The sequence below is a fragment of the Collimonas sp. genome (genome assembly GCF_035566375.1).
Lineage (GTDB): Bacteria > Pseudomonadota > Gammaproteobacteria > Burkholderiales > Burkholderiaceae_D > Collimonas.
The window spans coordinates 1-57,173 of sequence record NZ_DATMRK010000043.1; the positions used below are offsets into that span (position 1 = coordinate 1).

51 protein-coding genes (1 of these 51 running past the window's edge) are annotated in these 57,173 nt (G+C 58.6%); 26 read left to right on the forward strand and 25 right to left on the reverse strand.

Going from position 1 to position 57,173, the window contains the following annotated elements; genetic code table 11:
* The coding region (locus tag VNZ60_RS13215; protein ID WP_325659848.1) for a methyl-accepting chemotaxis protein at positions 1-675 on the forward strand (675 nt) is incomplete at its 5' end.
* A gap of 155 nt (positions 676-830) precedes the next feature.
* Here VNZ60_RS13215 and VNZ60_RS13220 read toward each other — a convergent pair.
* The 4 genes from VNZ60_RS13220 to murJ form a co-directional block, all read right to left on the reverse strand.
* The gene (locus VNZ60_RS13220; RefSeq protein ID WP_325659850.1) at positions 831-1,400 is read right to left on the reverse strand and encodes a NifU family protein; all 570 of its coding nucleotides are present in this window, start codon (positions 1,398-1,400) and stop codon (positions 831-833) included.
* 239 nt (positions 1,401-1,639) lie between these two features.
* Positions 1,640-2,083 carry a universal stress protein gene (locus tag VNZ60_RS13225; RefSeq protein WP_325659852.1) on the reverse strand — a complete coding sequence of 148 codons (444 nt, stop codon included), beginning with the start codon at positions 2,081-2,083 and terminating at the stop codon, positions 1,640-1,642.
* A 218-nt stretch (positions 2,084-2,301) separates the two neighbouring features.
* A complete protein-coding gene (trpS, locus tag VNZ60_RS13230; protein ID WP_325659854.1) occupies positions 2,302-3,354 on the reverse strand; it encodes a tryptophan--tRNA ligase in 1,053 nt (350 codons plus the stop codon).
* 98 nt (positions 3,355-3,452) lie between these two features.
* The gene (gene murJ, locus VNZ60_RS13235; RefSeq protein WP_325659855.1) at positions 3,453-5,003 is read right to left on the reverse strand and encodes a murein biosynthesis integral membrane protein MurJ; all 1,551 of its coding nucleotides are present in this window, start codon (positions 5,001-5,003) and stop codon (positions 3,453-3,455) included.
* Positions 5,004-5,118: 115 nt separating this feature from the next.
* Here murJ and VNZ60_RS13240 point away from each other — a divergent pair, with 115 nt between their 5' ends.
* Positions 5,119-6,120: an adenosine kinase gene (locus VNZ60_RS13240; protein WP_325659857.1), complete on the forward strand. Its 1,002-nt coding sequence runs from the start codon at positions 5,119-5,121 to the stop codon at positions 6,118-6,120.
* Between the two features lie 133 nt (positions 6,121-6,253).
* Here VNZ60_RS13240 and VNZ60_RS13245 read toward each other — a convergent pair whose 3' ends face one another.
* Together VNZ60_RS13245 and VNZ60_RS13250 are read right to left on the reverse strand one after the other, a co-directional pair.
* Positions 6,254-7,975 carry an AMP-binding protein gene (locus tag VNZ60_RS13245; RefSeq protein ID WP_325659859.1) on the reverse strand — a complete coding sequence of 574 codons (1,722 nt, stop codon included), beginning with the start codon at positions 7,973-7,975 and terminating at the stop codon, positions 6,254-6,256.
* Between the two features lie 226 nt (positions 7,976-8,201).
* Positions 8,202-9,395: a serine hydrolase domain-containing protein gene (locus VNZ60_RS13250; protein WP_325659860.1), complete on the reverse strand. Its 1,194-nt coding sequence runs from the start codon at positions 9,393-9,395 to the stop codon at positions 8,202-8,204.
* Between the two features lie 333 nt (positions 9,396-9,728).
* On the opposite strand from VNZ60_RS13250, the gene VNZ60_RS13255 reads away from it, so the two are divergent.
* The 3 genes from VNZ60_RS13255 (at position 9,729) to VNZ60_RS13265 (ending at position 13,291) form a co-directional block, all read left to right on the forward strand.
* Positions 9,729-10,049 (forward strand): hypothetical protein, encoded by a 321-nt coding sequence (locus tag VNZ60_RS13255; RefSeq protein WP_325659861.1) that lies wholly within the window; start codon positions 9,729-9,731, stop codon positions 10,047-10,049.
* A 127-nt stretch (positions 10,050-10,176) separates the two neighbouring features.
* Positions 10,177-11,673, forward strand: a complete 1,497-nt coding sequence (locus tag VNZ60_RS13260) for an NAD-dependent succinate-semialdehyde dehydrogenase (RefSeq protein ID WP_325659863.1) — start codon at positions 10,177-10,179, stop codon at positions 11,671-11,673.
* A gap of 547 nt (positions 11,674-12,220) precedes the next feature.
* Positions 12,221-13,291 (forward strand): hypothetical protein, encoded by a 1,071-nt coding sequence (locus VNZ60_RS13265; RefSeq protein WP_325659865.1) that lies wholly within the window; start codon positions 12,221-12,223, stop codon positions 13,289-13,291.
* Positions 13,292-13,732: 441 nt separating this feature from the next.
* On the opposite strand, the gene VNZ60_RS13270 is transcribed toward VNZ60_RS13265, so the two are convergent.
* From VNZ60_RS13270 to VNZ60_RS13290, 5 genes are all read right to left on the reverse strand, one after another.
* The gene (locus VNZ60_RS13270; protein WP_325659866.1) at positions 13,733-14,656 is read right to left on the reverse strand and encodes an SDR family NAD(P)-dependent oxidoreductase; all 924 of its coding nucleotides are present in this window, start codon (positions 14,654-14,656) and stop codon (positions 13,733-13,735) included.
* Positions 14,657-14,715: 59 nt separating this feature from the next.
* Entirely contained in the window at positions 14,716-15,135 is a 420-nt protein-coding gene (locus VNZ60_RS13275) for an ester cyclase (protein ID WP_325659868.1), read from the reverse strand.
* Between the two features lie 67 nt (positions 15,136-15,202).
* Positions 15,203-17,443 carry a xanthine dehydrogenase family protein molybdopterin-binding subunit gene (locus tag VNZ60_RS13280; protein WP_325659870.1) on the reverse strand — a complete coding sequence of 747 codons (2,241 nt, stop codon included), beginning with the start codon at positions 17,441-17,443 and terminating at the stop codon, positions 15,203-15,205.
* A 10-nt stretch (positions 17,444-17,453) separates the two neighbouring features.
* The gene (locus VNZ60_RS13285) at positions 17,454-17,927 is read right to left on the reverse strand and encodes a (2Fe-2S)-binding protein (protein WP_325659872.1); all 474 of its coding nucleotides are present in this window, start codon (positions 17,925-17,927) and stop codon (positions 17,454-17,456) included.
* 154 nt (positions 17,928-18,081) lie between these two features.
* The gene (locus tag VNZ60_RS13290; protein ID WP_325659874.1) at positions 18,082-18,972 is read right to left on the reverse strand and encodes an AraC family transcriptional regulator; all 891 of its coding nucleotides are present in this window, start codon (positions 18,970-18,972) and stop codon (positions 18,082-18,084) included.
* Between the two features lie 219 nt (positions 18,973-19,191).
* Between VNZ60_RS13290 and VNZ60_RS13295 the strand changes: the two genes are divergently transcribed.
* From VNZ60_RS13295 to VNZ60_RS13335, 9 genes are all read left to right on the forward strand, one after another.
* On the forward strand, positions 19,192-19,782 hold the full coding sequence (locus tag VNZ60_RS13295; protein ID WP_325659875.1) for an NAD(P)H-dependent oxidoreductase: 591 nt from the start codon (positions 19,192-19,194) through the stop codon (positions 19,780-19,782).
* A 327-nt stretch (positions 19,783-20,109) separates the two neighbouring features.
* Positions 20,110-21,219 (forward strand): ABC transporter ATP-binding protein, encoded by a 1,110-nt coding sequence (locus VNZ60_RS13300; RefSeq protein WP_325659876.1) that lies wholly within the window; start codon positions 20,110-20,112, stop codon positions 21,217-21,219.
* A 23-nt stretch (positions 21,220-21,242) separates the two neighbouring features.
* A complete protein-coding gene (locus VNZ60_RS13305) occupies positions 21,243-21,950 on the forward strand; it encodes an HAD-IA family hydrolase (protein ID WP_325659878.1) in 708 nt (235 codons plus the stop codon).
* 62 nt (positions 21,951-22,012) lie between these two features.
* On the forward strand, positions 22,013-23,317 hold the full coding sequence (locus tag VNZ60_RS13310) for an NAD(P)/FAD-dependent oxidoreductase (RefSeq protein ID WP_325659880.1): 1,305 nt from the start codon (positions 22,013-22,015) through the stop codon (positions 23,315-23,317).
* 66 nt (positions 23,318-23,383) lie between these two features.
* On the forward strand, positions 23,384-24,430 hold the full coding sequence (locus VNZ60_RS13315; RefSeq protein WP_325659882.1) for an ABC transporter substrate-binding protein: 1,047 nt from the start codon (positions 23,384-23,386) through the stop codon (positions 24,428-24,430).
* A 126-nt stretch (positions 24,431-24,556) separates the two neighbouring features.
* Positions 24,557-25,426: an ABC transporter permease gene (locus VNZ60_RS13320; RefSeq protein WP_325659884.1), complete on the forward strand. Its 870-nt coding sequence runs from the start codon at positions 24,557-24,559 to the stop codon at positions 25,424-25,426.
* Complete coding sequence (locus VNZ60_RS13325; RefSeq protein ID WP_325659886.1) at positions 25,423-26,214, forward strand: ABC transporter permease; 792 nt, start codon at positions 25,423-25,425, stop codon at positions 26,212-26,214. The genes VNZ60_RS13320 and VNZ60_RS13325 overlap by 4 nt, the downstream gene beginning before the upstream one ends.
* Before the next feature lie 28 nt (positions 26,215-26,242).
* Positions 26,243-27,214: a LysR family transcriptional regulator gene (locus tag VNZ60_RS13330; protein ID WP_325659888.1), complete on the forward strand. Its 972-nt coding sequence runs from the start codon at positions 26,243-26,245 to the stop codon at positions 27,212-27,214.
* 270 nt (positions 27,215-27,484) lie between these two features.
* Positions 27,485-28,672 carry an alginate lyase family protein gene (locus VNZ60_RS13335; RefSeq protein WP_325659889.1) on the forward strand — a complete coding sequence of 396 codons (1,188 nt, stop codon included), beginning with the start codon at positions 27,485-27,487 and terminating at the stop codon, positions 28,670-28,672.
* A 111-nt stretch (positions 28,673-28,783) separates the two neighbouring features.
* Here VNZ60_RS13335 and VNZ60_RS13340 read toward each other — a convergent pair whose 3' ends face one another.
* On the reverse strand, positions 28,784-29,197 hold the full coding sequence (locus tag VNZ60_RS13340; RefSeq protein ID WP_325659890.1) for an SRPBCC family protein: 414 nt from the start codon (positions 29,195-29,197) through the stop codon (positions 28,784-28,786).
* 112 nt (positions 29,198-29,309) lie between these two features.
* On the reverse strand, positions 29,310-30,083 hold the full coding sequence (locus tag VNZ60_RS13345) for a glucose 1-dehydrogenase (protein WP_325659892.1): 774 nt from the start codon (positions 30,081-30,083) through the stop codon (positions 29,310-29,312).
* A 140-nt stretch (positions 30,084-30,223) separates the two neighbouring features.
* Between VNZ60_RS13345 and VNZ60_RS13350 the strand changes: the two genes are divergently transcribed.
* Positions 30,224-31,108 (forward strand): LysR family transcriptional regulator, encoded by an 885-nt coding sequence (locus VNZ60_RS13350; protein WP_325659894.1) that lies wholly within the window; start codon positions 30,224-30,226, stop codon positions 31,106-31,108.
* Here the strand turns inward: VNZ60_RS13350 and VNZ60_RS13355 are convergent.
* The 4 genes from VNZ60_RS13355 to fnr all read right to left on the reverse strand — a co-directional run bounded on the left by VNZ60_RS13355 (position 31,077) and on the right by fnr (position 34,467).
* Complete coding sequence (locus VNZ60_RS13355) at positions 31,077-31,736, reverse strand: glutathione S-transferase family protein (RefSeq protein WP_325659895.1); 660 nt, start codon at positions 31,734-31,736, stop codon at positions 31,077-31,079. The genes VNZ60_RS13350 and VNZ60_RS13355 overlap by 32 nt on opposite strands.
* Positions 31,733-32,368 (reverse strand): glutathione S-transferase family protein, encoded by a 636-nt coding sequence (locus tag VNZ60_RS13360; RefSeq protein ID WP_325659969.1) that lies wholly within the window; start codon positions 32,366-32,368, stop codon positions 31,733-31,735. Before VNZ60_RS13360 ends, VNZ60_RS13355 begins: the two co-directional genes overlap by 4 nt.
* A gap of 158 nt (positions 32,369-32,526) precedes the next feature.
* Positions 32,527-33,417 (reverse strand): sigma-70 family RNA polymerase sigma factor, encoded by an 891-nt coding sequence (locus VNZ60_RS13365; protein WP_325659897.1) that lies wholly within the window; start codon positions 33,415-33,417, stop codon positions 32,527-32,529.
* A 243-nt stretch (positions 33,418-33,660) separates the two neighbouring features.
* Positions 33,661-34,467, reverse strand: a complete 807-nt coding sequence (gene fnr / locus VNZ60_RS13370; protein ID WP_325659898.1) for a fumarate/nitrate reduction transcriptional regulator Fnr — start codon at positions 34,465-34,467, stop codon at positions 33,661-33,663.
* Between the two features lie 381 nt (positions 34,468-34,848).
* On the opposite strand from fnr, the gene VNZ60_RS13375 reads away from it, so the two are divergent.
* Complete coding sequence (locus VNZ60_RS13375) at positions 34,849-35,499, forward strand: BON domain-containing protein (protein ID WP_325659899.1); 651 nt, start codon at positions 34,849-34,851, stop codon at positions 35,497-35,499.
* 387 nt (positions 35,500-35,886) lie between these two features.
* Here the strand turns inward: VNZ60_RS13375 and VNZ60_RS13380 are convergent, their stop codons facing one another.
* The 4 genes from VNZ60_RS13380 to VNZ60_RS13395 form a co-directional block, all read right to left on the reverse strand.
* Entirely contained in the window at positions 35,887-36,735 is an 849-nt protein-coding gene (locus tag VNZ60_RS13380) for a universal stress protein (RefSeq protein WP_325659901.1), read from the reverse strand.
* 19 nt (positions 36,736-36,754) lie between these two features.
* Complete coding sequence (locus tag VNZ60_RS13385) at positions 36,755-37,138, reverse strand: translational machinery protein (RefSeq protein ID WP_325659902.1); 384 nt, start codon at positions 37,136-37,138, stop codon at positions 36,755-36,757.
* 160 nt (positions 37,139-37,298) lie between these two features.
* Positions 37,299-38,567 carry an acetate/propionate family kinase gene (locus tag VNZ60_RS13390; RefSeq protein ID WP_325659903.1) on the reverse strand — a complete coding sequence of 423 codons (1,269 nt, stop codon included), beginning with the start codon at positions 38,565-38,567 and terminating at the stop codon, positions 37,299-37,301.
* On the reverse strand, positions 38,564-39,991 hold the full coding sequence (locus tag VNZ60_RS13395; RefSeq protein WP_325659905.1) for a bifunctional enoyl-CoA hydratase/phosphate acetyltransferase: 1,428 nt from the start codon (positions 39,989-39,991) through the stop codon (positions 38,564-38,566). The genes VNZ60_RS13390 and VNZ60_RS13395 overlap by 4 nt, the downstream gene beginning before the upstream one ends.
* Before the next feature lie 269 nt (positions 39,992-40,260).
* On the opposite strand from VNZ60_RS13395, the gene adhP reads away from it, so the two are divergent.
* The 4 genes from adhP to VNZ60_RS13415 all read left to right on the forward strand — a co-directional run bounded on the left by adhP (position 40,261) and on the right by VNZ60_RS13415 (position 45,131).
* Positions 40,261-41,295 carry an alcohol dehydrogenase AdhP gene (gene adhP / locus VNZ60_RS13400; protein WP_325659907.1) on the forward strand — a complete coding sequence of 345 codons (1,035 nt, stop codon included), beginning with the start codon at positions 40,261-40,263 and terminating at the stop codon, positions 41,293-41,295.
* A gap of 23 nt (positions 41,296-41,318) precedes the next feature.
* Positions 41,319-42,947 carry an oleate hydratase gene (locus tag VNZ60_RS13405; RefSeq protein WP_325659909.1) on the forward strand — a complete coding sequence of 543 codons (1,629 nt, stop codon included), beginning with the start codon at positions 41,319-41,321 and terminating at the stop codon, positions 42,945-42,947.
* 123 nt (positions 42,948-43,070) lie between these two features.
* Positions 43,071-44,405: a cytochrome C gene (locus tag VNZ60_RS13410; RefSeq protein WP_325659911.1), complete on the forward strand. Its 1,335-nt coding sequence runs from the start codon at positions 43,071-43,073 to the stop codon at positions 44,403-44,405.
* Entirely contained in the window at positions 44,406-45,131 is a 726-nt protein-coding gene (locus tag VNZ60_RS13415) for a c-type cytochrome (protein ID WP_325659913.1), read from the forward strand.
* Between the two features lie 68 nt (positions 45,132-45,199).
* On the opposite strand, the gene VNZ60_RS13420 is transcribed toward VNZ60_RS13415, so the two are convergent.
* Both VNZ60_RS13420 and phaP read right to left on the reverse strand, forming a co-directional pair.
* Positions 45,200-46,237, reverse strand: coding sequence for a zinc-dependent alcohol dehydrogenase family protein (locus VNZ60_RS13420; protein ID WP_325659971.1), 1,038 nt, complete (start codon positions 46,235-46,237; stop codon positions 45,200-45,202).
* A gap of 79 nt (positions 46,238-46,316) precedes the next feature.
* The gene (gene phaP, locus VNZ60_RS13425) at positions 46,317-46,643 is read right to left on the reverse strand and encodes a TIGR01841 family phasin (RefSeq protein WP_325659915.1); all 327 of its coding nucleotides are present in this window, start codon (positions 46,641-46,643) and stop codon (positions 46,317-46,319) included.
* A 321-nt stretch (positions 46,644-46,964) separates the two neighbouring features.
* Between phaP and VNZ60_RS13430 the strand changes: the two genes are divergently transcribed.
* Positions 46,965-49,052, forward strand: a complete 2,088-nt coding sequence (locus VNZ60_RS13430) for a D-(-)-3-hydroxybutyrate oligomer hydrolase (protein WP_325659917.1) — start codon at positions 46,965-46,967, stop codon at positions 49,050-49,052.
* Positions 49,053-49,141: 89 nt separating this feature from the next.
* Here VNZ60_RS13430 and VNZ60_RS13435 read toward each other — a convergent pair whose 3' ends face one another.
* The gene (locus VNZ60_RS13435) at positions 49,142-50,548 is read right to left on the reverse strand and encodes an aminotransferase-like domain-containing protein (RefSeq protein ID WP_414648833.1); all 1,407 of its coding nucleotides are present in this window, start codon (positions 50,546-50,548) and stop codon (positions 49,142-49,144) included.
* 306 nt (positions 50,549-50,854) lie between these two features.
* Between VNZ60_RS13435 and VNZ60_RS13440 the strand changes: the two genes are divergently transcribed.
* Complete coding sequence (locus VNZ60_RS13440; RefSeq protein ID WP_325659919.1) at positions 50,855-52,087, forward strand: NAD(P)/FAD-dependent oxidoreductase; 1,233 nt, start codon at positions 50,855-50,857, stop codon at positions 52,085-52,087.
* A gap of 114 nt (positions 52,088-52,201) precedes the next feature.
* Positions 52,202-53,344 carry a branched-chain amino acid ABC transporter substrate-binding protein gene (locus VNZ60_RS13445; protein ID WP_325659920.1) on the forward strand — a complete coding sequence of 381 codons (1,143 nt, stop codon included), beginning with the start codon at positions 52,202-52,204 and terminating at the stop codon, positions 53,342-53,344.
* A 72-nt stretch (positions 53,345-53,416) separates the two neighbouring features.
* On the opposite strand, the gene VNZ60_RS13450 is transcribed toward VNZ60_RS13445, so the two are convergent.
* On the reverse strand, positions 53,417-55,006 hold the full coding sequence (locus VNZ60_RS13450; protein WP_325659922.1) for an MFS transporter: 1,590 nt from the start codon (positions 55,004-55,006) through the stop codon (positions 53,417-53,419).
* 375 nt (positions 55,007-55,381) lie between these two features.
* On the opposite strand from VNZ60_RS13450, the gene VNZ60_RS13455 reads away from it, so the two are divergent.
* The 3 genes from VNZ60_RS13455 to VNZ60_RS13465 form a co-directional block, all read left to right on the forward strand.
* On the forward strand, positions 55,382-56,014 hold the full coding sequence (locus VNZ60_RS13455; protein ID WP_414648834.1) for a TetR/AcrR family transcriptional regulator: 633 nt from the start codon (positions 55,382-55,384) through the stop codon (positions 56,012-56,014).
* An 89-nt stretch (positions 56,015-56,103) separates the two neighbouring features.
* Positions 56,104-56,958, forward strand: coding sequence for an oxidoreductase (locus VNZ60_RS13460; protein WP_325659974.1), 855 nt, complete (start codon positions 56,104-56,106; stop codon positions 56,956-56,958).
* A 24-nt stretch (positions 56,959-56,982) separates the two neighbouring features.
* Positions 56,983-57,173 carry the beginning of an NADP-dependent oxidoreductase gene (locus tag VNZ60_RS13465; protein WP_325659926.1) on the forward strand. 811 nt of this gene lie beyond the right edge of the window, so 191 of the gene's 1,002 nt are visible here — the first part of the coding sequence; its start codon is at positions 56,983-56,985; its stop codon lies beyond the right edge, outside the window.

The following is a 57,173-nucleotide window of genomic DNA, read 5'->3' on the forward strand; positions in this document are numbered from 1 at the left end:
AAGGCCGCGAAGGAGATCTGGATCCAGGCCTCCTATAATCCGATCCGGGACCTCAATGGGAAGCCCTACAAGGTGGTGAAATACGCGACCGAGACGACGGCGCAGGTGATCGCGCGGATGAAGAGCGAAAAGGTGCGCGGCATGATGGAGCAGGTCGCCTCCGGAGCCGAGCAGCTCTCGTCATCAGTCCGCGAAATTTCCGAAGCGATGACGAAATCCAGGCAGACCGCGGCCAGCGCGGTCGAGCGCGTGGAGATTGCCGACCAGCAGGCGCAGCGGCTGTCGACGGCGGCCGGATCGATGAGCAGCATCGTGGAGCTGATCGGCGACATCACCGGCCAGATCAACCTTCTCGCCTTGAACGCGACCATCGAGTCGGCGCGCGCGGGAGATGCCGGCCGCGGCTTTGCGGTGGTTGCCGCCGAGGTGAAGAATCTCGCCAACCAGGCCAAGCAGGCCACCGACAAGATCGGCAGCGAGATCGGCAATCTGACCGGGATTTCGTCCGACGTGGTCGGCGCGCTGAACGTGATCAAGACCGCGATCCAGGGCGTCAGCGATTATGTGTCCTCGACCGCGGTCGCGGTGGAGGAGCAGAGCACGGTCACCAACGACATGTCGTCGAGCATGCGCCGCGCCGCGGCGGAAGCCGCCGACATCGGGCGGACGGGGTAGGGTTTGCTGTCATTCCCGGGCGGTCCGGAGGACCGAACCCGGAATCTTTAGATCCTCAGGTGCGCAATTGCGCACCATAGTTCGATGCTTCGCATCGCCCCGGGATGACGGCGTCTCGTCGCTAGCGTCGCATCCGCGCCTTGCGATGCCCGCCGTCACATCGGGCGGACTTCGACCACGTCGGGCACGAAGTGGCGCAACAGGTTCTGGATGCCGTGTTGCAGCGTCGCGGTCGAGGACGGGCAGCCCGAGCAGGCGCCCTTCATGTTGAGATAGACGATGCCGTCCTTGAAGCCGCGGAAGGTGATGTCGCCGCCGTCGCTGGCGACCGCCGGGCGTACGCGCGTCTCGATCAGGTCCTTGATCATGTCGACGGTCTCGGCGTCGGCTTCGTCGAAGAACTCGTCGTCCTCCTCGCGCGCCTCATCGCTGGCGGCGACGCCGTCGGCCAGCAGCGGGGCGCCGGACATGTAATGCTCCATGATCGCGCCGAGGATCGCCGGCTTCAGGTGCTGCCAGTCGCCTTCGTTCTTGGTCACGGTGATGAAGTCGGAGCCGTAGAACACGCCGGTGACCCCGGCTACGGCGAACAGCCGTTCGGCCAGCGGCGAGCGGACGGCCTCCGCGGGGGTGGTGAATTGCATCGGCCCGCCGTCCAGGACGACGCGGCCCGGGATGAACTTCAGGGTGGCGGGATTTGGAGTGGCTTCGGTCTGAATGAACATGGTTCTCTCCGGCGTCGCCGGTTCAAGGCCGGCGCGTGGGTCTGCATAGCAGATGGCCCTCGGAAAGGCACGGATCAAGGACGTTTTCCGGCACCCTCCCCGGCGAAGGCCTGCCCTGCATTTCTTGGCTTGATCGGCTTGGTCTGCGGACGGGATTTTACCTCTCCCCGCAAGCGGGGACAGGGAGCGCAACTCCCGCATTGTTCCAGATCGCTTTCATCTCACCGCGCAGATGCAACTCACGACAGCGCGTCGATATCCGCGTCCGCGAAGTCGCCGGGCACGATCATGACCGGCACGGGAAACGAGCCGACCGCGTTTGCGATCAGCGCCACCAGCGGGCCCGGGCCTTCGGCGCCGGGATTGGCGGCCAGCACCAGCATGGCGATGTCGATGTCCTCGTCGATGGCGGCCAGGATCTGCTCGATCGGATCGCCCTCGCGGATCAGGCGTTCGGGCGTGATCCCGGCGATACCGTTGGCGCGGCCGGCGGCGCGATCGAGCGCGGTGTTGGCCTCCTCATGGGCTTCGGCCCGCATGATGTCGGCGACCCCGAGCCATTGCTGGTTCTGGTCCTCGGTCTCGATAATGCGCAGCATCACCACGCCGCCACCGCTCCGCACCGCCCAGCGACTGGCGTAATAGACCGCGCGATCGCCTTCCGCGCTGTCGTCGACGATCACGAGACATTTCGGCCTGTGACCGGTTTCGTAACTTCGTCGTCGGGTGGCCATGCATACCCCGGTGCGGCAGCCAAGCGGCGGGACCGGAACATGCTGCCATACTCTCTCTCCGATTGGGAGAGGGTGTATGGATCCGATCTACTACGGCGCTTCCCGTAGATTCTCGTGTTGGCGCATGTCCTGTTCGGCGAACCGGATCCCACTCCGCCGGGCCTGCGCTATCGCTTGCGAACGAAGCCCACGATATCCTGGGTCGCCCTCATGGTCTCGGCGGCAATGGCGCGGGCGCGGTCGGCGCCCTCGATCAGGATCGCGTCGACATGGCCGGGATCGGCGACCAGACGCATCATTTCGTCGGCGATCGGCGCCAGCTTGGCGACGCAGAGCTCGACCAGCGCGTTCTTGAAGCCCGAGAACTGGCCGCCGCCGAACTCGCGCAGCACGTCCGCCTTGGCCCGTCCGGACAGCGCCGCATAGATGCCGACCAGATTGTCGGCCTCGGGGCGGGACTCCAGGCCCTTCTCCTCCGAAGGCAGCGGCTCCGGATCGGTCTTCGCCTTGCGGATCTTCTGGGCGATGGTATCGGCGTCATCGGTGAGGTTGATTCGTGAATAGTCCGACGCGTCCGACTTGGACATCTTCTTGGTGCCATCGCGCAGCGACATGACGCGCGTCGCCGGACCCGTGATCAGCGGCTCGGGCAGCGGGAAATAACGACCGTCATTGAAGCCATGGCCGCGGATCGAGTCGGCAAAATCGTTGTTGAATTTCTGCGCGATGTCGCGCGACAGCTCCAAATGCTGCTTCTGGTCCTCGCCGACCGGCACATGGGTGGCGCGGTAGAGCAGGATGTCGGCCGCCATCAGCACCGGATAGTCATAGAGACCGACCGACGCGTTCTCGCGGTCCTTGCCGGCCTTCTCCTTGAACTGGGTCATGCGGTTCAGCCAGCCGACCCGCGCCACGCAATTGAAGATCCAGGCGAGCTCCGCATGCCCGGAAACCTGGCTCTGGTTGAAAACGATGTGCTTGTTCGGATCGATGCCGGCGGCGATGAACGCGGCGGTGACCTCGCGGGTGTTGCGCGCGAGGTCGGCCGGGCCACCCCACACGTCGACAGGCTGGGTCAGCGCATGCATGTCGACCACGCAATAGATGCAGTTATGGGTTTGCTGCATCTTCACGAAGTTGACGATCGCGCCGAGATAGTTGCCAAGGTGCAGATTGCCCGTCGGCTGGACGCCCGAAAAAACCCGTTCCACGAAACCCATGGTAGCCTTCCAGATGCTTATTCTTGCGCATGATCTTTTCGGAAAACCGGTACCCACTTTTCCGGATCATGCGCCGCGCGTCGTTTGCCATGCTCGGCTCACGCGCGCAAGTCGCGGGATCGCGTTTGCCTGATGGCTTGAACTGCCTTCGGCCAGCTCGTGACGCCGAACAGCGTCAGCAAGGCGCCGTAGACTGCCAGAGCGGCGGCGATCTCACCGGCCAGGGTGGCGGCTTGCGCGAGCGCGTGCGTGAACGCGGGGACGAAGCCTTCCGCGAGCCACAAGAGCCCGCCCATGATCAGCGCCGCCGCGACGATGCGCGGCAGGCGCCGCCGCGCCGCGGCGTCGATCGAAAACCCGAACGTCGCAGCACCGTGCCGCACCAGGCTCGCCGCATTGCTCCAGGCCCCGCACGCGATCCCGGCGGCGATCCCGGCCGCGCCAAAGAAATGACCGAGCAGCAGCGCGGTCACGATCGCCACCACGATGCCCTTGATCGTCGCAAGCAGCGGTGCCGTCGTGTCCTCGCGGGCGAAGAAGGCCGGCGAGAGCGCTTTCACCAGCACATGAGCGGGCAGCGCCAGCGCGAGAACCATCAGCACCCGCGCGGTGGCTGAGCTGTCGGCTGCCGTGAACGCGCCATGCTCGAACAGCAGCCGCACGATCGGCGCGCTGAGCACGATCAATCCGAGCGTCGCCGGCAGCGCCAGTCCCGCGGCCAGTTCGAGGCCGCGGGATTCCGCCTCGGTGACGGCGCGGGCTTCACCGCCGCGGACCGCGCGCGCCAGTTCGGCGACCTGCACCGTTCCCATGGCGACGCCGACAATGCCGAGCGGCAGCTCGACCAGGCGGTTGGCGAAATAGAGCCACGACACCGCCGAAGGCGAGGCGGATGCGATCACGGCGCCGGCCAGCGCCAGCAACTGGGGACCGGCGCTCGCCACCATCGCGGGGAGCGCGCGCGCGAGGAAACCGCGCATCGGCGCATCGAACGAGACCGTCGGGCGCGCCGCCGCCTTGCCGTCGCGGCGCAGCACCAGGATGCCGAGTTGCAGCAGGCCCGCGACGCCGACGGTGGCGGCCAGCACGAGCGCGCAGGTCGCGGCGTCGTGGCGCGCGACGATCAGCGCGGCCATCACGGCGATGAGGGCGATGTTGAACAAGAGCGGCGAAAACGCCGTCAGAAGAAAACGGCCCTGCGCGCTCGCCAGCGCCAGCATCACGGTGGCGGGACCGGCGAAGGCAAGATAGGGCAGCATCAGCCGCGCATCATCGACGGCGAACTGCAGCGTCGCATGGCCGAGGAATCCCGGCGCCAGCGCCGACATCATGAGCGGCATCGCGACACCGATCAGCAGCGTCACCGCGGCGAGCGCGACGCTGACGGTCCCGAGCACGCGGCCGGCGAAGCGGGCGGCCGCATCCGCGCCTTCGGTCTCGCGCAGCTTGAGCCACGCCGGCACCAGCGCGGCGTTGAGCGCGCCTTCGGTGAGCAGGCGCCGGATCACATTGACCAGCTGGAACGCGGCCAGGAAGGCGTCCGCCACCGGGCCCGTGCCGAGCAGGCCCGCGATCATGGCATCGCGTAAAAAACCGAGCAGCCGCGAGGCCAGTGTTCCCATCGAGACGGTCAGGAAAGAGCGGATCATCTGTTGTCTATGAGCGTTGGCCGCTTGCCGTTCAATGGGGCCTCGTGATAGGCCGCAAACCATCTTCTGGCCGGGTTTTCTGGCCGATCACAATCACCACAACGGGACTTGGTAAATGACTGACGCCAAATACGACGTTCTTGGGATTGGAAACGCGCTTTTCGACGTTCTGGTGCGGACCGACGAGGGTTTTCTATTCAAGCACAACATGACCAAGGGCAGCATGGCGCTGATCGACGAGGCGGGGGCGGCCGCGATCTACCGTGACATGGGGCCGGCGACCGAAATGTCCGGTGGCTCGGGTGCCAATACCATTGTCGGGATCGCGAGCCTGGGGGCGCGCGCGGCCTATGTCGGCAAGGTCAAGGATGACCAGATCGGCCGGCTCTATACCCACGACATCCGCGCCGCGGGCGTCGCCTTCGAGACCAGGCCGGCATCCGACGGCCCTGCCACGGGCTGCTGCTACATTCTCGTTACCGGCGATGGCGAGCGCACGATGAACACCTATCTCGGCGCCGCCCAGGACCTGACTCCGGCCGACATCGATGCCGGCGAGATTGCCGCGAGCCGGATGATCTATCTCGAAGGCTATCTGTGGGACCCGAAGAACGCCAAGGACGCTTTCGTCAAGGCCTCGCAGATCGCGCACCAGTCCGGCCGCCAGGTGGCGCTGACGCTGTCGGATGCATTCTGCGTCGATCGCTATCGTGGCGAATTTCTCGCGCTGATGCGGAGCGGCACGGTGGACGTCGTGTTTGCAAACGAGGCGGAGCTGCATTCGCTGTACCAGACCTCGGACTTCGACGGTGCGCTCGGCCAGCTGCGCAAGGACGCCAAGCTTGGCGTCGTCACCCGCAGCGAGAAAGGCTGCGTGGTTGCATCGGGCGAGAGCGTCATCGCGGTGCCGGCGTTTCCGGTCGAGACCATCGTCGACACCACGGGCGCCGGCGATTTGTTCGCCGCCGGCTTCATGTTCGGCCTGGTGCGTGGCGCCGGCCACGAGAACGCCGGGCGGCTCGGCGCGCTCGCGGCCGCCGAGGTGATCCAGCACATCGGTGCGCGGCCGCAGGTGTCGCTGAAGCAATTGGCGCAGCAGAACGGCTTGCCGGTGTAGGGCTCCTGCCGCTTGTTGCCCTGTCATTCCGGGGCGGCTCGAAGAGCCGAACCCGGAATCTCGAGATTCTCAGGTGCGCAATTGCGCACCATAGTTCGATGCTTCGCATCGCCCAGGAATGACCTGCTAGAATTCACGCCGTCTTGGCCGCCTTCAGTCCGAGCCGCGTTTCGACCTGCTGCCGCATCATGAATTTCTGGATTTTGCCGGTCACCGTCATCGGGAATTCGTCGACGAAATCGACATAACGCGGGATCTTGTTGTGCGCGATCTGGCCCTGGCAGAACGCGCGCACCTCGTCCGCCGTCAGCGTCTCGCCCGCCCGCGTCCTGACCCAGGCGCAGAGCTCTTCGCCATAGCGGTCGTCGGCGACGCCGAACACCTGGACGTCCTGGATTTTCGGATGGCGGTAGAGAAACTCCTCGATCTCGCGCGGATAGAGGTTCTCGCCGCCGCGGATCACCATGTCCTTGATGCGGCCGACGATGTTGCAATAGCCCTCATCGTCGATGGTGGCGAGATCGCCGGTGTGCATCCAGCCGTTGCGGTCCAGGACGTCGGCGGTCTTTTCCGCTTCGTCCCAATAGCCCAGCATGACGCTGTAGCCGCGGGTGCAGAGCTCGCCGCTTTCGCCGCGTCTGACGATCCGGCCTTCGAGATCGACCACCTTGACCTCGACATGGGGATGAATGCGCCCGACCGTCGACACCCTCCGCTCCAAGGGATCATCGACCGCGCTCTGGAACGAGACCGGGCTGGTCTCCGTCATGCCATAGGCGATCGTCACCTCGCGCATGTTCATCGCGCTGTTGACGCGCTTCATCACCTCGATCGGGCAAGGCGCGCCGGCCATGATGCCGGTGCGCAGCGAGGTGAGATCGAAGCGCGCAAATTCCGGATGATCGAGTTCGGCGATGAACATGGTCGGCACGCCATAGAGCGTCGTGCATTTTTCCTGCGCGATGGTCTGCAATGTCGTGAGCGGATCAAAGCCCTCGCCGGGATAGACCATGGTGGCGCCGAGGGTCACGGAAGCGAGATTGCCCATCACCATGCCGAAACAATGATAGAGCGGCACCGGAATGCAGATGCGGTCGTGCTCGCAGAGGCGCATGGCGCGGCCGGTGAAATAGCCGTTGTTGAGGATGTTGTGATGCGTCAGCGTGACGCCCTTGGGCGATCCCGTCGTGCCGCTCGTGAATTGGATATTGACCGGGTCGTCGAACTGCAGTTCGCGGCCGAGCGCAGCCAGCTGCTCGCGATGTCGCGCGCCGCCCATCTGCGCGACCTCGTCGAACGCGATGGTGCCGGGGCATTTCGGGCCGCCGATCTGGATCACCGCGCGCAAGTCCGGCAATCGTGCCGCTTCCAGATGGCCCGGACGCGAGGTTGCGAGCTCCGGCAGCAGCGTGTTCAGCATCTCCATATAGCCGGAGGTCTTGAACGCGGTCGCGGTGACGACCGCGGCGCAGCCCACTTTGTGCAGCGCGAATTCAAGCTCGGTCAGGCGGTAGGCGGGATTGATCGTGACCAGGATGAGCCCGGCTTTGGCGGCGGCAAACTGCGTCAAGGTCCATTCCGGCCGGTTCAGGGACCAGATGCCGATGCGCTCGCCGCGGGCGAGGCCGAGCGCGAGAAAGCCCGCCGCCAGCGCCTCGACCTTTTCCGCGAATTCGGTCCAGCTCCAGCGCACGCCGTGGCTCGGCGACACCAGCGCCTCGCGCTCGCTCCACCGCGCCGCCGCGAGATCGAGGCTGCGTCCGATTGTATCGCCCAAGAGCGGCGCGCTGGCCGTGCCGCACACATAGCTGTCTGCTCCCTCAGTCAAGGTTCCGCTCCTCCTTGGCGCAGACATGCGACGCGGTCGGCGTCGGTGGTGTCTGCTCAGCTCTTGACCCGCATCATAGGTCGCCGGCGCTGTTCGAACAGGCCCGACTTACGGTGGGCCCTTCGTCGGTCCAAACCTCCTCTTGAAAAGGGGAGGTCGCTTTGCTCGTCAGGGCAAAGCGGGAGGGGATCATGACCCCCTCCCTGACCCTCCCCCCATCAGGGGGAGGGATTGCAGCGTCCGTGGTGGTGACTCACGCCGCCTGCCGGCCGCCGGCCGCATCGAGCCCGGCATAGACGCCGTGCTCGAAGCCGGCGAAGGCTTCCAGGCACTTTTGGTCGGCGAACGGCAACACCTGCATCAGGATCACGCCGGTAACGTCGCGCGCCGGATCGATCCAGAAATAGGTGTTGGCGAGGCCCGCCCAGGCAAGGCTGCCGGCGCTGCGGCCCTCCGGCGTCATCGCGGTGTTGATCACGAAGCTCAGGCCCCATTTCTTCACGATGTCCGGATAGAGATCGACATCGTTGGTGTAGATCGCGGCCGCCGACGTCATCTTCGTCATGACGAGCTCGCCGATGTGGTTCTGGCTCATCAGCTCGATTGTCTCGGGCTTCAGCACCTGGTTGCCGTTGCCTCGACCCTTGTTCAGGATCATCTGGCAGAACTTGATGTAGTCGGGAGCAGTGCCATAGAGCCCGCCGCCGCCCATGTGGAATTCCGGGTCCTGTTCGAGCTCGAAGGGGAGCGGCGAAAGCGTGCCGTCCTCGCCGCGCACATGCATGCCGACCAGCCGCTTGCGCTGGTCATCGCCGATCTTGAAGGCGGTGTCGTTCATGCCAAGCGGCACAAGCATGTGGTCGCGCAGATAGGCATCGAGCCGCTTGCCGCTGACGGCCTCGATCGCCTTGCCGACGAAATCGATGTTGATGCCGTATTCCCAGCGTGTGCCGGGGTCTGACGTGAGCGGGAGCTTCAGCGCGTCGTTCTGGCAGGTGGTGATCGGCGGCAGGCCCGTCTTTTCGAGATACGCGGCCACATCACCGTTCCACAGGTGGTAGGCGAAGCCGGCGGTGTGGGTCATGAGGTGGCGCAGCGTGATCGGGTTGTTCGCCGGGCGCAGCTTCGGCTCGCCGCTCGCATCGAAGCCCTCGAGCACCTGGGGCGAGGCCAGATCCGGCAACAATGCGCCGATCGGCGCGTCGAGCGCCAGCTTGCCTTGCTCGACCAGCTGCATCGCACCCGCCGCTGTGATCGCCTTGGTCATCGATGCGATCCAGAACACGCTGTCTGGCGTCATCGCATCGTCGTTGGACAGGTCGCGCTTGCCGAACGCGCCCTGGTAGAGGATGTCGTTGCCGGTGGCGGCGATCGCAACCACGCCGGGAATTTCCTTGGCGTCTGCCTTCTCACGCAAGAGCTGATCGATCTGCGCTTGGCTCTGCATATGGTTTCCTCCAGGTTGTTATTTTAATAGAAAATTGATCTTCCTCCCCCGTGGCGCGCCCGGCAAGCCTCGCGATCCCGTGATCGGAGGTAAAAAGCGTTCAAAAAAATGTGGGGGCGGGCGGTGCCGAACGGCCACACCCACCATATTTTCTGGTGAAATCGGCTCTCAGCAACGGGTGTCCGCGGCACATCGGCGTTATGCTGTTTTGTGCGTTCGATTCAGTCTCATTGCTTGGTAAGGCGTTCAGAACACGGCCAGATCGGCGGATGCCGGCTGGCCGAATAATTTTTCATTTGGCTGATTGCGGCCGCGTGCCGCCAGGGGATTGCAATGATTTCGACCTGGAGTGAATGGAAGCGCTATCCCCGGGCGGGGCGCGGCGAAAATATCGAGGCGCCGATCACGCCCGGCCTCTATGAGGTACGCCATGCGGGCACCGGCGCGTTGCACTCGTTCGGTGCGGTCGACAATGTGGCGCAGGCGCTGGCGCTGTTGCCGGTCGGCGGCAAATCCTGGTTCGGTCGGCGCGATGCGGCCGCTCAAGCAGACCTCGAATATCGCACATGTGCGACCTCGACCAAGGCGGACGCCAAGGCGGCGGCGGAGCGCATGATCGGCCGGCGCGAAACCTATATCAGCGGCGCGGCCTGAGCGGCTGCGCCTTCCGGCGCGAACTTCAAAATTGCTTGAAAGGCAGGCGCTGCGGCATCCCGATGCATTGTGGGCGGATTGAGCCTATAGTCGGCTCAAACGCCCAAGAGAAACCCGGGAGCAACGCATGAACCCGCCTGCCACAGCCCGCGCCGCCCAAGGCTCCGCGCCTACGCTCCGCGACCGCCTGAAAGATCCCTCGCTGCTCTGCGAGCAGTGCTACATCGACGGCGCCTGGATCGGCACGCCAAAGCGCGCCGTGACCAACCCGGCCAGCGGCGTTGAGCTCGCCAAAGTGCCGGTCATGAGCACGGCCGAGACGACACAGGCCGTCGAAGCCGCCGAGCGCGCCTTTCCGGCCTGGGCAAAACTCACCGCCAAGCAGCGCTCCAACATCTTGCGTAAATGGTTCGAGCTGATCATTGCCAACCGCGAGGATCTGGCGCTGATCCTCACGACGGAACAGGGCAAGCCGCTGACCGAGGCGCTCGGCGAGATCGATATCGGCGGCGCCTATGTCGAGTTCTTCGCCGAGGAAGCCCGCCGCGTCTATGGCGAGACCATCCCGACCCAGCGTCCCGATGCGCGGCTGCTCGCGATCAGGCAGCCGATCGGCGTCTGCGGCGCGATCACGCCGTGGAATTTCCCCTGCTCGATGATCACCCGAAAAGTGTCGCCGGCGCTCGCGGCCGGCTGCACCGTGGTGCTGAAGCCCGCGAACGAGACGCCGTTGACCGCGCTGGCGCTGGTCGCGCTGGCGGAGAAGGCCGGCGTGCCGAAGGGCGTGTTCAATGTGCTGACCGGCAATTCCTCCGCGATCGGCAAGGTGTTGTGCGAACATCCGGCGGTGCGCTTCATCGGCTTCACCGGGTCGACCGAGGTCGGCAAGATTCTGTATCAGCAGGCCTCGGTCGGCGTGAAGAAGCTCGGGCTCGAGCTCGGCGGCAACGCGCCGTTCGTGGTGTTCGACGACGCCGACATCGATGCCGCGGTCGATGGTGCGATGGTCTCGAAATATCGCAACATGGGCCAGACCTGCGTCTGCGCCAACCGGATCTATGCGCAGGACAAGGTCTACGACGCGTTCGTGCAAAAACTCTCGCAGAAAGCCGCGGCCATGAAGGTCGGCGACGGCACCGAGGCCGGCGTCACGCAGGGGCCGCTGATCAACATGGAGGCCGTCGACAAGGTCGAACGGCACATCGCCGACGCCGTCAAGCGCGGCGCAAAAATCGTCACCGGCGGCAAGCGCCACGCGCTCGGCGGCACCTTCTTCGAGCCGACGGTGCTGTCGGATGTGGGATCGGATGCGCTGGTCGCGCACGAAGAAACCTTCGGGCCGCTGGCGGCGGTGATCCGCTTCAAGGACGAGGCCGAGGTGATCGCGATGTGCAACGCCTCGCCGTTCGGTCTTGCCTCCTATTTCTATGCGCGCGACCTCGGCCGGGTCTGGCGCGTGGCGGAGGCGCTGGAGTCCGGCATGGTCGGCGTCAACACCGGGCTGATCACGACCGAGGTCGCGCCGTTCGGCGGCGTCAAGGAAAGCGGCCTCGGCCGCGAGGGCTCGCACCACGGCATGGAAGAATATGTCGAGATCAAATATGTGATGATGGCGGGGGTGTGAGCCGTCATTGCTATGCCGACACTTTAGGAACGAGTCGATCGCGCTATAAGAACGAGTCGGTTGGCGTCCTGGCCAGCCTGCAACCGTTAGTCGGTAAATGGGTAGCAAAAAGTTCTGCCGACCGCCCCTCTCGCGGCGCGGAATAGAAAATCTCTCTATTTCCGAGCGAGACCTAGTTGGTGGCCTTTAACTGACTGCGGCAGCTGCGAGGTTAGTACGCGGCAGGATCATCCATGTTCCGCGGAGTCATGGCCCGAGCGACGTCGCGCATCGGCTGGCTGATGTATTGGCGCGCTGCCCAGAGGCGGACGCCCTTCTTGCTGCGTTCATGGTGAAACAGTTATCGAAAAATGGGCCGCTCAAGGCGGTAGAAACTTCGAATTTTAACTGCATCTGCAGGCATTCTGCAGCGTCAGGGTGTTAGGCTGGGATGTCCCCCAGAGTGCAGAATGTCGTCACCCGTCGCGCTACCGCTTCGCAACGCCCCTAGTTCACCGAACTCATCGGGCTTCCGAGCCCAGTGCAAACACTCGGGCAGGATCCGCGGATGAGCGATACACTCGTAGCCGTGTGTGTGCCCTATCCCGTCGAGTTTGTCAGACAGGGCCGCCTAAAGGCTGAAAACGGAATTTTCTGGGAAAACGGGACGGTGGCGATCCGGACCGTCACGGCCGAGCAAGCGCCGGTCACCTGTCGCGTCAGCCCCGGTGTGAACTCGTCGAGATCAGAATTTTCCGTGCGGTCGTTCGACGGCAGGTTCTGGTGGCCGCTGTTCGAGGGGGGCGAGCCCATGCTCGCCAGGAATTACGTAGCGAGCACGTTGAAAAGCTCCAGCGTTTTCCTATCCATGATGAACCTGTCTCCGGCCTCGATCGATTCGCCGAGGCGGGACGTCAGGAAATTCTTGGATGACGTCTTTCCGCGGAGATTCGATGATTCTTTTAGGGAGGATCGGTGGCGTTCAGCACAAAGCATCGCCAATCGCACTTTGTTTTGTGACGACCTAGTCTATCTTCAAGGAGGATGTCCCATATACTTTGCAGTTCGGCGTGGAGGGTCGGATGATCGGATGCTGTCGATCGAGGTCGGGAGCGCCGAACCGGAACGAGTTGAAATTGTTAGCCGCTACCTTCCCGGCCCTCGGCCGAACCAGAGGCGAGACGCGGCATGCCGTTCGCTTGTCTACGGGGTGGAAAGCATTAACGAAGAGATCGAAGCAATTCGGCGCCGTGGCTTCCGCGCAGCTTTCGGGTCGAAGGCGGAAATGCTTACCCAGCTTCGATCGAATCGAGAAGCTTGTGAGATCTGCGCAGATGGCCTAGTGCGCCGCGCAGTCACGGCAATGGATCGGCATACATACCGCGAACTCGGAATGCGCGGACGGCTTCACCCTGCTGTTCTGTTGCCGCCTAAAATACCGCCTACGGTCTGTCGCGATACCATCGACGCTATGATCACGATGTATCCGGAACACGAGTTTCCTATGCGATTTCGAATAGAATTCGAGTGGGCGGTTGAGGCCCTTTCACGCTTGGACGCGACACTTCCGCCGATAGATCTCAGTGAGCTTGACGATCACATCCTGTTCGCTCTCTCGAACTCATGTTCAACAACGTAGCTTATTGCCGGGTTGTCCGCAGCCCTAGCGAAAGAACGGGTCGAAAGTTCTGTTTGGCTACTGCAACGGGAAGTGACTGCATTTCTAACTCGGGGCACCTTGGCTCATAGGCCTTGCAGATAGACGACTCTGTGGGTGTCGTGGGACTCATAAAAGGACACATAAGAGTGTCACGTTTTTTTTGTGTCTTCTGAGTCCGAATCTTGCAACCTAAGGCGATTCGTTTAGCGGCGGACGGGCGGCACTTGCCCGGATTTTTCGCGATTTTGTCTTACAGGCGCTTCGACGCCCGAGATCGTTCTGCGGACACCACTCCTGCCACTTCGGGGGCCTCGGAGTCCATGGCGGCACCTCGTGCACACTCTCAGCAGTCGGGTTGCACTCGCGCTGTTCGGACGCCCCCGCCGTCTTCCCTCGGTAGCCAGTGGCTCTCAGACCGATTCAGACAGAGCCGTCCGTCGACTTGGACAGGTCCTCGTATGTTCGCAGTTCCTCAAGGCGGGCTTCAAGCGCCGGCTTGACCACCGCAAACGCGTCGCTGCCGGCCACGAATTGCTTTGGTGGATTGTCCATCCCGGCGATCTTCACAAGGATGTCGCCGAGCTTGGCGGGATCGCCCTGCTGGGCGCCGTGATAACCTGACCACATATTTTCTGCAGTGCCTCCCGCGACGTAGTCCTCGATGGAGCTCCGGGCATACTTGGCATTCCTGACATCGAGCAGGTCCGTCCGGAAGAAGCCGGGTTCGACCGTCGTGATCTTGATGCCGAACGGCTCGACCTCGTGGGCCACTGATGCCGACAGGCCTTCCACTGCGAATTTTGCAGCGCTGTAGGCTCCGCAGTGCTTGAAGCCGACGATGCCCGCAAGGGAGCTGATGTTGATGATCCGCCCCGACCGCTGCTTGCGCATCACGGGAAGGGCCGTGCGCATCACGTGCATTACGCCATAGAAATTGGTTGCCATCAGTTTTTCGATCTCGACGGTGCTCAACTCCTCGAAATTGCCGAGCAGGCTGTAGCCGGCATTGTTGACGAGAACATCGATGCGTCCGAACGCCTTTATCGCCGCGTCGACTGCAGGCTTCGCCTGTGCCTCATCGGCGACGTCCAACTGGACGAACGCAAGATTGTTGCCCGCGAGATCGCGCAGCGCATTGCGCAGCTTGTCGAGATTGCGGCCGGTCGCGACGACGCGGTCACCCGCCTTCAGTGCCGCCACGGCAGTTGCCGCGCCGATGCCGCTGCCGGCACCCGTGATGAACCAAATCTTGCTCATGTTTGACCCTGCTTTCGATGTTTGAAAGAATGCTTGGCGCAGCGGCTCACCGGTCAGCGGCGCGATGGCGTTGGCGAGATCGGACACGCGATCGATGACGCTCCGTGACCGCTGGGCGGCGAGAAGCCGGATGGTCGCTTTGGGCGCTACCTCGCAGGGACCGCACCGATTTGCTGAAGCAATCCGAGCAGATCGGGTTGCCCCGTTTCCTCGATGATCTGCCCGCCGGACAGACGATAGATATTCAGCGCCTGGACCGCGATTTTCTTCCCAGTCGATGGGGCGCCAAAGAAGGTGCCGAGGTGAGTGCCTCGCATGGTGAAGCGAGCAGCCACCTTGTCACCTTCGGCGACCATCTCCTCGAGCGTCCATTGAATATCCGGGAAACCTCCCCCCATCATATGGATGATTGCGAGATAGCCCGCTGGCCCCCGCATCGGCTCGCTGCGTCCGGGCACACGGAAAATCGCATCCGGAGAAATGAGTTCTGCGGCCAGCGTCTCGCTCGCTGTGTTGATGAAGTCCGTGAAACGGATCAAAACTTGCTTGCTCGCTTCTGGTGTCATGACGTCATCGCTCTATTCATTGATGATGCGGATCGTCGGAAAATTTGCCGAGCCGGTCGCCGCCTGGTCAGGCCAGATTGAAGGGCAGCTGGCGCAGCGGCTTGCCGGTCAGCCGGGCGATGGCATTAGCGAATGCGGGTGCCAGCGGTGGCAGGCCGGGTTCGCCCATGCCCGTGGGCGGCTCGGCGCTGGGCACAATGTGGACATCGAACTCGGGGATGTCGGTGATGCGCGCCACCGTGAAGTCGCTGAAGTTGCTCTGCTCGACGACGCCGTTCTTGAGCGTGATGGCCGAACCCGGCAAACACATCGAAAGGCCCATGACGGCTGCGCCCTGCACCTGGGCTTCCACGGTGCGCGGGTTCACCGCCAGATTGCAATGCACCCCGGCGGTCACGCGGTGCAGCGCCGGCCGGCCGTCGCGTATCGAGGCCTCCACCACATAGGCCACCACGGAATCGAAGGACTCGTGCACGGCCACGCCCCAGGCACCGCCGGCGGGCAATGGCGTCTTGCCGTAGCTACTCTTGTCGACCGCCAGCTGCAGCGCTGCGCGGTGGCGCGGGTGCTTGTCGCCGAACAGATCCATTCGGTAGGCCACCGGGTCCTGGTTCGTGGTGCGTGCGATCTCGTCGATCAAGGTCTCCATCACGAAGGCGGTGTGGGTGGAACCCACACTGCGCCACCACAGCACCGGCACGTTGAGTTTTGGATGATGCACGGTCAGGCGCATCGGCAGCGGATAGGGATCGCGCATGCCCTCGGTCGCCGTGGCGTCGATGCCATTCTTCACCTGGAACTGCTCGAACACCGAGCCGGTGGTGATCGACTGGCCGACAATGACGTGGTCCCAGGCCAGCACCTTGCCTTGTTCGTCGAAGCCGATGCGGGCGCGGTGCAGGTGCATGGGGCGGTAAAAGCCGCCGCGCATGTCGTCCTCGCGGCTCCAGAGCGTGCGCACCGGTGCATTCAGCCCCGCGGCACGCGCCGCTTTCGCGATTTCGCAGGCCTCGACCACGGTATCGTTCGTACTCGAGAAACGCCGGCCAAAACCGCCGCCAGCCATCTGCACATGCACCACCACCTGCTCGGGCTTGAGGCCCAGCACACGCGCCGCCGCGGCAGCGTCCAGTCCAGCGCACTGGCTGCCAACCCACAGTTCGGCACTCTGCTCGCTGAGTGCGACGGTGCAGTTCAAAGGCTCCATCGCCGCGTGCGCGAGGTAAGGAAATACGAACTCGGCTTCCAGTTGCCGGGGCGATGTGTCGAGCGGCGCCATGTCGGCATCGAGCTTGCGCGGACCGGGGCGACCGGCCTGCTCGCGGTACTGCGCGAGCTGCCGTTCACTGTCGACCTTCTCCACCATGGATGTGTCCCACTGCAGCTTCAGCGCGTCGCGGCCCTGGGTGGCCTGCCAGTAGCCGTCCGCCACGACCGCCATGCCTTCGGCGCCGCGGTCCAGCGGCACGCGCAGCACGGCCTTCACACCTTTCACGGCGCGCGCGGCGCTGTCGTCCACGGAGGCAAGACGCGCCCCGAACACCGGCGGACGCGCCACTACGGCCGTCAGCTGACCGGGCAGTCGAACGTCGATCCCATAATCCTGCCGCCCGCTGCTCTTGGCCGCAGCATCGAGGCGCGGCGTGGGGCGACCGATGATGCGGAAATCCGTGGGGTCCTTCAGCGCAACCTTCTCGGGCACGGGCAGCGCCATGGCGGCCTCGGCGAGTTCGCCGTAACTCAGCTTGCGGCCCCCGGGGCCGAGCACCGTGCCGGCCTCCGTGCGCAAAGCGTCGACGCTCACATTCCAGCGCGCCGCGGCGGCGCTCAGCAACATGGCTCGGGCGCGCGCGCCGAGTTCGCGATACTGCGTGAAGCTGTTCTTGATCGAATGGGAACCACCGGTGAGATGGATGCCGAACAGTGGATCGACGTAGGCGGCATCGCTGGTGCCGTGCCGGCTGCGCACCAGGCTCCAGTCGGCGTCGAGCTCTTCCGCCAGGATCATCGGCAATGCGGTCTGCACGCCCTGCCCGAATTCCAGCCGGTTGATCGTTATCGTGACCTCGCCACCAGCGGCGATCTGCACGAAGGCCGACGGCTGTTCGGTCGGCTTGAGCGTGCGTGCGCCTTGGCCGGCAACCTCAGCCATTGCGAAGTGCGGAAAGACGCCGAGCACGAGCCCGCCGGCCCCGGCCAGTTTCAGGAAGCTGCGCCGCGGCAGCGCGGTGGCTTTGTCAGTTTGACTGCGCGCGACGGGGCGCTGCAGGGCGCGCGGCAGATCGCGGTCGTCGATGTCGGGCAACATGGCAGCTCCTTCAAGCAATCGTGCGGGCGGCGTCGGCGACGGCGGCGCGGATGCGAACATAGGTGCCGCAGCGGCAGATGTTGCCAGCCATGGCCTCGTCGATCTTGTCGGCGCTGGGTTGCTGGCCGGCGGGCAGTGACTTGAGCAGGGCGATCGCGCTCATGATCTGGCCGCTCTGGCAGTAGCCGCACTGCGCCACGTCGTGCTTGACCCATGCGGCGTGTACCGCGGCGCCGACCGGGTCGCTGCCATCAGTCGTGGCTTCGATGGTGGTGATCTTCCTGCCTTCCGCAGCAGAGATAGGAGTAATGCACGACCGGGTAGCCTGGCCATCCAGATGCACGGTGCAGGCGCCGCACAGCGCAGCGCCGCAACCGAACTTGGTGCCGGTCATGCCCAGCGTGTCGCGTAGAGCCCAGAGGACGGGGGTGCCGGGGTCGGCGTCGACTGTGTACTGACGACCGTTGACGTTGAGCGTGCTCATGGATAGTGGTTCTCCATAGTGTGAGTGGGGCGCGGCATAGTAAATTTACCCTGGCCAATGTCAAAATTATGGGCCTTGGCCTAAGGGATGAGCTTGCCGGTTTCGACGCCTTTCTTGCCTATTCCTATGTTTTATCGTCGTCGGTCTTTTTTTCTCAGGCAGATTCCCGCAACCGTTTGATGTCCCTTAGCGGAGGTGCTCCAAACAAACGAGTGTATTCGCGGCTGAACTGGGAGGGGCTCTCGTACCCTACGCGCAGCGCGGCGCTACTCGCATCCAGGTCTTGGTTAAGCATCAGTTGCCGGGCGTCCTGCAAGCGTAGATGCTTTAAATATTGCAAAGGGCTCATGCCAGCTACCGCACGAAAGTGCTGTCGGAAGGTGGATGGACTCATGTGGGCTTTGGTGGCCAAATCGTCGATCGGAACATTGTCCGTAAAGTGCTGCTTCAACCAAGCGATTACCTTGGCAATCTGCTGACTCGGGGAACCGACCGTGACGAGATGACGCAGCGTCGGCCCATGCTCCCCATTCAGCAGCCGGATAATAATTTCCTGCTGGATCAGCGGCACAATGAGTGGAATTAAATGCGGCTCGTCCAACAGCCGAATCAGCCGGGTCAGCGCATCCAGCAGACCCTGGTCCAATCTCACCACGGACATTGCTCGGGTGGCCGCTATCTTGAGTGGCGCCGAAAAATCCATCTCGGCAGCCACCTGGGCAATGGCGCGGCCCTCCAATTCAAGGCGAACGCCCAGGTAAGGTTCGGCGGCGGTTGCACGCGTAACATAGGACGCCACTGGCAGGTCAACCGACGTGACGAGCGACTGTCCGGGGCCATAGTCAAAAATTTCATCGCCAAGCGTGACACGTTTGCCACCTTGCACCGTTATACCCAACCCCAGACCGTAGATGCATTGCATTGGATCGGTGACTGCACTACGACGATAAATCGTCAGCGCCGGGATTTGAGTAATGTAATCCCCATCGGTTTGGGCAATGCCAGCTACCAGCTGAGCGAGATCGTTTTCATTCGCCCAAGACATTCTTTCTCCTGAATTCATGTTGACTTCCCATAAATAATCATCAGTTCGAAGCTTAGCACCATCGCTTGGCTGGCTTTCCCGATTCGTTATTGATTGATTGAATCAGGCAATAACAAGATCAAATCCGGCAAACCTGTCTGCCACCGCCGGGCTCAAAATAGCAGTCGCAAAACAACGATTTAACGCCGTATTCACCCAGACAATCACATAGGATCAACGATGAAAAAAGTATTGATAATCAACGCGCACCAGTTTTATCAAGGCATCTCCGCAGGCAAGTTGAACATGACCATGGCCGGAATCATCAAGGAGGAAATGGAAAAAAGAGACTACCAAGTCATACAAACGAATATTGAGGACGGCTACGATGTCGACGCCGAAGTTCAAAAGCACGTCCGGGCAGACATCATCATTCTGCAATCGCCGGTTTACTGGTTCGGGATGCCGTGGATATACAAGAAGTACGTCGATGAGGTATTCACCGCTGGCCTCGTGCAACAAAGTATGTTGATCGATGACGGACGCAGCCGGCAAGATCCTGGTAAACAGTACGGGACTGGCGGGAAGATGCAGGGCAAGAAGTACATGCTTTCCTTGACATGGAATGCCCCCGAAGAAGCATTCGGCGATGCTGGGCAGGTGCTGTTTCAAGGAAAATCAGTCGACGATGTATTCGTAAACAATACCGCCAACTATAAGTTTTGCGGCGCAGAAATCCTTCCATCATTTTCCTCTCACGACGTCATGAAACAGGCTGATGTCGAAGGAGATATTGCGAGACTTCGCGAGCATCTGGAGACTGTTATCTGACTAGGCTCGATTGACCGGCTACCAGATCGACCCAGGTTTACGCAGGGATGAAAGTAGCCAGACGATCAGATGCGCGCGATGTCCTAAGCGTGTACCGAGTCAGGCAAGCTCGCAGAGACTTGGCTGGCGTTGCAGCCTCTAGGCTCGGCATGGGCAGATTCCAGAGGCGGCGTTGCCCCCCGGCGGACGCCGTCCCAACCCCGTTCCTGTTTGGTTTTGCCATTACATCAGGTTATGGCCAACCAAACAATTTTTGAATTGTCGGACATCTTCTTTGGGCCTATATTACTTTCATCGCATCGTAATCCACGGCGGAGTATCGAAGACATGACAACGCGCACAAACATCGGGGTTTCCATCAGGTCGGCCAGCAAACGCTACGGTGACATGGTGGCGTTGAACGCCATAACATTGGATGTCGAGCCCGGCGAATTCGTCTCACTGTTGGGGCCGTCGGGGTCGGGGAAAACCACGTTGCTGGGCATTCTCGGCGGATTTGTCCAACCTTCGTCTGGCTCAGTCTGGAGTGGCGAGCGCGATATTACCTACATGCCGCCGCACAAGCGAGACATCGGCATCGTATTCCAAAGTTATGCCTTGTTTCCGCATATGACGGTGGGTGAAAACGTCGCATTTCCCTTGCGCGCCCGCCGCCTGCCGAAGGCCGGCTGGCCCGCGAAAGTGGCGGAGGCGCTGGCGATGGTCGAGTTGAGCGGCTACCAGGACAGGCGCATTTCACAACTGTCCGGCGGCCAGCGTCAGCGGGTTGCCTTGGCGCGCGCCATCGTATTCGAGCCGCGTCTGATCTTGATGGACGAACCGCTGTCGGCGCTAGACAAGCAATTACGGGAATCGATGCAGCTTGAATTGCGGCGGCTGCATAAAAAATTAGGCGCCACCATCATTTACGTGACGCACGATCAGCGCGAAGCCTTGACCATGAGCGATCGCGTCGCCATTTTGCGCAAGGGCAACCTGGTTCAGATCGGCACGCCGAGCCAGCTATACGATCATCCGGCGGATTCTTTCGTCGCCAGTTTTATCGGCGAATCGACACTGTTGCCGGTGACGCGGGTTGACAGCAACCGGGTCGAATTCGGCACGCTGACGCTGCGTTCGGCGCGGCCGCTGCCCGTCGGCGAGGCTCTATTGCTGGCGCTGCAAACCGAAAAATTATTGATTGACGACGGCAGCAGAGACGCCTCGGTCAATCGCATTCCTTGCCGCGTCACGGAGGTCGTCTATCAAGGCGAGAGCCTGAAGGTGTTCGTCAAGATGGCAGACAGCACCGTCATCAGCCTGCGTCAACCCAACCATCACGCCGCGCGCATGCAAATTCCGGCAGTCGGCGAACAAATGATGATGATCCTCGATCCCGAGGACACCATCATCGTACCCAAATCGAACGATCCGGCAGCCTCACCATCTTCTCATTAATTAATCAGCGAAAGGTCAGCAACATGTCACTCGATAATTTCAAGGTTTTGACATTCGATGTGGTCGGGACTCTCATCGATTTTGAAACAGGCATTCTGGATGCGGTGCGCCGCCTGGGCGGGCCGGCTGCGGCCAAGTTAAGCGACGACCAGATTTTTGAGCCGTACAAGCGCGGGCGCGATCGTTTCCCTGGCCGCTCCAGCAAGGAAATGGCGAATGTCTATCTGTCGCTGGCAAAGGAACTGGACCTGCCCACCGAACAGAATCAGGCGCAGGATTTTCAGTTGGCGGTTCTGAACTGGCCGGCGTTCGCCGATTCCGTAGCCGCGCTCAAGCGCCTGCGCAAACATTACCGGCTGGTGGCGATGACCAATGCTGATCGCGTTGCGCTGTCTTGCTATGCGCACACGCTGGCCGATCCATTCGACGACACGGTTACCTGCGACGACACCGGCGTGGCCAAGCCGGATCCGCAATTCTTTGCCTACAATCGCGGCCGGCAGTCGGCACACGGTTACAAGTTCGATGAAATCCTGCACGTTGCACAGAGCCAGCACCATGATATCGGCGTTGCTCGCGATCTCGGCTATTCGGTGTGCTGGATCGAGCGGCGCCAGGGACAAGCCGGTTTCGGTGGATCGCCGGTACCGCCGCAAGTTACCCGCCCGGATTTTCATTTTTCAACGCTCAAGGGTCTGGCGGATGCAGTCGACGCCGCCTTCGGTGCCTAATTCGACACTTGGTTGGTACATACAAATGCATAGGCAATACGTCAGGCGGAGTTCACGAAGCCATGCTCAGACCAGCGAATAATCCAGGCGCCAACTCATTGTGGGCGCATACCGCCGAGGCAGCGCCCCGGCTGGCCAGCCTGGATGCCGATATCAAAGCCGACGTCGCCATCGTCGGCGGCGGTTACTCGGGCCTGTCGGCGGCGTATTCGCTGCAGCAGCGCGGCATCCAGGCAGTGGTGCTGGACGCCAACCCTATCGGCTGGGGAGCCAGCGGCCGTAACGGCGGCGTGGTGTCGGCGAAGTTCCGCATTTCTTTCCCGGAAATCGCCAGCTCTTACGGCATCGAGACTGCCAGGCGCATGCATCGGATCGCGCATGATTCGGTGGCGACAGTTGAAGAACTGGTGGCCGAACTTGGCATCGGCAGCGCGCGTTTCGAGCGTGCGGGTAATTTGCGCTGTGCGCACACCGCGCGCGCCGCAGACGCCATCGCTGCCGAGGCGGCATGGCTGCGCCAGGAATTGGGTGATCGCGCAATCTCGGTGCTGTCACGTTCAGAGGTGGCGCAAGAAACCGGTTCGCCGGTATTTACAGGGGGCGTTCTGAATCGTGACTCCGGCACCATTCATCCGCTCAATTATGTGCGCGGCCTGGCGGCAGGCTTGACCGCGCGCAAGGTCGATATCTTCGAAAACAGCCCGGTGACGAGGATCAGGCGCGAAGCGCAAGGGCAATTGCTGGAGACGCCCGGTGGCAATGTGATGGCGCGCCAGGTGATTGTTTGCACCGATGCTTATTCCAACCTGACGGCGGCAACCAGATCGTTCAGACGCACCATCATTCCGTTTCGCAGTGCGATTATCGCCACCGATCGCCTGCCGGTCGAAGTCGATCGCAAACTTTTGGTTGGCCGTCGCAGTTATACCGAAACCCGGCGCATGATGAAATGGTTCCGCAAGGTCGATGACAGAGTGATCTTCGGCGGCCGTGGCGCTTTTGGAAAGGAAGACGCTGCGTCGGCTTTCGATGCGTTGCAGAAAGCCATGGTGGCGCTGTTTCCAGATCTTGCCGGAATCGAGGTCGGATTCAAGTGGTCCGGTTATGTGGGCATGACGCTGGACCAGTTGCCGCATGTCGGCCGGCAGGATGACCGCACCAGTTTTTGTGTCGGCTACAACGGCGCCGGGGTCGCCATGTCCAGCCTGTTGGGGCGTTACGCCGCGGCATTTGCGGCTGGCGAAAAGCCGGATGTGGCGTTGCTCGATGCAGCCCGGCTCAAAGCCGTGCCGTTCTATCCCTTGCGCGCACCGGCGGTGCGCCTGGTGGCGGGTTGGTATCAGTTGCTTGACGCCATAGGATGTTAGTGAAATTAGTGAAATTAGTGAAATAAAAATTCGTCGTCGATTATCTTACCGTTTGGAGAAAACAGCATGAAATACGTATCTTCGAGTCTTTTTATTTCTCTTGTCGTTCTGTCCGCGCTGGCCGCCAACCCGGCCTTTGCCGATGGCCAGATTACCTTTGTTTCGCAAGGCGGCGCTTATCAGGAAGCACAGACCAGTGCGATTCTCGACCCGGCGGCTAAAGCATTAGGCATCACTATCAACCAGGACAGCGTCCCCGACGCCTGGCCGTCGATCAAGACCCAAGGCAGTACCGGCAAGGTAACCTGGGATGTGGTCGATACCCCGACTGTCAACTGTATCCGCGGCGGCGAACAAAACCTGATCGAGAAACTCGACTTCAGCAAGATCCCGAATGCGGCGGCCATGCCGAGCAACTACAAGACGCCTTACTCGGTCGCCTATGAATTTTATTCCAGCGTGCTGGCCTACAACCGTGCCAAGTTTGCCAAGGGCGCGCCGTCCAGCTGGGCCGATTTCTGGGATGTCAAGAAATTTCCCGGTCGCCGCGCCTTACGCAATAACCCGCTGGCAACCCTGGAAGCGGCGCTGGTGGCCGATGGCGTGCCGAAAGATAAACTCTATCCGCTCGACGTCGACCGCGCGTTCCGCAAGCTGGAGCAAATCAAGCCGTATATCACCGTATGGTGGACATCCGGCGGCCAGTCGGCCCAGCTGTTGCATGACGGCGAAGTCGACATGATCATGATGTGGAACGGCCGCGCCAGTGCGATCATGAAGGAGGACAAGAATATTGCCTATACCTATAACGATGGCATTTTGCAAAATACCCAGCTGTGCATTCTCAAGAACTCGCCGAATCTGCAGACCGCGATCAAATTCATCAATGCCGCCATCACGCCTGAATACCAAGCCGGCCTGCCGTTGCTGATCGACTACGGCCCTGGCAATCCGGCAGCCTTTGGCACCAAGAAAATCTCGGTAGAACGGGCGGCGCAGCTGCCGAATTCTACTGCGAATGCTGCCAAGCAAGCGCTGATGTCCTACACCTGGTGGGCCTCGCCTGAGGGTGAGAAGGCGGAGAAGCGCTGGCTGGCGTTCATGCAGAAATGAAACATGAAAGCGCGCGACAAGCGCAGTAAAGAATTTTGAAAACTGCGCTGAAAACCGTGCCGTATTTTCGCCAAAAGGTGAACGCCATTGAAAACCGTAGCCGCTGATCTCTCCAGCACAACGCCCATGAAAACCGTATCGGCAGATCCAGCAGTGGCTCACCAGTGGCGCGAACAGCGCCTCATGCTGCTGCTTGCATCGCCTGCGATATTGGTGATCGTCGTGCTGCTCGTGATGCCTCTGTCCTGGCTGTTCTGGCAGTCGATTTATGCGGATGGCTTCACCTTCGAGCATTACCGCCGGATCCTGACCGAGGATATCTACCGGACCACCTTTTTCCTGACCTTCAGGATCAGTGTCGTGGTGACCTTGCTGGCGCTGGCATTAGGCTACCCGGTCGCTTATGCCGCAGCCGCGCTGCCGCGGCGCTGGTCGATGATGGTGCTGGCGATGGTGATATTGCCGTTCTGGACCAGTGTTCTGGTGCGCGCCTATGCCTGGCTGATCCTGCTCCAGCACAACGGCCTGGTCAATAAACTGCTGCTCTGGCTGGGCTTGATCGACAGCCCGTTGCCGCTGGTGCATAACGAGTTGGGCACCATTATCGCGACAGTGCATATCCTGTTGCCATTCATGGTGCTGCCGCTGTATTCAGCCATGCAAAAAATTCCCGCCGACCTGACCCTGGCCGGCGCCAGCCTGGGCGGCAGTCCGCTGCACGTTTTCTTGCGCGTATTCCTGCCGTTGTCGCTGAATGGCGTGCTGGCGGGCGTGACGCTGGTTTTCGTGCTTTGCCTGGGCTTTTACATTACGCCGGAATTGATGGGAGGAGGGCGCACGATCATGGTCTCGATGGTGGTCAGCCGGAATGTCGAATTGTACAATCAGTGGGGCGCAGGCAGCGCCGTCAGCGTAGTCTTGTTGATATGTGTGTTTGCGATTTTCTATATCGTCGGCCGTGTGATTCCACTTGAGCGCATCTTGGGGACGAAATGAAAAAATTCACATTAAGCCGCATCGTCTTCGGCGCTATCGTCTTGCTGATCCTGGCGTTTTCCATCCTGCCGGTGCTGGTCATCATCCCCGTGTCGTTTTCCGATACGCGTTTTATGACTTTTCCCCCGCCGGCCTATTCCTTGCGCTGGTATTCCGCTTTCATCAACAATCCGGCCTGGGTGGCGGCCGGCAAGACCAGCCTGATCGTCTCGGTATTGACGGTGTTGATTGCCACGCCTCTGGGGGTTGCGGCGTCTTATGCCATCGACCAATCCAATCACTGGAGCAAGCGCTATATACGGATGATGCTGATGTTGCCGCTGATGGTGCCGATCATTATCGTTGCAGTCGGGGTCTTTTTTGTGTATGCCTATACCGGCCTGCTGGCCAGCATAACCGGCCTGGTGCTGGCCAACATCATGCTCGGTTTGCCGTATGTGGTTACCTCGGTAACCGCCGGTTTGCAGAATTTCGACAAAGCCCAGGAAATGGTGGCGCGCAGCCTGGGAATGAACCGTTTTCGCAGCTTCATGATAGTGACGCTGCCACAGATCAAGGCCAGTGTCATTTCAGCCGCGATCTTCGCCTTCATCCAGGCGCTGGATGAAACAGTGGTGGCCTTGTTCATTTCCGGCGGCCAATATCAGACCTTGACCAAGCGCATGTTTACCGCACTGCGTGACGAGATCGATCCTACTATCGCGGCGATCAGCACCTTGCTGACGGCCGCATCATGCGTTCTTATTTTGTTGATGGTCTTCAGCCGTAAAGCGGCTAAGTCAGCCTAGGCCGGTTGATATGGTATAGCATGAAACGATGCCTAATCTACGTAAAAAACTGCCAAGTGCGAATGCTCTTTTTGTATTCGAAGCCGCCGCTCGATGTGGCAATTTCACCAAGGCTGCGGCCGAGCTGTACGTGACGCAACCTGCGGTAAGCCGCATGCTTTCCCGTATGGAGGAGCATATCGGCGTGCAACTTTTCGAGCGCGTGCATGGCGGTATCACTTTGACCGAAAACGGGCAGATATTGTATCGGCGGGTTGCCGAAGGTTTCCACGGGATCGAGACGGCGATTCAAGAGATTGAGGCGCGCCGCACCGGCACCGAGACGGTTACGCTATCCGTGTCTACTGCCTTCACCACGCACTGGCTGATGCCGCGCATGGGCAAATTGCACAAGGAGTTTCCCTCGGTTGACTTGCGCTTCCAGCTGATCTCGGGGAAGATCGGCGGCCCGGTCGATGATGTCGATTTAGGCATGCGCTTCGTCACCGGCGAAGAGTCCAACTATCAAGGGGCGATGGTGATGCCCGAAATCCTGCTGCCGATCTGTAGCCAGCACTATCTGGACCAGAGCGCCGTGCGTCAGGCAGAACACGAGGGCGACGTCTTGATTAACCTGAGTGACGGCGAGCGCGATTGGCAACGTCATTTTCCCGGCCTTCAAAAAAGAGGGCGCCACTCTGTGAGTGCCTTGAATTTCTCCGATTACGCCATCGTGATCCAGGCCGCGCTGCTCGGCCAGGGTATTGCCTTGGGCTGGGTCAATGTGACCAATCACTGGATGCGTAGCGGACATCTGGTTCCTGCGGTTGAGGAAGTATTCGTCACCGGCCGTACCTGCCATTTGCTGCATTCGCCCGATAAGGTACTTCGTCCCGCCGCCGCCGAGATTCGCGACTGGATCATTGAAGAAACAAGGGCGGATCTGGCGGCCGTAGATGCTTTGTATCCAGCGCTTCAACTGGCAAAGCTGGCGCACCTTTCCACATCCGGCAAACGCTGACCTGGTTTTTGCATCCTCACTGCTTTCTTTTTATCGAATATCGCTTGCGGTCAACCGATCGGGATATCCGCCCGTTTTTTCAGTGCACTTAACAAACGCAGCTAACTGGGGTCAGAGTCAAGTTGGCGATGAAGCACTGCAGAAATTGACTAACCCCGTTGACTCTGACCCCAGATGACTCTTGCTGTGGCGTGGCGATGTCATGATTTATGAAGCTAATAGGCGCCACAAACCTGACAGCTTGACTACAAACCTTTTTATGCGAAGGCGATGAACTTGATTCTCTCATTCAAAAATACAAAATGCCTCGGCGCAGCGCTGTTGCTTGCTCTGGGCATGACCTGCACACAAGCGGCATCCTTCGCCCATCCTGGCGCCTTGCATACCCAAGCCGATCTCGACCGGATGAAAACCAAAGTCGGGCAAGGCGCGCAACCCTGGCTCGACGGCTGGAACGTTCTTGTCAAAAATCCTCACGCCTCATTGAACTGGACGCCACATCCTGTTGAAGTGGTTTACCGGGGCAAAGATGGCGCCGGTCATCCTGAGAACTATGCTTCTCTGTTTAACGACGCCGCCGCAGCTTATGCGCTAGCTTTGCGCTGGAAGATAAGTGGCGACGCCGCCTATGCCGACAAAGCTATCGCCATCCTGGACGCATGGTCTGAAAAATTGACGGCGATAGGCGGTAGCTCAGACAAATTCCTGGCGTCCGGGATTTATGGCTACCAGTTCGCCAACGCGGCTGAGATCATGCGCACCTACAAGCAATGGCCAGAGGCTGATTTCAACCGTTTCAAGACGATGATGCTGAATGTTTTTTATCCGATGAACCACGATTTCCTGGTCAGGCATAACGGCGCGAAAATTGACCATTACTGGGCCAACTGGGATCTCGCCAACATGGACTCCATGATAGCCATCGGCATACTCGCTGACCGGCGCGACATCTACAACGAGGCGATCGACTACTTCAAGCACGGCCAGGGCAACGGCGCCATCGATCATGTGGTCTGGAAAATCTATCCGGACGGCTTGGGACAAACGCAGGAGAGCGGCCGCGATCAAGGCCACAATACGCTCAACGTTTCCTTGCTGGGTGCGTTTTGCCAGATGGCGTGGAATCAGCATGACGACCTGTTCGGCTATGAAGACAGCCGCGTCTTGAAAGGCGTTGAATACATTGCAAAATACAATCTTGGCATGGACGTTCCCTACGCGCCATACCGCAATAGCGATGTGACCCAGGAAGTCATTTCCAGCGCCGGTCGCGGTGACAGCCGTCCAGTCTGGGAACTGTTCTACAACCACTATGTGAATCTCAAGGGACAAGATGCACCGTATACAAAGATGTTCGCGGAAAAATTGCGCCCTGAAGGAGGAGGCGGCAATTACGGTCCCAACAGCGGCGGCTATGATCAACTCGGTTATGGCACCCTGACTTATAGCTTGAAATAAGAAAACTCCCCGAGTGATGGGGTCATGCCGACGGGTTCCAACAGCAACTCAAACCCGTCGCGCATGAAGTTCGATCAGGAAGGCATCGATCGTTTGTCTTTTGACGCCCCTTTACTGCTTCGCTTGAACGAATTTTGCAAAATTATCCAATATGGACTGCCACCCTTGTTGCTGCTGTTCGATAGGATTTTCCGATTCGGCATCAAACACAACACGAACCGTCACGCCCGTTGCTCCTGTTATGAACTCGACCGATGCAGCGCGGTCGCCAAACGAGAACTCCAGCAATTCATGAGGCACCACCTTGGTGTAGGTTCCTTCGAAATCAAAGCCGAAGCTGCCGTCCTTGGCCTCCATGCGTGATGAGAAAATGCCGCCGACGCGCAGATCGACAGTAGATTTGGTCGTGTGCCAATCGTCAGAAGCTGTGTTCCACTGCTTGATATCGCTCGGCGTTGTGTAAGCACTCCAGACCTTGGCGACGGGAGCATTGATGAGAGTTTCGACGGTGATTTTCGTGGTCATGATTCCTCCTGTCATTTATTGTTAAGAGCTTGAGTGTATAAAACTTTCAGATAACTCCGCAACTCCATTCGCAGTTGACCTGATGTCGATTTTTTCAGGGAGTTACCATCGATCAGGCGATGGAATAACCGCCGTCAATGAGCAGGCCGTGACCGGAAACGAACGAGGCGTCATCCGAAGCAAGGAAGGCGACGACGCTAGCAATCTCTTCGGACCTGCCGGCGCGAGCGGGAACGGTCGAGGCTGCGAAGGCGTCCTTCGCCTCGGTGCTCGGCCAGATGCGCACCTGGAACGGGGTATCGATGATACCGGGATTGACGGCGTTGACGCGCACGCCCTGCTTGAACAATTCAATCGACGCCGTCTTGGTCAGGCCGAGAACCGCGTGCTTGCTGGCGATATACAGGCCCGCATTGGCGAAGCCGATTACGCCGCCCATCGATGCATTGTTGATGATGGCGCCGCCGCCTTGCGCCAGCATTGCCTTCGCTTCGTGCTTCATCGACCAGAAGACGCCGCGGACATTGGCGTTAAAAATCGTGTCATAGGTTTCATTCGATTGCTCCACGAAGGGGGTGAACTCACCTTCGGTACCCGCATTGTTGAAGGCAACGTCGATCCGACCATAGATCGAGATCGTCTTTGCAACCAGATCGATCACATCTTGTTCGATATTGATGTCGGCGACGACAGCCGACGCTTCGTAACCGTCGTTCTTGATTTCGGCGACGAGCGCATCGATTTCGGCCCGGCGGCGTGCGCTGGCGACCACTTTGGCGCCACGGCGGGCCAGTTCGATGGCCGTGGCGCGGCCGATGCCGGAACTGGCGCCGGTGACCAGTGCGACTTTTCCGGAAAGAGTTTGGGGTGAGACGGAAGCATTCATTTGTTTCTCCATGATCAATAAGTTGAGGGCTAAGGAAGGGAAAAAGAAAATTCCGTTGCCTCCTTGGACGCTATTCTGCAACTTGGCATTGATATGATAAAGTGGTCAATGTTTCGTACACTACTGAATGGTGTTCATCAATGGAAAATGCCGAGCTAGCCGAACTTGCTGTATTTGCCTTGGTGGCGAAGTATTTAAGCTTTCGCCAGGCAGCCACCGAAAGAGGCGCATCTGCGTCCGCGATCAGTCATTCGATACGCAGCCTGGAAACCCGGGTGGGAGTACGCCTTTTTCATCGCACCACACGCAGTGTTTCGCTGACCGAAGCCGGGGAGATGTTGTTTGCTCGGTTGAGGCCGGCATTTTCGGATATGCGGGCAGCCGTGGATGAGTTGAACTCCTTCCGTGCCACGCCTTTCGGTACAGTCAGGATCAATGTTCCCAACTCGATTGCTCCTTTTGTACTCGGCGACGCGATGGAGCTGCTGCTAAAGCGCAATCCCGGACTAAAGCTGGAGATCGTGGCCACTGACACGCTGGTCGATATCGTGGAACAAGGTTTCGATGCTGGAATCCGCTTCGGTGAACGTCTGTCGCAGGACATGATTGCGGTCCGGATCAAATCGAAGTTCCGCTTCACCGTCGTCGGTTCGCCAAGCTATTTCGAAGGCAAGCAGCCGCCCTTGACCCCCCATGATCTGCATAGCCACACTTGCATCCGATATGCATTTCCCAGCGGAACGATCTTTAATTGGGAATTCTTCAAGAACGGTGAGAACGTTCCGGTCGAGGTCGGGGGCGCGTTAACCGTCGATAGCCAAGAATTAATGGCGGATGCTGCAGCGCGAGGTTTGGGCCTGGCGTACGTCTGGGAAGACCGAGCAGCGCCTTACCTGCGCGATGGCCGGCTCAGACGCTGTCTCGATGATTGGTGCATCGTCGATGAAGGATTATTTCTTTATTTCCCAAGCCGCAGGCACCAGTCTGCCGGACTCAGAGCATTGATTGAGGCGATGAAGGCATAGGCTGAGCAGGCAACTTAACTGGCCAAGGATCGGCCCACGCCGGAATGCCCGTCAACACGTCAATCCAGCGCACGATATTGGGAAACGCCTGCAGCGGCATTTCCGATTCCCGCCAGTAGGTCGCCATTGAGGCGAGATGGAAGTCTGCGATGGTAAGCCTTTCACACGCAACAAAGGTACGGCCCGCCAGGTGGCCGTCCAAGACTTTTGCGAATTTCACAAAATCCGCTACGCAGGTCTTCAGCGACGCGCTGTCCGGCGCCCCGAGTCCGAATGTCGCCTTGACGATATGCTCGAAATAAAACGGCGCGACGGCGGGCGACCAGTGGCAATCGCTCCAGGACAACCAGCGCAGCACCTCGACTTGCTCGGCCGGATTGTGAGCTGGCCACATGTCCGACCCTGTCTTGATGCAAAGATGGGCCATGATGGCCTGAGACTCCCACAGCACAAGATCGCCATCGACCAGCGTGGGCGCCTTCATGTTGGGATTAAGCGCTGCATAGTCAGCCGTCTTAAGCCCGCCAGCCTTGACGTCAACTTCAATAAACTCGGCCTTGACGCCGAGATGCTTAGCCAGCGCCAGCACGCGCCGCGGCGCCTGGGCCTTGATCCAGTAGATTTTCATGTCGATTTTTCAGTTTGAAGATTGGCAAACGCCTTGGCAATCCGCAGCGGAGCAGTGGGGCGCGCGTACATCCTGTCCAGGTAAGCGCGCAACTGAGGGTGCTGGTCGATCAAATGATATTCGTTGGCCCAATCCATCAGATACGCCGTCACGCAATCGGCTACGCTGATGGTGTCGCCGACGATGAATTGCCGTCCCTCCATGTGCTTATCCAATATGGCCGCCATGGCAACAAACTCCTGGCTCGCGCGCGGGATTTCTTGGGGCAAACGCTGGTCTTCCGGGTACAGCCAGCTGTGGCGTGTGATGCGCCACAACGGCTGCTCAAGTTCAGTCATGGCAAACATCACCCAGCGATACGCTTGGGCTAACTGTTTACGATCAGCAGGAAGCAGCCCTTTATCAGGGTATTTTTCAGCCAGATAGACGACAATCGCTGCCGATTCGGTGAGTACCATATCGCCGTCGACCAGCACCGGCACCTTGCCAGCGGGGTTGAGACGGAGGAATTCGGGACGATGCTGTTCCCCGGCCAAGAGGTCGACCGGCACGAATTCGAATTCGGCGCCGAGCTCGTTTAATGCCCACAGCACGCGAATTGAGCGGGTGGCGGCAAATCCATAGAGTTTCATCATGATATTTCCTTTCGGAATTAAGTTAATTGTTGATAACCAGACGAATGGAGAACCGTAAATCAAAATGGCTCGGGTCAATTTTTTCGGCAGCCGACGCAGCGCCGGCCTACAGTAGCTAGTCGAATGGTGAAACGCCGAATCGACACGGTCGCTAATTATTTCTTGGCTACCCACGACAACTCTGCGTCTGCGGCGACATAGCGAACATGGTGGTAGTCGCGGATGAAGGTGATTCGGCCGTCGCGCCACTCGAGCCACATCATGTAGCTGGGCTTTGGATCGGCGCGGTCGTCGAAGACTGCAATTACATCCCGGCCCTCGAGCCAGCCTGGGGCAAGCCACACGCCGCTGCTCTTGGCGTAGTTTGTGAAGAACATGCCAACGTCTGCCGCGCCGACACGAAGCGGGTACGCGGACTGTTGAAGTTTCACGTCATCGGCCAGGAGCGCACGTAGGCCGTCCCAGTCGCGCTGGTTGAAGAGCGCGACATAACGCGCCGTCTCAGCGGACACCGAGCGCGCCTCCGGAACCGGGCCGGCTTGTGCGTTGATCTCCCGAAGATGCGCGCGCCCCCGCGCCAGATGGCCCTTCACGGCGTCGACCGTGAGGTCGAGGAGGGCGGCGATCTCTAGCAGCGACTCGTCGAGCACATCCTTCAGGATGACGACGCTCCTTTGCAGGATGGGTAGCTCCGCAAAGCGCGAAACCGCGGTTTTGACAGCTTCCTGGCGCATCAGCATCTCCAAGGGGTCAGGGGTGGTCGAGTCGGCGATGTCCGAGGCGGCGTCGATCGGTTCGGCCATGCGCACCGCCCGGCCGCGTAGCAGGTCGAGGGCGCGGTTGTGGGCGATTCGGAATAACCAGGGTCGAAGCGGTGGCGTCTCGTCCAGATCTTGCAGTGCCGCCAAAGCCCGGATGAGTGTGTCTTGCACGACGTCCTCGCCGTCGATGACCGATCCCATCAGACGCGCGCAATAGCGGTGCAGCTCTGGCCGCAGCTGGTCGGCCAGGGCGAGGAGTTCCGCCCGGTTGTCTTTGAGGTTCATCAGTCTGCTCCGTTGTCCAGGTATAGCTAAGACGATCGAGGCACGGAAAAGGAGTCAATCAAGGCCGCTAGGCAATGAATGTCCCAATGCCGGTTGAAATAAGCACAGAATCCTTCAAGCCCCTGCGCCCAGCGACGCAGTTCGGCCTCGGTGGTCTTTCGCACCGGTGTTTACAGGATAAGGATAAGTATAGACACAGCATCAAATCTTCCACGCCAGGATGAAAATTTGAAGGTGTACCGATCAAGTTTTGGCGAGCTTGGGAACGGCAGGCTTGCAATCCTTTTTTGTCATGCGCCCTGATTCGCCGCCAAGCGCCAACTCCTTCAGTTTCGTGAGATCGAGGATCTGCAAATCCCGTTTGTCTACAGCAATCCATCCATGGGTTCTGAAATGGGACAAGAGCCGGCTGATGCTTTCGATGGTCAGTCCAAGGTAGTTGCCGATATCGTCGCGCGACATGCGCAGCTGGAAGCTGGTGGAGGAGTAGCCGCGCGCCAGGTAGCGCGAAGAAAGATTGACCAGGAAAGCCGCAAACCGTTGCTCGGCACGCATATTTCCCAGCAAGAGCATGACACTTTGGTCACGCGTGATTTCCTGGCTCATGATCCGGTGGAAATGATGCAGCAGGGTCGGGATATGGCTGAATAATTCTTCCAGCCGCGTAAATGGAATCTCGCATACTTCGCTGTCTTCCAGCGCCACGGCGTCGCAGTGGTGATGATCGGCACTGATGGCGTCCATGCCAAGTAATTCGCCGGCCATCTGGAAACCGGTAATCTGCTGTTCGCCACCGTTGTTTATATGGCAGGTTTTGAAATGTCCGAAACGAATCGCGTAAAGATTTTTAAACGGATCCCCCATCCGGTACAGACGCTGGTCGCGCAAGATGCGTTGTCCGCGTCCGATGATCTGGTCGAGACGAGTCATGTCGGCACTTTCCAGACCCATCGGCAGGCATAGCTGGTGCAGGCTGCAACTGGCGCAGCTGGCTTTTAATATGGGGATATTCAGGAGTGGCGAAGCCACTCTGGGAAACGGCGTGCTCATGGAAGTGGGGTACCCGAGGTTCGTTGCTGGTTGACTATCGATGCCGCATGCGGACCCGCGGGATGTGGTTCTGGCAATAACCGAGGCCGGGTGCAGCGGACCCTGGCGGTATCTTGCAGTTGAATCTACCCCCTGACTGTACTCCCTATGCGGGGGATGTACAAACCAGGGCCGGTCCGGACATGTCGCAATGGCCATGCGTTGGCAATTTATCCGGCCTTTCGCCGATCAGGCCTGTCAATCGTGATAGTTATCCGTTGTTCTTGATGTGCATCAAATCCTTATTTCCTGCGGCACCTAAGATGGTTGCCAGAGCGTGCAGTCAAGCGCGGCACGCAATCTGAATGAAACCGAGTTTACAACCGATAACGGAGAGTCGAAATGAAAAGCGATCGTCAGTTAAAGCAGGATGTCATGGATGAGTTGGAATGGGATCCGTCTGTCAAGGATGTCGAGATCGGCGTCGAGGTGAAGGACGGGGTGGTGACCCTGGCCGGGCATTTAGGCAGTTATGCCGAGAAATATGCTGCTGAACGCGCGGCGTTGCGTGTCGCCGGCGTCAAGGGAGTTGCGGTGGAAATCGATGTGTGGCTACCCGGTACAAGTGAACGTAAGGATGCCGATATCGTGCACGCCTCTGAATTCGCATTGGAATGGAACGTGCTGATCCCCAAGGGCAAGGTCAAGGTGATGGTTGAGGGCGGATGGGTGACGCTGAGCGGCGAACTGGAGCGCAATTATCAGCGCCTGGCCGCGGAAAAGGCCCTGCGCAACCTGATGGGAGTCGTCGGCATCAGCAATCAGATCGTGGTCAAGCCGGCCGTGTTGCCCGGCGATGTCAAGCTCAAGATCGAGGCCGCATTGCAGCGCCGCGCTCACATGGAAACACAAGGCATCTCGGTGCTGGTCAGCGGCGACCAGGTGACTCTTACCGGCCCGGTGCGTTCGTGGTCGGAACGCTACGCCGCATTGCAGGCGGCAGCGGCGGCCTCGGGTGTGGTGCGTGTCGTCGATAAAATGGTAATTGCCTAGGGCCTGTTGCCATTCAATTTGGGAGATGCGTTCAAAGCAAAACGTGTGGTGGCAAGGCGCATGGCTTGCTGGGGCTGGTGCCCCAGCAAGCCATGCAACGCGGCCAGCGCACGTTTTGCTTTGAACCCTCCGGGAACGGCTGCAGGCGTCGCATGCCGTTGTTGCGGCTCCATGTCGTAACATTCGGTAGCACCGCTACGTCGCGTCACCGCGCCTAGGCACGCAACGCCTGCCGCGCGTTCGCACTCCCAAATTGAACGGCAACAGGCCCTAGGCGTTGCGGGCAGGGCGGATGACGGCATCCGTCTTCTTTTGATATGCCGCCTGATCTGGTTTCGTCATAAAGCGCGTTGTCAGCCATCCCTGGCCGGCAACGCGCTTTTTCTTTCAGTGCGACATCAGCACCGGCACCGTCATCGAAGCCAGGACGGTGCGGGTCACTCCTCCCAGCAAGACTTCGCGGAAGCGGGTGTGACCATAACCGCCCATGACGATCAGATCGGCGCCGAAGTCCGCAGCGTGCGATAACAGCGCATTGCCGACATCAATATCGGCTGGTATTTTCTGTTCCGATACCTCCAGCTTGACGCCGTGACGCGCCAGGAAAAGAGCGATGTCGGCTCCCGGTTGTTCGCCGTGGGCATCGGACGGCCTGCCGCGGTCAAGCACCAGTACCTGAACCAGATCGGCCCGTTGCAGCAATGGAATCGATGCACTGACGGCGCGTGTCGCCTCCATGCTGCCGTCCCAGGCAAGCAGCACTTTTTTGCCAACTTGAGGGAAATGACCTGCGTAAGGGATGATTAGCACCGGCTTGCCCGAATTCATCAGTACGTACTCCTGAAAATCGGCACGCAGTACGGGTGAGTAATCAACCGGATTGACCTGGCCGATTACCACCAGGTCGCTGTAGCGCGCCTGCAGCGCCAGGCCGGCGCCGGCGTCGTCGTCGATCAGACGTTTTTCGAAAGACTTGACGTCCATCTTCCAGGCAACAGATTCAAATTCCGTCAGCAGACTTGCAGCATGTTCACGCAGCTCGGCCAGCGCCGGGCCGATTAAAGACAGATTGCTTTCTCCGATCACGCCCGGCATAAGAAATTGCGGCGCAACCCCGGTCGCTGCGGCGCCGATCAAATGCGCATTGTATTTTTGCGCAAGGAAAGCGGCAATTCTGATCGGTTCGTGCGCGCGCCTGGACTCATCCACGTGCACGAGTATGGTTTTATATTCCATGTGATACCCCTCTGGTTGATCAACGCAGAAGATCTGCTTTGATAAAATATTTGCGGGCAAACGCCAGCAATTGCGCGTCGCTCGGATGATCTACGGTTTCCACGCTGACGATGTTTTCTGCCAGTTCGTGTTCGTGCCTCAACAAATGTTTGACGAACGCCATCTTTTCCAGGCCCGGCCCGACAATCAGGATTTCAAGAGAATGCTTCAACGCATTCGCAATGTCGGTGAAATAGGGCAGTTGTTCTACCGGATCAGCCATCCCGGATTTTCCTGCCGATGCACGTCGATTTGCATGCTTCGAATGCGTCTTGATGATTTCATGCTGTTCCGCATCCTGGTTGAACTGGATGACGTGTGCTTCCGTATGATCCAGCCATACGACGACGTGATTAAATGACATTTTTTCTCCGTTAGAAAATAGGGAACCGGTTATGAGCTTAATTCGATGCAGGACCAAGGTTTTGATGTATGTCAAAAAACCAGTTGGTTTTCTGGACGCCTGCCGGACGTTTACCGGATTGCCCCGGCGATTGGGATAAAGCTATGGAAACCTTGGCTGACTAGCCGAGAAATACCTTCATTGCATGTCGTGCAGCGATCCACTCTTCATTCGTCGCCTCCACAGCAACGGCGACCCGGCTGTCTGCTGTCGATATCAAGCAATCGTTGCGTTGGTTGGCATCGAGGTCCAGGTGCAATCCCAGGAACCCCAAGTCGCGGCAGACCCGGCTACGGATTTCTGCGCTGTGCTCGCCGACGCCGGCCGTAAATACCAGCAGGTCGAGACCGCCTAACACCGCAACCAGCGCACCGATTTCGCGGACGATGCGGCGCACGTACAGCGCGAGCGCAGCGCGCACCTGCTCACCAATGGCGTCGTCCCGTGCCTCTTGCGCGAAGAGTAGCGGCGGATCGGCGGAAACTCCAGAAACGCCAAGCAAGCCTGACTCGTGGTACAGCAGGTGAGCCACTTGCGCCAGGCTCAGTTTTTCGATTTCCATCAGGTAAATCACTGCACCCGGATCGAGTGCGCCGCAGCGGGTGCCCATCATCAATCCGTCCAGGGCGGAAAACCCCATTGTGGTGGCAACGCTGCGCAGATCCTGCATTGCACACAGGCTGGCGCCGCTGCCCAGATGAGCAGCAATGACGCGACCGCGGGCGGCTGTGCCGAATCGTTGGTCCAGCGCCACTGACAGATATTCATAAGACAAGCCATGAAATCCATAGCGGCGCAGGCCGCGTTCCCATAGTGAATGGGGCAGCGGCAGCATTTGCTCGACCTGCGGCAGCGTGTGATGGAAGGCGGTATCGAAGCAGGCGACCTGCAACAGGCCGGGCTGGCTGGCCAGCAGCACTTCGATTGCTTCCAGCGCAAACGGCTGATGCAAAGGCGCCAGTGGAATGTAATTCTTCAAGTCCGCCAGCACTGCTGCATCAATTTTGGTCGGTGCGGAATACTTGCTGCCGCCGTGCACCACGCGATGCGCAACGGCGCACAAGCGGCGTGCGCCGAGATGCGCGCCGGCGCGCTCGCGGATACGCATCAGCGCGGTGTGATAGGGCTGCTTTGGATCCAGCGTCAGTGCTTCGGATTCACCGCCAGTCTCGACGTAACTTGGCTTGGCGCCGCCTATGCCCTCGACCTTGCCTTTCCACTCAGCCTGCCGCGGCCGGGCGGCATGAGTAGCATCAAACAAAGCGAACTTGATGCTGGATGAACCGCAGTTGAGCACCAGGATGAATTTTTCATCGTGGCCGGACGGAGTCGCGGACTGAATCTCGGGCTCAACCTCGGACTGAATCTCGGACTTGATGCGGGTAGTCATTGAGGATGGTCACGGTAATGGTGCGCCAGCATCAGCGCGATGGCGCAAGAGGCGATGCGGGTTGCGCGCGAATCGGAGCGGCTGGTGAGGATGATCGGCACTTTGGCGCCAAGCACGATGCCGGCGCTGGCGGCGTCGCTCAGATATTCGAGTTGTTTGGCCAGCATGTTGCCGCTTTCCAGATCCGGTACTACCAGGATATCGGCGCGCCCGGCAACTTCCGATACGATGCCCTTGATGCGCGCGGCGGCTGCCGAGACTGCATTGTCGAAAGCTAGAGGGCCATCCAGGATAGCGCCGGAAATCTGACCGCGATCAGCCATCTTGCACAGTACCGCAGCATCCAGCGTCGCTTGCATGCGCGGATTGACCGTTTCCACCGCGGCCAGGATCGCTACGCGCGGGCAGGCGACGCCGATCACATGCGCCAGGTCGATGGCATTGCGCACGATGTCGACTTTTTCATCCAATGTAGGGGCGATATTGATGGCCGCATCGGTGATGATGAAAGGGCGCGGATAGGCCGCAGTTTGCATCAGATAACAATGGCTGATGCGGCGCTTGGTGCGCAGTCCGGCTGCGGCCGCCAGTACCGCTTGCATCAACTCGTCTGTATGCAGACTGCCTTTCATCAATGCCTCAACTTCGCCTTTGGCCGCCATTTCGGCGGCGCGTGCGGCCGCCGCATGGCTGTGCGGAACATCTTCAATGGTAATCCCGGTCAAGTCCAGGCCGGCAGCAGCTGCCACTGCTTCGAGCTTGGCGCGCGGCGCCACCAGCAACGGTTCGATCAAACGCGCCTGGCGCGCGTCTAGCGCAGCTGAGAGACTCAGTTCGTCGCAGGGATGCACCACCGCCACGCGGATGGCGCTGAGCGGGCGCACGTGTTCCAGCAAACGCTGGACCTTGTCGCCGGAACCGAGGCGCACTTCCAGCAAGGTCATTCTGGGCCACGCGATCTTTTCGCTCGGCGCGATTACCTCGGCCTCACCTTCGATCACGATCTTGCCATCCTGGTTGACGCATGAGCATCTCAAACGGAGTTGTTTCGTCTCAGGCTCACGCGCAGTCACTGTGACGCTGATGGACAGGGTGTCGCCAACCCGCACCGGATGCAAGAAGCGCAAAGTCTGGTCCAGATACACGGTACCCGGCCCGGGCAGGCGCGTGCCCAGCACTGCTGAAATCAGCGACGCTCCCCACATGCCGTGGGCGATCACGCCATGGAAGCGGCTGGCAGCGGCGAACTCTGGATCGAGATGCTGCGGATTGATGTCGCCAGACATGACTGCAAACAGCTGGATGTCCTGGGTGCTCAACATGCGTTCCATGCTGGCGCTGTCGCCGACTGCGATTTCATCGAAAGTCAGATTGCGGATCAGCCGTAAATCATCGTGGAAGGCAGGGTGGACGGTGTCAGTCATCGGTGTCAGTCATGTTAGTCAAGAGTAGATTGAACGGGAGCCAGGCTGCGGACCCGGCAGCGGCGCTGCGGCATATTCTAAGAATAACAATGATGCACAAAAAATATTTGATGCAAATCAACTATACAGGACAGCGCTGCGAACAGCCTGGCTGTCACAGCTGGCATGACGAAAATCCCGATGTCGGCGGGAAATTTGATTCAGATCAAGAAGCCTGCTTGCCGGCACGGTTACGCTGAAGCCCATCTTCTGTACAAAAAGGAATGATCATGACAAACAAAATGCAAGCCGCCGTGGTTGAACAATTCGGCAAGCCATTGGTGATTCAGGAGTGGGATATTCCTGCTCCCGGCCCTGGCCAGATTCTGGTCAAGACTGAGGCCTGCGGCGTCTGTCATACCGATCTGCATGCGGCGCATGGCGATTGGCCGCTGAAACCCGCACTGCCGTTCATTCCAGGTCATGAAGGGATTGGTTTGGTCGTCGCAATAGGCGCTGGCGTAACGATGGTGAAGGAGGGCGATCGCGTCGGCGTGCCTTGGCTCTACTCGGCATGCGGCCATTGCGAATATTGTTTGTCGGCCAAGGAAACAGTATGTGCGGACGCGCAGTTTGGCGGTTACACCAAAAACGGCGGTTTTGCCGAATATATCCTGGCTGACGCCAATTATGTCGCGCATATACCGGCCGGCCTGGCGGCAGTGGATGCGGCGCCGATTATCTGTGCCGGAGTCACTTCTTACAAAGGTATCAAGGAGACCGGGGTGAAACCGGGCGACTGGATTGCAATTTCCGGCATCGGCGGACTCGGGCATCTCGCGATTCAATATGCCAAAGTCATGGGACTGCATGTCTGCGCGATCGATATCGACGACGGCAAACTGGCGCATGCCAAGTCTCTGGGTGCCGATCTGACGATCAACGCCAGGATCGGCGACCCGATAGCGGCCATGAGAAAGGCCACCGGGGGCGGCGCGCACGGCGTCTTGATTACGGCTCCTTCGCTCAGCGCATTCCAGCAAGGAGTGGCCATGACTCGGAAATGCGGAACCTGCGTTCTGGTCGGTCTGCCGCCCGGTGAATTCCCGGTGCCGCTGTTTGATGTGGTGGCGAATTGCATCACGGTGCGCGGTTCGTTCGTCGGCACCCGCCAGGATATGGCCGAGGCGCTTGCCTTCGCCGCCGAAGGCAAGGTCAAGGCCGATATCGAACTGCAACCCTTGTCCGCCATCAACCGTATTCTCGACCGGCTTGAACATGGCAACGTCGCCTCCCGTGTGGTGATTGATTTCGGGAAGCATTAACCAACACTAAGCAGCATTAACCCGTGGCCGGGAAAATACATCGTTCGACATCTCGTTGGTTCGCTAAGGAATCTGAAAAAATGAACGAAAAAAGAAAAGCCTATCTGGTAGGCGGCGGCATCGGTTCCCTGGCCGCCGCCGCTTTCATGATCCGCGACGGCAGGATGGCGGGAAGCGATATTTCGATCCTCGAAGCGGCTGCCGTCCTGGGCGGCAGCCTGGACGGCGGCGGCAATCCGGAACATGGTTATTCCATGCGCGGCGGGCGTATGTTGACGACCGATAACTACGAATGTACCTGGGATCTTTTCAAATCGATTCCATCGTTGCGTTTAAAGAATCAAACAGTGTTTGAGGAAACTCTCGAGTTCAACGAAAAATACAAGTCCAACTCGAAGGCACGTTTGATTGATCGCTGGCGCGGCAAGGTCCCGGTGACATCCATGGGTTTCTCGATGCAAGACCGGATGGAATTGCTGAAGCTCAGTAATACCGACGAAGATGTTCTGGGTAACAGCACTATCACCGATTGGCTGTCGCCGGCTTTTTTTGAAACCGAATTTTGGTATATGTGGTCCACCACCTTCGCATTCCAGCCTTGGCATAGTGCGATCGAATTCAAGCGCTATCTGCACCGGTTCATGCTTGAATTCTCCCGTATCGAAACGCTGGGCGGCGTCAAACGGACCGTCTACAACCAATACGATTCCCTGGTGCGGCCATTGCAAAGCTGGCTGGAAGAAAAAGGCGTTCGCTTTGTCACGGCATGCATGGTGACGGATTTTGAGCACAAGCTAGCCGACGGCATGTTTATCGTCACCGGCATCCATTGCAGGCGGCATGGCGTCAACCAGATCATTGACGTTAAGAATGGCGACCTGGTCTTCTTTCAAAATGGCTCGATGACTGATGCATCCAGCCTGGGTTCCATGACGGCTGCGCCTGCAGCCTTGAACAAGCTGGACAGTCATGGCTGGATGCTCTGGGAAAAACTGGCGCTGGGCCGGCCTGAGTTCGGAAATCCTGCGGCTTTCAACAGCTGTATTGCGCAGTCTTCCTGGGAGTCGTTCACGATAACACTGAAGAATCCGGCATTCTTCAGGAACATGACCGAATTGAGCGGCAACCAGGCGGGGACGGGCGGTTTGGTGACATTCAAGGATTCCAACTGGTTGCTGTCGGTAGTGCTTCCGCATCAACCGCATTTTGCCAATCAGCCGCAAGACGTGCAGGTATTCTGGGGCTACGCTCTGTTCCCGGACAGGGTGGGGAATTTTGTTGCGAAGCCGATGGCGGCATGCAATGGCGAGGAAATTCTGCGCGAACTGTGCGGACATCTCCGCTTCGATCTGGATACGGTTGCAACGGCGATCTGCGTTCCTTGCAGAATGCCGTACATCACCAGCATGTTCATGCCGCGCGCACGTGGTGATCGGCCGCTTCCCGTGCCGCTGGTTTCCAAAAATCTGGCTTTCGTCAGCCAGTTCGTCGAAATTGACGACGATGTCGTCTTTACTGTGGAATATTCGGTGCGTGCTGCACAAATGGCGGTCTACCAACTGCTCGGGGTCGATCGCCAGGTGCCTGCCGTGACACCGCATGACAAATCGCTTTTGGTCCAATTTGAGGCCTTGCTCAAGTCGCTGCATTGATTGCATGCCGTTGGGGCGCGGATAGATTGACAAGTTGCAAAAATTTTCCTACTGTCAATTCATCCGAGTCTGGTTCGGACCTTGCGACAATAGTTTCAAAAACTATGAGAGGGGCAGCTTGAGATGGATTCATTTATATGCCTATATCGGGGAATGAAGTATTCCCGGCTGCTAGCCATTATTCTCGTGATACAAGCTCTGTTGAGCCCGTTGGTGGCCGATGCGCTACCGGTTTTCGCGAGACAAACGGGACAAAATTGTGTCGCCTGTCATGCAGGTGGACAATTTCCGGAGCTGACTTCCTATGGCAGACTGTTTAAACTGACCGGTTACACGATCGGGACCCGGACCGTTCCGCTATCGGTGATGGGAGTAGCAAGCTTCACCAAGAGCGCGAATCCTGATAGCGATGTGGCGTTCGCCAAAGATGCTGTTGCCTTGTTCCAGACCGGTAGCATATTCCTGGCCGGAAAAGTCACTGACAATGTCGGTGTGTTCTCACAATGGACCTACAATAACTACGACCACCAGGATCTGGGCAGCGGCAAATGGAAAGGGAAATGGGCTTCCGACAATTTTGATTTGCGCTATGCCGACCGGTTTATTGGCCCAACCGAAGACTTCATCTTCGGATTTAGCCTGAACAACAATCCATCCCTCACCGATCCTTGGAGTACCGCTCCTGCGTGGATTCAATATGTCCCGACGAAATTCGGGGTCACCGCACCTGACGCCAGTCCCATCATTAGCCAGCTGGGCACCCAGGTCGCGGGGCTGACAGCCTATACCTTCTGGCAGCAGACCTTGTATGCAGAGGTGTCTGCGTATCAGACCAGCAACGGCGCCTGGTCATTTTTAAGCCAGGGCACGAAATCGCAGGACCAGACAAATCTCAAGGGCGTCAATCCCTATGTACGACTAGCGCTCAGCCACGACTGGGGCCCGCATAGCGCGATGATCGGGGTGCTTGCCATGAATGCGCAAATCTATCCCGATAGCACGAATCCGGTGGGGCCGACGACACGCTATCGTGACCGAGGCATAGACGCGCAATATCAATATCTGCTGGATCCGCATACCGTCACGGCGCAGTTCAGCTTTATCAGGGAAACCATCACCAACGGCGACGTGACCGGCGTTGCCAGCAATGCCTCCAATACCCTTAATCAGCTGAGACTCAAGGCCAGTTATGTATATCGAGCGAAATACGGCGCGAGCTTGAGTTATTTCAGCACGACAGGAAGCTCGGATGCGACCCTGTATCCGGATGTCGCAGCCAATCCCGGAACACGCGGCTGGGTGCCAGAAGTATTCTGGACGCCGGTGCAATACCTTCGAATCGGCGTTCAATACTATGCCTACACCCAGTTCCACGGAGCCTCCAGCAACTACGATGGTTCAGGTCGCAATGCCAAAGATAACAACACCTTGTTTTTGTATGTGTGGGGAGCGTACTAAATGAATAGTTACGACGACTGTATGCCTGCGCACCGCATGGTAACGGAAACGCGAACGGACACGCGAATCGGGCATTTGAAACGGCAGGGATTTCATTTTTCTTTGAGTTTAATCGTCGTAGCAGGTCTTGCTGCTTGCAATTTGCCGGAAAGATCTCGCTCTCTGGGGGATCCCAATGTCGCGGCGAAAACGCTCGCATTGCAAGTTTGTTCCAATTGCCACGGCGTGCAGGGTATTTCCGTGTCGCCTAATTTCCCGAAACTGGCGGCGCAAGCGGAGCCGTATCTCGTGGCACAGCTGAAATCCTTTAAGAGTCATGGTCGTTCAGATCCAGCTGGGTTCGAGTATATGTGGGGCATCAGTGCCCGTCTCACCGACGATCAGATCAACGGACTTGCGGCTTATTTTTCTTCGCAAGCTCCGCCTCCGGGGAAACCTGGAAATCTGACATTGCTCAAAGAGGGGCAGAAGATTTTTGAGCAAGGCATTGCTGCAAACAACACGCCTGCTTGCACCGGCTGCCATGGCGCCCACGGTGAGGGTATTCAGCAGTTTCCACGTTTGGCCGGCCAGCATGCTGACTACATCGTCAAACAGCTGATGGTTTTTCAAAGGACGGACGAAAGACCGGAGGGAGTCATGATGAAAGGTATTGCACACGAACTCACGCCGGAGAACATGAAAAATGTCGCGGCCTATCTGGAGGCCATGCCGTCTAGCCCGTGAGGCCTATCAAGACTTGAAAATCAGGACTTGAAAAACGGTGAAAGAGTCATCAATAGTCCAATAGGGCATCACGTATTGCTGATGATGACCTTCAGGGCTTGCTCTTTCTCCGCATGGCCAAAGACATCGTAAGCGAGCAGAAATTGATCGAACGTGAAGCGATGGGTAATCAAATTCTCCGGCTTCAATTTTTTCGATTCAACATTCTTGAGCAGCATCAACGTGGTATTGGTATTCACCAGGCCGGTGGTCAGAGTGATATTCTGCGCCCACAGTTTCTGAATCTGGAAATCAACGCTTTTGCCGTGCACCCCGACATTGGCGATGTGACCGCCGGGACGGACGATCTGCTGACAGATGTCGAACGTCTGCGGCAGGCCGGCAGCCTCAATCGCTACGTCGACGCCATCCTTTGTGCTCGCCATGATCTTTTCTGCCGCATTAAGCCTGGCGCTGTTGATGGTTTCCGTTGCGCCGAATTTCTTGGCCATCGCTAAACGCGACTCGTCGATATCTATCATGATGATTCTGCCCGGCGAGAAAAACTGCGCAGTCAGCAGGGCGGCCATGCCAACCGGTCCGGCGCCGACGATGGCAACCGTATCACCGGGCTTCACGGCGCCGTACAGCACGCCGATCTCAAAACCGGTAGGCAGGATATCGCTAAGCATGACCAGCGCTTCTTCGTCCATGCCAGCCGGGACCGGATACAGGCTGTTGTCGGCATGCGGAATCAGGACATATTCAGCCTGGGTGCCATCGATCAGATGTCCCAATATCCATCCGCCGTCTTCGCAATGAGAATACATTTGTCTTTTACAGTATTCGCATTTGCCGCAGGAGGTGATGCAGGAGATGAGGACATGGTCACCCTTTTTGAAATTGCTGACAGCATCACCGGTTTGTTCCACGACGCCGACCCCTTCATGCCCCAGTATCCTGCCGCGGGTCACTTCCGGCACGTCACCTTTCAAGATGTGCAGATCGGTGCCGCAAATCGTGGTTTTGAGTATCTTGACGAGAGCGTCAGTAGGCTTGGAGATTTTTGGGACAGGGACCGAGTCCCATGACTTTTCCCCTGGTCCGTGATAGACCAGGGCTTGCATGCTGGATGGGCGCGTCATTCAAATCTCCTTGCTTAGTTGTTGGGCTTACCTTTTGCTGGACTTACCTTTCCTTTGTACTCTAAGCCGCTTTGATTTTTCTGCTGGCATCGGCCACATGCACCGAGGCGACCCTGGCGATCTCTGCATGGGTGCCAGAGACGATATCGGCCATATGATGGCAATAATGGAAAGCATTTTCAACCGCTGGCTGTGCCTGAGCCGATCGCAACGACATCCATTCCTGCGGGGTCGTGGCCGACATCATTTGTTGTGACGAATTTGCCGATGCTTGCAGGGATGCTTTGATCGTATTCAGGTTCAGGTTTATCATTTTTTCCATGCCCTCAACTGCAGTTCCAGTCAGTTCGGTCATTGCTGCGAGTTGCGCGCCGTAGCCGGCCTTCATCAGTATCGAAATCGAGTCCAAGAGCGGAAACATGGTTTTCTCCTTGTAGGAAATGGAATTGCGAGGCGCCAGGGTGGCTGGCGTATGTCATATTGGGTTTTAGTGTGACGTTTACCCGCCTGCCAGTATTGATCCACATCAAATTTGTTTAACAAATCCCGGACGAGATGACCGCAACCTGTTAAAAATACCAGTACCTTGAACAAGCCTTGTTCATTAAATTTTTTTTACAATAGAGTCAAAAAAGAAGGATAGTTATCGTCAAACCAAAGTAGCGCTGCATTATTTGCTCACAAAATCACCAATAAAAAGGGAGACAAAATGAAACAGGGCAGGCTTTATAAATTTCATTATTTCGCGCTGGCGGCGATTGCCGGTCCATTGAGCGCCTGCGGCGGTGGCGGGGGCAGCGGTTTGGAAAGTATCAATAGCAAGCCTGCCTATATCGCTACGATTTCTGCGATGACCTATGATGGCAGCACCGATGACCTGCTCACCGGCGGTCTCGGAAAAACCGGTCTGACTTCTGCTACAGCCCCTAATCCAGTTGATGCAACGGCCCCAACGGCCGCCGAATTACGCAAAATCGCGATTTACACGAATTACCGCGCGGTTCTCGATGCGACCCCCAATGGCGGATTCGGTGTTCTGTACGGGCCGAATATCGACATCTCCGGCAAAGACACATTAGGCGAGGGGAAAATTGCGGGTACCGAATATATCGCTTATTCGGACGACGGTAGCGGCAGGCAGAACGTTACGATGATGGTGCAAATACCAGATTCCTTCAATCCGGCCAGCCCTTGCATCGTCACCGGAACCTCAAGCGGTTCACGCGGCGTGTACGGTGCGCTCGGCACTTCAGGCGAATGGGGCTTGAAACATGGATGTGCGGTTGCCTATAACGACAAGGGAACAGGGAATGGCATCGACGATTTGCAAAACAACACGGTCAACCTGCAGAATGGCGTGCGTAGTTCTGCCACTGCGGCGGGTATGAATTCAAATTTCACGGCAAATGTGACAGATACGCAACGTACCGCATTCAATGCATCCACGCCTAACCGCTTTGCTGTCAAGCACGCCCATTCTCAACAGAATCCAGAAAAGGACTGGGGTAAATTTACCTTGCAGTCCATCGAATTTGCCTATTACGTATTGAACCAAAAATACGGCGACATCGCGAAGGACGGCAAGTCGCATCTGATCAAATTATCACCAAACAACACGATTGTGATCGCCTCCAGCATTTCCAATGGGGCAGGGGCTGCCTTGGCAGCAGCAGAGCAGGATAGCAAAGGACTGATTAGTGGCGTTGCGGTAAGCGAGCCGAACGTGCAAATGGCGCCTGACAGCAGCTTGACCGTGATCCGCGGCGCAACCATTGCCAGCGGTACCGGCAGACCGCTATACGACTATTTCACCTTGGCGAATTTATTACAGCCGTGTGCGGCATTGGCGCCCGCAGCGGTCAACGCCCCCTTCCTTTCCAGTATCGTAAAAGCAACAGCGAGCAACCGTTGCGCCGCGCTCAAGACACAGGGACTGGTGAGTGGAAACACCACCGACGACTTGGCGGCTAGCGCGATGAACGCTTTGCTCGCTCTAGGCTGGCAACCAGAAAGCCGTGATTTGCATGCAGCGATGTATGCATTTGCCACCCCATCGATTGCCATGACCTACAGCAATGCATACGGCCGTTTCAGCGTCCTGGACAATCTATGCGGATTTAGCTTTTCCGGTACGACGGCGCAATTGGCGACCTCGTTTGGCAAGGGCAACGGCGTTCCGCCAACTGCAGGCATCAGCATTTTCAACAATAACAGTGTCGGTGGCGCGGTAACTGACGCGCTGTCCATTTCCCCCAGCACCGGTGTCTTGGACTACAACATCGATGGCGCACTATGCCAACGTGAATTGGCAATGGGCGGCAGCGCTAATGCAAACCGCGTGCAGCAGGGAATCCGCGAAACTTTTCGTACGGGTAATTTACAGGGCAAACCTGCTGTGATTGTGCATGGCCGCTCGGATACGCTGATCCCGGTGGGATTTTCATCGCGCCCATACTTTGGCGTCAATCACATGGTTGAGGGCAACAACAGCAAGTTGTCGTATATCGAAGTCACCAACGGCCAGCATTTCGACAGCTTTTTGCCTCTGGCCGGATTCGATTCTCGTTTCATCCCACTGCATGTGTACTATATACAGGCGATGAACATGATGTATGCCAACCTGAAGAGCGGCGCTGCGCTGCCGCCAAGTCAGGTGGTACGTACGACGCCACGCGGGGTTGACGCCAGCGGCAAAGCCAATCCGATCAGTGCCGCAAATGTACCGCCGATCCTGGCAACGCCCGCCGGCGGCGATCGGATTACATTCTCCAATAACGTCGTGACTATTCCTGACTGAGCTTAAGCGGTTCGCCCGGACAATCAGGAAAGCCCCGGAACATTCCTGACGCAGGAATTGTTCTGGGTTGATGTCTTGTCGTGCAATGCTTAAGCATTGCCGTAAAGCGCACGCGGGCGGTCATTCAGCGTTTCCACGAGTATCTTCAGCGCCACGATCAGATCTTCCCGCGACGAGGCACTGGAAAGATTAATGCGTACGCCGTGTTCGCTTTCTGAGCGATCGACTGCAAATGCTGAAGCCGGCATCACGCTGACGCCACGCGCCTTTGCATTGGCTGCGAAGTCGTCGGCACGCCAGGGTGCGGGCAGAATCAGCCAGATGAACATGCATGCAGGATCGCTGCTGATCTGTGCGCCCTTAAGTAAGCCGCGCGCCAGATCGTGGCGATATTTCAGTTCTTTGCGTTGCGCTGCGAGCAACTGGGCAGTGACGCCATCCTCGATCCAGAGAGAGGCGATCAGCATTGAAATCGGCGCCGGCATCCAGCTGGTGGTGCGCACCGCTTCAGCGGCAATCGCAGCGCGGTGCGGCGGCGTCGCTAAAAAGCCGAGACGCAAGCCAGGGGCCAGCAGTTTTGAAGTCGATGAAATGTGATAGGTGCGTTCAGGACACAGGCTTGCCAGCGGCGGCAGGCGCTGGTCGAGCAACGGCCCGTAGACATCATCCTCAATGATCTGAACATCGTGGCGGCGCGCAATTTCCGCCAGCGCGGCGCGGCGCTCCAGGCTCATGACAACCACCGTAGGATTCTGGAAATTCGGTACGGTAAAGATTGCCTTCACCTTGCGCGTTGCACATTCGCGCTCAAGCACTTCTGGCAACATGCCCTGAGCATCGCTGGTTACGCCGACGATCTCAAAATGAAACACTGGCGCCAGCGCCTTCAGGCCGTAGTAAGTCAAGCGATCTGCCAGTATTACGCCGTCGATTCCCATCAAGCTATTCATTACCGCGTACAGCGCGTGTTGCGCGCCGCTGGTGACGACGACATTATCAGGATTCGGTTCAAAGCCGGGCGCCGCCATCCATTTCGCACCCGCGACTCTGGCCCAAAGCGGGCCTTGCGGCGGTTGATATTCCTGCAATTCGACAAAACGCGGATCTTTCGGCAAATCGGCCATGGTCAGTGCCAGCTGGTTTAGATAATCGCGCGTCGCCGGGCGGTTCACGGTCAGGTCAATCCCGTTGGGTTGGGATGGGCCAGCTACCGCCACATGCGGCATGGCGCCGCCGGTCACCATCGAGCCGCGCCGCTTGCTGCCGATCACTAATCCACTTAGCTGTAATTCGCGATAGCTGCGCGATACAGTAGACACATTGATTCCCATTTCTTCAGCCAGCTGCCGCTGCGCCGGCAGGCAACTGCCCGGCGGATAGACGCCGCTACGGATATCAGCTTCCAGCTTGTTGGCCAGCTCCTGATAGGTGAACGGTTTCGCTGGTCCAGTGCTACGCAGGGGAAGGGCGGAGTGATGGTCTTCGTGCTTGGACAAGAGAATGTCTCCATACAAAAATAATTTGAATCGTACAAACATCTGCATTGTAACTCAGTCTTGTTCAGCTAATCATTGGCAATGTTGCTGATGGATAACGACTTGTGATCGTACAAATGGGTATGTAAAAATATCTTGTACCCATACAAAACTTATGTAAATATATGAATAATAGTTTTTGTGTGGGTACTAAAATTATTTGTGCTGCCATCTAAAACAGAAGAGCGGAACCTGGTGCGGACGGTCCGCAGCGGAAATCGCGGCGCATTTAGACATTCACTTCACTTATCTACGGGCGGGCCGGTCATGGCAAAAGTAGCAGTCCTCGGTGCTGGCTTTGTGGGTCTGTCCGCAGCGTATTGGCTGATGCGAGACGGCCATCAGGTCACCGTTTATGATCCGGCCGGTGTCGCCGGCGGCGCCTCGTATGGGAATGCAGGCACCTTTGCCAACTATGCGTGCATCCCGGTGAATAATCCGTCGGTATTCCGCGATCTGCCGCGCTTCTTGCTATCTTCTAATAGCCCGTTTCGCTTGCGCTGGCGTTATTTGCCGCACCTGGCGCCATGGCTGACGCGGTTTCTGCTGAGTTCGACAGAACGACGCTATGTTGCTTCCGCCGCTGCGCTGTCGGTGCTGCTGAGCCGCGCACATGACGGCTATCGTGAAATGATCGAGCAGGCGCGCCTGGAGCAGTTCATCCGTCGCAGTGAGTGTCTGTATCTGTATTCGGGGGCGGCGGCCTTCCGTGCCTCGGAGCCGACTTTAACCTTGCGGCGCTCGCTTGGAGTCGACTTCAGCATTGTCAGCCGCGAGCAAGTGCAGCAAATGGAACCGCAATTGAGTCCTCTTTTCGATCGTGGCGTCCTGTTTGCCGGCTCCTGGTTTTTGTCTGATCCGGAAGCTTTTTTGAAAGCCTTGGCAAGCTGGTTAAGGCAGTCTGGACTGCATATGGAGGTCCGCGCCGTAAGTACCATCAAACCACAGTCCAATGGCGTGCTGCTGGAAACTGCCGCAGGCAGCGCAGCCTACGACTATGTTGCGGTCTGTGCCGGCGCACACTCGCGCTCCTTCGCCAGGCAGTGCGGCGACCGCATTCCGCTGGATACCGAACGCGGCTACCACATCATGTATCCCGGCAGCAGCAATCTCATCTCGCGCCCGGTCGGCTGGGCCGAGCGGGGCTTTTACATGACGCCGATGGAAAAAGGAATCCGCGTCGCCGGTACGGTCGAACTGGCTGGCTTGAACCCGCATAAACATCAGGGATTGCTGGATTTGCTGCAGTTTTCGTCGCGACGAGCATTGCCGGCGCTGACCACGCCGACCGAGTCGTGGCTGGGTTTTCGACCGAGCTTGCCGGATGGTCTTCCGGTGATGGGACGATCACGCGCATCTGAGCGCGTGATTTATGCGTTTGGTCACCAGCATATCGGCCTGACCTTAGGCGGCCTGAGCGGTGCCGTGGTCGCAGACCTGGTCGCCGGGCGAGCTTCGCCGTTTAACCTGGCGCCGTATGCAGCAGATCGTTTTTACTGAAAAGAGTAAATGGAGTAGGGCGTACCGGAATACAGATCTGAATTTAAGTAATGCAGTGGCTTGATCGTGGCTTAAATCGGATTTGTTATCTCAGCAATCAACTTGGAGATGGTCATGAATAAGGTATCTTTTCAACAAACCCTGGCAAGCTTTGGCGTTATAGCAGCGTTCACGCCGGCATTGTGTTTTGGTGCTGGAGAGCAAATCGTCAAAATCGGCATGACCAGCCCATTATCGGGAGCGCAGGCTGCGATCGGGAAGGACAACGCAAACGGTGCGCAAATGGCGATTGATCAGCTCAACCAGCAGGGATTGGTGATTGGCGGCTCGAAAATCAAGTTTGAGCTACTCAACGAGGACGATCAAGCCGATCCGAAAATCGGCGTGCAAGTAGCGCAGAAACTGGTTGATGCAGGCGTCAAAGCGGTGATAGGGCCGTACAACTCAGGGGTCGCGGTGCCTGCCTCCAGGGTGTACAACGATGCGCAAATTGTTCTCGCAGTGATCGCTTCCAATCCAAAAATTACCATGCAAGGTTACCCCTACGTGTTCAGGGTTACACCCACCGACAACGCGCTGGGCGGCACGATGGGTGTCTACGCAGCAAAGGAAATTGCCCTGAAAAGAGTAGCAGTTATCGATGATCGCAGTGCCTACGGCGTCGGCGTTGCGGACGAATTCATAAAGAAGGCCAAGGCCAACGGCATTGAAATCGTCGGACGTGATTACACCAACGACAAGGCCACCGATTTCAACGCCATCATTACTTCCATCAAGAGCAAAAAACCCGACGGCATATTCTATGGCGGCATGTACAGCCAAGGTTCTGGAATGAAGCGCCAGATGAAACAATTAGGATTAAATGTTTACCTGATGGGAGGTGATGGCATCTGCAATGCAGAAATGGGGAAACTCGGTGGCGATGCGGTTGATGAAAAAGTCTTGTGTACGGTCGGCGGCATTATTCTTGACCAGAATCCACTCGGGAAAGATTTTTCTGCCCGTTATGAAAAGCGCTTCAACCTGAAGCCGTTGATGTATTCAATTTCGTTCTATGACGGGGTGATGGTGGTTGCCGAGGCAATGAAAAAAGCCAATTCGGTGGATCCGAAAAAATTTGCCCCGGCGATGGCGGCCGTCAGTTATAAAGGGATTGCAGGTTCTTACGAATTCGATCAAAACAGGGATTTGAAGAATTCCCCGGTGACCGTCTATCACTTCACTAATAGCGTGCCGGTCCCGGTGAAGACTTATTGATGTATTTGTCTGTGCGCGCGATTGTCGTCCGCAAAAGAGCGGGCAGGTAAGGGGCTGAACAGGCCCTAGCACTCAAGTTTTTTGTTTTCCTTGAGGGCGGACGTCAATCAGCACCCAGGCGCTTAAGGCGCTGCCCAATGCCAGCAACGCAGAGAGCAACATCACCCAACGAAAGCCCGATACGTACGACTGGCTGATTGCGCTTTTCAGGGCTCCCCGCTCCTGTCCGCTGGCTTCTGCCGGCAACTCGATTGCAGCAAGTTTGGCACGCTGCAGCTCTACCGTGTGTAACTTGTCCGGGGCTATATTCAAGGGTTTGAGATGCCGGTCCAGACTGGCGTTGAACGCCAGGTTCATCACAATTCCGAAGATCGCAATGGCCAACAGGGCGGCTGTACGCGAGATAGCGTTGTTGACGCCTGACGCCGCGCCGGCGAGCGCCTGGTCGACCGCATTCATGACCGTGGTGGTCAGCGGCGCGACACTGATCGACATGCCGAATCCCAATATCAGCACCGCCGGGAAATAATTAGCCCAGTAACTGCCGCCCACGCCGGGAATGGCGAACCAGGCAAATCCGATTGCCGCGATCGCCGGGCCAATCACTAGCGGTCTCTTGGCGCCGTATCGGTCAACCAGTCCACCGCTCCACCTCGACAGGGAAAACATCAGTAGCACGAACGGCAGCAAGGAAGCGCCAGCGGCGACCGCGGAATATTCCTGCACCAGAATCAGGTTCAGCGGAAGAAAATACAGGCCGCCGCCGAGCGCAGCATAGAGCAGGAGCGTCAGCAAATTTGCTCCACTGAAATTGCGGGAATGGAATAGGCCAAGTGGCAGCATGGGAGTTGGATGCCGTAACTCGACGCCAATGAAAATGGCGGTCATCAGCGCCGCCAGAACCAGCGTTGCAATCACTGTCACGTTGCCCCATCCTTTGTTCGAGGATTCAATCAAGCCGTAGACCAGGCATCCCAGCCCGATGCTGGCCAGCGCAGCGCCTGTCCAGTCCAGGCTGCCTGAGGCGCGCTGGTCGCGGCTTTCAGGCACGTACCTGAAGGTGAGAGCCAAGACCAGCAAGGCGAGTGGAACGTTGATCAGAAATGCCAGGCGCCATGAAACATGTTCAATGAGGAAGCCTCCGATTACAGGTCCAATCGCGGCGGTGATGGCGGTGTAACCGGACCAGGTGCCGATCGCTTTGCCGCGCTCGCTTTCGGGAAACGAAGCACTGATAAGGGCGAGGCTGCCCGGGACCAGCAAGGCGCCGCCGATTCCCTGTACCGCTCGGGCGAAAATCAATTGCATGATGCTGCCAGTCATCCCGCACCAGATGGAGGCGGCGGCAAATAGCGCGACGCCAAGGGCAAACACGCGGCGCCGTCCGAAGCGGTCGCCGGCGGCGCCGCCAGCCAGCAGCAGCGCCGCAAGGAATAGGGCGTAGGATTCAACTACCCACTGCACATCGGAAGCACTGGCGCCGAACGCTCGTTGCAAGGCAGGCAAAGCTACGTTGACCACGGTGCCGTCAATAAACACCATGCTTGAGGCGAGTATCGTGGCCGCCAGCACCCACGGGCGCGCGCTGCGCTTGCACAGCGAATCCGCCGCCGCGTCGGCAATTGCGCCCTCGTCGCGAGGGCGGGCAGGCGATACAGTCATAGCAGTGCTCTAACGTAAAGTTGCGACTGGAAAAAATCTATCTAACTCGTTGATTTATATAAGTCAAAAGTGAACTGATTTGTCACGCACGACTTTAGATAATAGATAAAAAACTGTTTGCGTAAAGACATGCGGGAAAAGCCGAAGTTACGTAATTGTATGCGGGAAAAGGAAGTAAAAAATACTTGCACAAAAAGGTCAGCCGGAAAAGCATTTCTTGCGCGCTGCAATTTGACCGCAAATCAAATCAGCCGACGACGGGAACGATCGGAGGTGGTTCCGATGAATGCTGGGCGCCAGACCTTTGCGATGGCAAGGCCGGCCGTCAAACAATCAATTTTCGGCGCAGTTGTGCATTCTTTTTGAAAATAATATATGATGGCCATCATGCATATCAAATCAAGCCATCCAAGCGCCAAGCCAGGCGCCAAGCGTGCCACCCAGAATCGCAAGGAAGCGACGCACGAGCGCATCGTCGAGGTGGCCGCACGCGCGATCCGGCGCAGCGGTTATGCGGGCACCGGGGTGGCGGATATCATGAAGGAAGCGGGGCTCACGCATGGCGGCTTTTACGCACACTTCGCCTCGCGCGAGGCACTGCTGGCTGAAGCGGCCGACCGCGCCGGCGCCGAAGCGGTCAACTTGTCGGCTGACATCGCCGCTGCTGCGGCGCCAGGGCAGGCCTTGCAGGCGGTGATGCGCGCCTATTTGTCGCAGCAGCACCTGGAAGCCGTTGAGAATGGCTGCCCGGTGGCCGCGCTTGGCTCCGAGATGCACCGCCAGGCGCCGGAGGTGCGGCATGCGGCCACGCGCCGCATCAAGGAGATGATTGATGTGGTGGCCCGCCAGTTGCCCGACTGGGGAACGCCCGGTGCGCACGAGCAGGCCATGTTCATGGTCAGTTCGATGATCGGCACGATGGTGATGGCGCGCGCGGTCGACGATCCCAGGCTATCCGAGGCGTTGCGCGAAGCGGCGCTCAAGCATTTTTCAGAGGTTGGCAAATAAGGCCGGTTTGGCAGCCCGTGTTCCGGGCTTTTTTTTGATAATAAATATGATGATCGTCATATTAAATATGAACATTGAGAGGAAACACAATGAACAGCAAGATCGCAATCGTGACCGGAGCGTCCTCGGGTATCGGCGAAGTCACTGCCGAGCAACTCGTCAAGGCAGGTTACAAGGTGTATGGCAGCAGTCGCCGTGGCGCGCACGGGCAAAGCCGCAAGCGCACGTTTGAGATGCTGGCGCTGGATGTGACCAGCGACGAATCTGTGGCAGCCGCCGTCAGCGAAGTGCTGCGGCTTGACGGGCGTATCGATCTGCTGGTCAACAACGCCGGCTTTGGCGTCGCGCCTGCCGCAGCCGAAGAGAGTTCGATCCAGCAGGCGCAGGCGATCTTCGATACCAACTTCTTCGGCATCGTCCGGATGATCCGCGCCGTGGTGCCGCACATGCGGCAGCGCGGGAGCGGGCGTATCATCAACATCAGCTCGGTATTGGGTTTTGTGCCGATGCCATACATGGCGCTGTACTCGGCCACCAAACATGCGGTGGAAGGCTATTCGGAATCGCTGGACCATGAGCTGCGCACTCAGGGGATTCGTGTTTCGCTGGTCGAACCGGCCTACATCAAGTCGGCGTTCGACGCCAACCAGTTGCAGCCCGATGAGGCGCTCGACGAGTATCGCGACCTGCGCGCGGGACTGGATCTGCGCGTGAAGGAAGCGCTGGAAGGCGCGGATGGTCCGGGCGTGGTGGCCGAGACGGTGGTGCACGTGGCGCTGGCGGCGACGCCGAAAGTGCGCTACACCTCGGGCGCACTGGCACGCCGCCTGCGCTTCCTGCGCCGATTCGCGCCCGCCGCGCTGGTCGAAGCCGGCGTGCGCAAAGACTTGAGGCTTGACTCCCAGCCAGCGGTGCGCAAACGCGCAACAGCCCTGTCACAATAATTTACGATAAAACAGGAGCAATAGATGAAAGCTTACTATATCAACCGCTACGGCAAATCGGAGGTGCTCAGGTCGGGCGATCTGCCCGAGCCGGCACTGCGCGACGATGACGTCCTGGTGCAGATTCACGCTGCCGGCGTCAATCCGCTGGACAATAAAATCCGGAACGGCGAATTCAAGCTGCTGTTGCCATATAAAATGCCGCTGATTCTGGG

Bases quoted from the DNA above. Each gene is read 5' to 3' on its own strand.
- VNZ60_RS13250 (WP_325659860.1), bottom strand. From the start codon at position 9,395: ATGCAGAGCCAAGCGCAGATCGATCAGCTCTTGCGTGAGAAGGCAGAC.
- VNZ60_RS13355 (WP_325659895.1), bottom strand. From the start codon at position 31,736: ATGAAAATCTACTGGATCAAGGCCCAGGCGCCGCGGCGCGTGCTGGCG.
- VNZ60_RS13240 (WP_325659857.1), top strand. From the start codon at position 5,119: ATGACTGACGCCAAATACGACGTTCTTGGGATTGGAAACGCGCTTTTC.
- VNZ60_RS13430 (WP_325659917.1), top strand. From the start codon at position 46,965: ATGAAACAGGGCAGGCTTTATAAATTTCATTATTTCGCGCTGGCGGCG.
- phaP (WP_325659915.1), bottom strand. From the start codon at position 46,643: ATGAAGGCCGGCTACGGCGCGCAACTCGCAGCAATGACCGAACTGACT.
- VNZ60_RS13440 (WP_325659919.1), top strand. From the start codon at position 50,855: ATGGCAAAAGTAGCAGTCCTCGGTGCTGGCTTTGTGGGTCTGTCCGCA.
- VNZ60_RS13395 (WP_325659905.1), bottom strand. From the start codon at position 39,991: ATGACTGACACCGTCCACCCTGCCTTCCACGATGATTTACGGCTGATC.
- VNZ60_RS13350 (WP_325659894.1), top strand. From the start codon at position 30,224: ATGGAAAATGCCGAGCTAGCCGAACTTGCTGTATTTGCCTTGGTGGCG.
- VNZ60_RS13410 (WP_325659911.1), top strand. From the start codon at position 43,071: ATGGATTCATTTATATGCCTATATCGGGGAATGAAGTATTCCCGGCTG.
- trpS (WP_325659854.1), bottom strand. From the start codon at position 3,354: ATGGGTTTCGTGGAACGGGTTTTTTCGGGCGTCCAGCCGACGGGCAAT.
- VNZ60_RS13330 (WP_325659888.1), top strand. From the start codon at position 26,243: ATGCCTAATCTACGTAAAAAACTGCCAAGTGCGAATGCTCTTTTTGTA.
- VNZ60_RS13320 (WP_325659884.1), top strand. From the start codon at position 24,557: ATGAAAACCGTATCGGCAGATCCAGCAGTGGCTCACCAGTGGCGCGAA.
- VNZ60_RS13305 (WP_325659878.1), top strand. From the start codon at position 21,243: ATGTCACTCGATAATTTCAAGGTTTTGACATTCGATGTGGTCGGGACT.
- VNZ60_RS13220 (WP_325659850.1), bottom strand. From the start codon at position 1,400: ATGTTCATTCAGACCGAAGCCACTCCAAATCCCGCCACCCTGAAGTTC.
- VNZ60_RS13375 (WP_325659899.1), top strand. From the start codon at position 34,849: ATGAAAAGCGATCGTCAGTTAAAGCAGGATGTCATGGATGAGTTGGAA.
- VNZ60_RS13335 (WP_325659889.1), top strand. From the start codon at position 27,485: ATGAACTTGATTCTCTCATTCAAAAATACAAAATGCCTCGGCGCAGCG.
- VNZ60_RS13380 (WP_325659901.1), bottom strand. From the start codon at position 36,735: ATGGAATATAAAACCATACTCGTGCACGTGGATGAGTCCAGGCGCGCG.
- VNZ60_RS13315 (WP_325659882.1), top strand. From the start codon at position 23,384: ATGAAATACGTATCTTCGAGTCTTTTTATTTCTCTTGTCGTTCTGTCC.
- VNZ60_RS13445 (WP_325659920.1), top strand. From the start codon at position 52,202: ATGAATAAGGTATCTTTTCAACAAACCCTGGCAAGCTTTGGCGTTATA.
- VNZ60_RS13460 (WP_325659974.1), top strand. From the start codon at position 56,104: ATGAACAGCAAGATCGCAATCGTGACCGGAGCGTCCTCGGGTATCGGC.
- VNZ60_RS13300 (WP_325659876.1), top strand. From the start codon at position 20,110: ATGACAACGCGCACAAACATCGGGGTTTCCATCAGGTCGGCCAGCAAA.
- VNZ60_RS13265 (WP_325659865.1), top strand. From the start codon at position 12,221: ATGAGCGATACACTCGTAGCCGTGTGTGTGCCCTATCCCGTCGAGTTT.
- VNZ60_RS13390 (WP_325659903.1), bottom strand. From the start codon at position 38,567: ATGACTACCCGCATCAAGTCCGAGATTCAGTCCGAGGTTGAGCCCGAG.
- VNZ60_RS13260 (WP_325659863.1), top strand. From the start codon at position 10,177: ATGAACCCGCCTGCCACAGCCCGCGCCGCCCAAGGCTCCGCGCCTACG.
- VNZ60_RS13295 (WP_325659875.1), top strand. From the start codon at position 19,192: ATGAAAAAAGTATTGATAATCAACGCGCACCAGTTTTATCAAGGCATC.
- VNZ60_RS13385 (WP_325659902.1), bottom strand. From the start codon at position 37,138: ATGTCATTTAATCACGTCGTCGTATGGCTGGATCATACGGAAGCACAC.
- VNZ60_RS13455 (WP_414648834.1), top strand. From the start codon at position 55,382: ATGATGGCCATCATGCATATCAAATCAAGCCATCCAAGCGCCAAGCCA.
- VNZ60_RS13365 (WP_325659897.1), bottom strand. From the start codon at position 33,417: ATGAACCTCAAAGACAACCGGGCGGAACTCCTCGCCCTGGCCGACCAG.
- fnr (WP_325659898.1), bottom strand. From the start codon at position 34,467: ATGAGCACGCCGTTTCCCAGAGTGGCTTCGCCACTCCTGAATATCCCC.
- VNZ60_RS13280 (WP_325659870.1), bottom strand. From the start codon at position 17,443: ATGTTGCCCGACATCGACGACCGCGATCTGCCGCGCGCCCTGCAGCGC.
- adhP (WP_325659907.1), top strand. From the start codon at position 40,261: ATGACAAACAAAATGCAAGCCGCCGTGGTTGAACAATTCGGCAAGCCA.
- VNZ60_RS13290 (WP_325659874.1), bottom strand. From the start codon at position 18,972: ATGTCTTGGGCGAATGAAAACGATCTCGCTCAGCTGGTAGCTGGCATT.
- VNZ60_RS13415 (WP_325659913.1), top strand. From the start codon at position 44,406: ATGAATAGTTACGACGACTGTATGCCTGCGCACCGCATGGTAACGGAA.
- VNZ60_RS13450 (WP_325659922.1), bottom strand. From the start codon at position 55,006: ATGACTGTATCGCCTGCCCGCCCTCGCGACGAGGGCGCAATTGCCGAC.
- VNZ60_RS13340 (WP_325659890.1), bottom strand. From the start codon at position 29,197: ATGACCACGAAAATCACCGTCGAAACTCTCATCAATGCTCCCGTCGCC.
- VNZ60_RS13360 (WP_325659969.1), bottom strand. From the start codon at position 32,368: ATGAAACTCTATGGATTTGCCGCCACCCGCTCAATTCGCGTGCTGTGG.
- murJ (WP_325659855.1), bottom strand. From the start codon at position 5,003: ATGATCCGCTCTTTCCTGACCGTCTCGATGGGAACACTGGCCTCGCGG.
- VNZ60_RS13325 (WP_325659886.1), top strand. From the start codon at position 25,423: ATGAAAAAATTCACATTAAGCCGCATCGTCTTCGGCGCTATCGTCTTG.
- VNZ60_RS13285 (WP_325659872.1), bottom strand. From the start codon at position 17,927: ATGAGCACGCTCAACGTCAACGGTCGTCAGTACACAGTCGACGCCGAC.
- VNZ60_RS13255 (WP_325659861.1), top strand. From the start codon at position 9,729: ATGATTTCGACCTGGAGTGAATGGAAGCGCTATCCCCGGGCGGGGCGC.
- VNZ60_RS13245 (WP_325659859.1), bottom strand. From the start codon at position 7,975: ATGTCTGCGCCAAGGAGGAGCGGAACCTTGACTGAGGGAGCAGACAGC.
- VNZ60_RS13345 (WP_325659892.1), bottom strand. From the start codon at position 30,083: ATGAATGCTTCCGTCTCACCCCAAACTCTTTCCGGAAAAGTCGCACTG.
- VNZ60_RS13310 (WP_325659880.1), top strand. From the start codon at position 22,013: ATGCTCAGACCAGCGAATAATCCAGGCGCCAACTCATTGTGGGCGCAT.
- VNZ60_RS13420 (WP_325659971.1), bottom strand. From the start codon at position 46,237: ATGCAAGCCCTGGTCTATCACGGACCAGGGGAAAAGTCATGGGACTCG.
- VNZ60_RS13275 (WP_325659868.1), bottom strand. From the start codon at position 15,135: ATGACACCAGAAGCGAGCAAGCAAGTTTTGATCCGTTTCACGGACTTC.